Genomic DNA, 57,671 nt, shown 5'->3' with positions numbered 1-57,671 from the left:
AAAGAATACAATGAACTTCCCGATTTATATTTTAGAGCTTTACAAATAACAGATAGCGTTAATCCTAAGGGGTATAATTCTATTTCTATAAATCAGCATTTGGCTGAATTTTATAAAAATAAAAATAGTATGAATTTAGCACGATATTATGCTAATCAGGCTAAAGATATTGCAGAACAGTATCATAACGATGAGTTGTTAAGTTCTTTGTTGCTGTTGTCTCAAATCGAAACAGGGGAAAAGGCGGCAAATTATTTAAAGTCGTATATCAAGTTAAGCGATAGTTTACAAAAGAACGAAAGAGGATTAAGGAATAAATTTGCAAGAATTCAGTTTGAGACAGAACAGATTGAACGTGAAAATGTTCAGATTGCAAAAGAACGCATGTGGTTGTTTGTCATATCTATAACTCTAATAATAACTTCATTTTTATTGTATTTGGTTATTGCCCAGCGCAATAAAAACAGACGCTTACAACTTGTTCAAAAGCAGCAGGAAGCTAATGAAGAAATTTATAACCTGATGCTTTCTCAAAATGAAAAAATAGAGGAAGCAAGAGCTTTGGAGAAAAAACGGATTTCTCAAGAGTTGCATGATGGGGTATTAGGACGCTTATTTGGTACGCGATTAAGTCTGGATAGTTTGAACTTTAACAATACACCAGAGGCCGTGACGACCCGAGGTCAATATATCGATGAGTTAAAAAATATAGAACAGGATATTAGAAAGGTTTCTCATGAATTAAATACCGATTTTGTTTCTGGGTCTGGATTCATAGATATCATTAAAACTTTAGTAGAAACTCAAACTCTTCTGTATAAACTGGATTATAAATTAGATCATGATAGTGTAATTGATTGGGATGAGCTTTCCAACAAAACTAAAATTCACATTTACAGAATTGTTCAGGAGTCACTTCATAACATCTATAAGCATGCTAATGCGACTTGTGTTGATATTAGCTTTACATTAAAAAATAATGTAATTTGCCTAGAAATTAAAGATGATGGTTCAGGATTCGATGTAAATAAATTGAAATCTGGAATTGGATTGAAAAACATGAAATCCAGAATTAATGATATTAATGGAACTATAGACATATCATCTGAAAAAAATAAAGGAACACAAGTAATTATAGAAGTCCCCATAGCTTAAAATTAAAATGAATACCGAAAAAATTAGAATATTAATGATTGACGATCACCCGATGATTATTGAAGGGTATCAAAACACGATTCTTTATACAAAAAAAGAGCATCAGGAGTTGAGCATTGATATTGCGAATAATTGCGATGAAGCAGTAAAATTAATGGATAAATCTATTCAACAGGATAATCCATATAATTTATTGTTTGTCGATATTAGTTTGCCACCATCGTCTGATGGTAAAATGACCAGTGGTGAAGATTTGGCCATATATGCACGTGAAATATTACCCAAAGCCAAAGTTATTATCCTTACCATGTTCAATGAATCGTTTAGAATTCATAATATTATAAAAACCATTAATCCCGAAGGGTTTTTAATAAAAAGTGACCTAACTTCCAGTGAGTTGGCCAGCGCATTTCAAGCCGTTCTGCATAATCCGCCATTTTACAGCGGTACGGTAAATAGTTACATCAGAAAAGTTGATTCCAGTGATATTGTAATTGATGAGAAGAATAGAAAAATTCTTCATTTACTATCACAAGGGGTTAAAACAAAAAACCTGGCGCCTCATTTAGATATATCGTTAAGTGCTGTTGAAAAGCGAAAAAAACAGCTTCGTGAAATCTTTGATGTGCAGGATGGGCAGGATGAAACACTTATTGAAGAAGCACGAAAAAGAGGTTTTGTGTAGGAAAAAGATTTTATTTCAGGTTAACATATGTTAAAATTCGATTAAAATCAACTTTTTAAAAATCTAATGAAACCTTAATTTATAACAGATTACGGTATTTTTTTGTTGCTATGTACGGGTTTCCCGCAGCTAGAAATAAAAAGTAATACTTAAATTTGTCTCATCAACACTTCAAAAAATTAATTAATCCCTCAATTTTTTTGTTGATAATAGCAATTTACAGGCCCTGTGGAGGTGAGAGACCCACAGGGCTTCTTCTTTTTATATATTTTCCTTTTAACATTTGTAACTAAAAAATTAGTTTGAACTAAAATTTTAGTTATATTTGTTTTGAACTAAGTTTTTAGTTTAATTAAAAATCTGATTTAAAATTCTTTAAAAATGAAACAATTAACCAAAGCAGAAGAGGACATCATGCAAATTCTATGGAAACTGGAAAAAGCAAATGTCAAGTCTATAATAGAAGAGTTGCCAAAGCCAAAACCTGCATATAATACGGTGTCTACCATTGTCAGAATTTTAGAGAATAAAGGTTTTGTAGATTACGAAAAGGAAGGCAAAGGACATGTTTATTTCCCAATCATTGCTAAAAACGAATATAGTAACCAATCAATAAACAAATTGGTTGATGGGTATTTTCAAGGGTCGTTTAAAAATATGGTGTCTTTTTTTATGAAGAAGAACGATATCAGTTTAAACGAATTAGAATCGGTTTTAAAGGAAATCAATAAAAATGAGAATAAATGATACACTACGTTATACAAACCATAGCTTTTCAGTTATTCTTTTTATTGATTTACGATGTGTTTTTAAAAAGAGAAACTTTTTTTAGCTGGAATAGATTATATCTAATTGCTACCGCAATTTTGTCAATACTATTACCTTTTGTGAAGTTAGAATCCTTTAAAGGCGTTATTCCTCAGGAGTATGTTATTCAATTACCAGCGGTTATCATTGGAGATTTGCCTAATGGTGTTGTTCAAGGTGCAAATCAAGTTAACGCCAGCGAGGTTTTAAACCCGATATACTATTTATATCTATTGTTCTATGTTGGCTTTACAATAGCAATAATTGCTTTTGGGTTTAAATTATTTAAAATTCTGAAACTGATTAAAAACAGTCCAAAAGCAAATTCAGATAGATTTGTTATCGTAAAACTGTTAAATAGTAATTCGGCATTTTCATTTTTTAAATATGTGTTTTTAGGTGAGTTTTTAAAAGACGACGAAAAAGCACTCATTTTAAGTCATGAGGAGGTTCACGTAAAGCAATACCACAGTTTAGATTTGTTGTTTTTCGAAGTGCTTCGTGTGGTATTCTGGTTTAATCCGTTGGTGTATATGTACCAAAACCGAATCACCGAATTACATGAGTATCTGGCCGATGCCGAAGCTGTAAAAAATCAAAGTAAACAGCACTATTATCAAAATTTATTAGCTCAGGTATTTCAAACCAAGAGCATATCATTCATCAATCCATTTTTTAATCAATCATTAATCAAAAAACGAATTATTATGTTACAAAAATCGAGATCAAAACACATTAAACTCTTAAAGTATGCATTTCTCATTCCGGCCGTTATTACCATGTTGGTGTATACGTCTTGTGAGGTTCAAAAATTAGCTTCAGATGAAGATTTAGATTTATCGCAATACACTTATACTTTTCATATTAATGGTGGAAATTTAGAAGAGGATTTGGCTGCACAAAGAAGACATGATGAATTTATAAAAGCAAACAGAGATAAATATGTTAGTTGGGGTGAATTAGATGCCACTAATCTGAATGCTACATTTACAGTGCATTCAATAGGAGAACAAGTACCTGATGACTATGAAAAGATATCAAAGGTAGATAGCGATGGGATTGCTTATTTTTATTACACTAATTTTTTTGGCAAAGACAAACCATTGGCAAAGGCTAAGGACGATAGTGTATTGAGATTAATTGTTAAAGATTTAAAAAATCTTACAGAAGAAGAAAAGGAACAGAGGGCTAGAATGACAAAATTGTTATATAGTGAAGAAAAATATAAAAAGCTTGTGATTACAGACGGACAGGTGTCATTAGAATTTACAGATAATTTAGAAAGAAATTCTCAAAATGAGCTTATTGAAGTGCCGTTCGGAGTTGTTGATGAAGTTCCTTTATTTCCAGGTTGTGAATCTTTAGAAACCAATGAAGAACGTAAAAATTGTATGTCTTTCGCCATAACAAAATTTGTAGGTCAAAATTTTAATACCGATTTAGCCAATAGTTTAGGTTTAGAGGGAAAACAACGCATTAATGTTATATTTAAAATAAATGAAGAAGGAAATGTTGTAGACGTAAGATCAAGAGCGCCGCATCCAGCCTTGGAGGAAGAAGCAAAACGTGTTATTCAATTATTACCACAAATGCAACCCGGTAGACAAAAAGGAAAAGTTGTAATGGTGCCTTATTCGCTACCAATAATATTTCAGGTTGCCGATAAAAAGTAACTAATACATTATTATGAAATATAAACCGAAGTGATAACTTCGGTTTTTTTAGTTTTAAGTGCTTAGAAACCAAAAAAATTGTACATTTCAGTTTTAATAAAATCCTCGGTGAAATGCATGTGAGGGGTTAAAAGGAGAAAAGTTTGATTTCGGAGTAAGTTTCGGAAACTTAAATCTCGATTATCGAGTAAAATCTATGAGGCTAATTAGTGTGTTTTTAATTTTTTCATTGGTCGTGTCTTGCGACTATTTTAATGTGAAAAAAACATCTTCTGAAGCTATTTTAAAAGAGGAATTAAAAACCTTTAACTGGAACGATGTTGATGAATATCCGTCATTTTCAGTTTGTGATTCACTCGTGTCAAATAGTGAAAAGCAGGCGTGTTTTTCGGAGGTGTTAACGTCTCATATTTTAGGTTTTTTACAACGTGAAATGATTATTGTAACTAAAGATGTTAACGACACGATTAACCTGGAATTTAAATTATCAGAACAAGGCGCATTAACTTTAGTTGATGCTAAAATTGATAGTTTAACTATTGCCGAAATCCCCAATTTACAACAGTTAATTTCACAAAGTTTAGACTCTTTACCAAAAATATTTCCTGCAAGTAAACACGGTCAGCAGGTAAAAACGGCATTCAATTTACCAATCATTATAAACGTAGAATAATTTACCTTTTAAACGTTCGTCCTTTCCATTGGTAGGTTGAAACCATTGAAGCCATTGCAACATAAACACTGAAAAGTGGATAAACAAGAAATCCGAAGATGTAAAATTTCATCACATGCTTCTGATTAAAAAACCGGGCACTTTTGTTAATCAGATATAAATCGATACTGAATTTAATCATCAGCATATAAATTAAAGTTTTAGAAGTTATAAACCCAAAAAAAGTGAGAAGGCAAGCTATTATAATTAGTAAGTTGGCTGACAAAACAATACTTCCAGTAAGTTTGCTAAACCAGTTGTTGTATTTGCTGGTTTTTGCTGCCCATCGTATGCGCTGCGAGATTAAGCCGTTCCATGTGGTTTGTGCATTGGTGCTAACAATAGCAGTTTCACTTTTTAAGTAGTGAATGGTTTTAGTATTGTGTTTTATGGCTTTTTCTAAAAGGAAAATATCATCGCCACTTGCAGTTTGTGTATTGCCTTCAAAACCATTTACCTTGTTGAATAAATGTTTGGCGTAGGCGAAGTTTGCGCCGTTACACAAAAACGGTTTGTTTATACCAAATGCACCAATTGTTGCTCCTTGTAGACTTAATAAATCTAAAATTTGAAAGGTGTTTAAAAAGTTGTTTTCGTCAATGTATTTCACGGGAGCCACAATGCAATCTACATGGTTTTTCAGAATAAATGCATTAAAAGTGTCTAACCATAATTCGGGTAGAATACAGTCGGCGTCGGTGGTGATGATCCAATTATAATTTGCTTCTTTAATGGCAGTGCTAATAGCGTCTTTTTTGGGCGAAGAACTTAGTCTGTTATTATTTAAAATGTTAATTGAAGCAGAAGAGGATTTCATGAATTCTTTAATAATGTTAACGGAATCATCTTCCGAAGCGTCATCAACTAAAAGGATTTCAAATAAATTGGGCGGATATTGGAGTTGCTTGATGGATTCCAGTAATTTAGGAAGGTTATTAGCTTCATTTCTAAACGGAATAACTACAGAAAATGAGGTGCTCGGAGCGATATTCTGACTCTTAAAATGATTTACTTTATTAAATCCGACAACAAAACTTCCAATTAGAATAACATAAATTAAGATAATGAAAAATGAAATTAAGGTCATGCTGAAACAGGTGATTTAGGCCATTTAAAATTCAAAACAAAGTAACTCCCAATAAGGCTTGGTAAAGCAAAATTAAGCAACCACATTATAGTTGTTGTATAAATGATGATAATAGGGTCTATTGATAAAAATGAAAACAGATATACAGCAATACTACCTTTAATAGCAAAGTCGAAAATAGCTATTGATGGGATTACTGAAGCTAATAAATACATAGATGAAATACCCATCATCGCATTAAGGTAACTTATATCAGTATTTAAAGTTAAAAGTAAAAAGTAAAACTGAAAGGAAAAGACAAGGTAGCGTGTAATTGAGAAACAAAACGATAAACCAATTTTAGATTTTGGGTAGGTTTGTATAAAATTCAGTAGTTTATTAATCCTGATGTTTTTTTTGAGGTCTGTTTTATAGAGTAAAAAACAAGCTGAAAGGATGAGAGAGGTAAATACTAAAACTCCCATAGAGAGTTTTGTGTGGTTAAGTTCTAAATGGAAATTTTTAGAGAAAAACAGGAGTCCTGCAATTCCAAAAATAAGAGTAGCTATTAGTTGTAAAAGGTTGTGTAAACCATTGATGGAAACAATTTTTGAGATTTCCGTTTTGTTATAGAATAAGGCTTTTGCTCCATATTCGCCAATGCGATTCGGTGTAAATAACGACACTGTTAAGCTACCTAAACTTTGTGTTGTCGCTTCAAAAAAAGAAATTGGTTTTAAAGGTTTAATAAGTGTTTGCCATTTTAAAATTTCGAGAAGCCAATTTAGGGTAGTTAATAAAAGCAGAAAAGTAATAGGTTTCCAAGAAATCAGTTCAGGTTTTGACGTCAGCTCTAAAAATTTAGAAAATACTAATGTATTGTTGGTACTCAACTTGAAGTAGATAAAACAAAATGCAGCAATAACAAGGCTTAATTTAATAAGCACAAAAAAGAATTGTTTAGTTTTGTATGGCAACGCGTACATATGTTGCAAATTAAATCAATAATCGCGTATGATTTTATTTTTAAGCAGTAATAAGCGCTTAACTCCATTTTTTATCTTTCTTTTTTGTGTGTTTTCGGGATTTTCACAAAACGATACAAGTACGCTAAAAGGACAAATAGCATTAGGTGTTAATAATCCATCGAGTGATGGTTTTGTTTCTGGTTTCGAAGGGAAGTCGTTAAACTTACCTACAGTAAATCTGGGTTTGCAATATATGTTTAATCCGAATTTAGGTGCTAAGTTGGATTATGGGTTCAGTAGAATGGCGAACGACAGTGATGCTCAGGAATTCAAATTAAATTATTCACGCATTAATCTGCAAGGCGTTTATAATCTGTCTAATATTATTTATATATCTAGCAGAACTGGAATTTTTGTACATGCGGGACCTGGTTATTCCATGGTAAAACCTTTGAATAATTACGGAGAAAATGAAACGTCTTATTTAAACGCAATGGCTGGTTTGGAGATTCATTACGGACTTTCAGATACCATGTCGTTGTATTTTGATGCATCATATATTCACGGGTTTGCAAAAGAATTTAATCCGGTTTCAGAAGGTTACGGTTCTTTTAACGGCAATGTACTAACCTTTACTGTGGGACTTTCGTTATCTTTAAGTGGATGCTATTACTGTAATTAATATGCCGAAGGAAAGAATTATTTTAGGAATCGATCCGGGAACCACGGTTATGGGTTTCGGATTGATAAAAGTTGTTGGGAAAACTATGTCGTTTTTACAGTTGAATGAGCTCGATTTAAAGAAATATGACGATCATTATTTAAAGCTGAAATTAATTTTTGAACGTACCATTGAATTGATTGACACGCATCACCCTGATGAAATAGCCATTGAAGCGCCTTTCTTTGGGAAGAACGTGCAAAGTATGCTGAAATTAGGGCGAGCGCAAGGTGTTGCAATGGCGGCTGGTTTAAGTCGCGAAGTACCTATTACCGAATACTCGCCGAAGAAAATTAAAATGGCAATTACAGGAAACGGAAATGCCAGTAAGGAACAGGTGGCAAAAATGTTACAAAGTCTGTTAGGCTTGAAAACGCTTCCTAAAAATTTAGATGCGACCGATGGTTTAGCGGCTGCGGTTTGTCATTTTTATAATGATGGTCGTGTAGAGGTAGGAAAAAGTTATTCGGGTTGGTCGAGTTTTGTAAAACAAAACGAAGATCGCGTAAAAAAATAGTTTTATATGCTTTACAGATTTTCTGAAAGGCATTGCTAAAAGATCACTTAAAACATGAGTGGAATATATATTCACATACCATTTTGTAAGCAGGCTTGCCATTATTGCGATTTTCACTTCTCAACATCTTTAAAGAAGAAGCCGGAATTGGTTTACTGTTTAATTAAGGAATTGGAACTTAGAAAAGCTGAGTTTCAAGATCAGGTGGTTCAAACCATTTATTTTGGAGGCGGAACACCTTCATTGTTGAATAGCGAGGAGTTAAAATCGATAATTCAAGCTGTATATTTAAATTATAAAGTTGTAAGTGACCCTGAAATTACTTTAGAAGCTAATCCGGATGATTTAACTACTGGAAATGGTGATGTACATACTGTTTTTCATGGTTACAAAGCGATTGGTATTAATAGACTTTCTATTGGTATTCAATCGTTTTTTGAAAGAGATTTAAAGCTGATGAACCGCGCACATAATGCAGTGGAAGCAAAAACGTGTTTAGAAGTCGCTACACAATATTTCGATAATATTTCACTCGATTTAATTTATGGTATTCCGGGATTAAGTCATGAAGACTGGATGGAGAACATTGATACGGCGTTATCGTTTAATATTCCGCATATTTCCAGTTATGCTTTAACGGTAGAGCCTAAAACAGCACTTGATGTTTTTATAGAAAAAGGAAAAGTACAAGCACTTGACGATGCCGTAGCACAGGAGCAATTTCATATGTTAATTGAAAAGCTGGAAGCAGCCGGTTTTGTGCATTACGAGTTGTCTAATTTTGGGAAACCTGAGTTTTTTAGTAAAAATAATACAGCTTATTGGCAAGGGAAACGATATATAGGAATTGGTCCATCGGCACATTCGTTTGATGGTAAATCCAGAAGCTGGAATGTGAAAAACAATTCAAAATACATTCAGGCTATTGAAAAAGGGGAGTTGCCAATGGAAGTTGAAACTTTAACTAAAACAGATCAGTATAACGAATATGTTATGACGGGTTTGCGCACCATTTGGGGCGTGTCTTTAGAAAAAGTAGCTCAGGATTTTGGTGAGACTTACAGAACTTATATTTTAAAGCAGTCTGAAAAACATAGAAATCAACAATTGTTGTATATTGAAGATGATAAACTCATCGTCACAAAAAAGGGAAAGTTTTTAAGTGACGGTATTGCTTCAGATTTATTTAAAATAGACTAAAAATATGCTTGCAACCATTCAATATAATTCCAGAAAATTACAAATAGATCTAACCAAACCGCTTGATATTTCTATAGCCATTCGGTCGGGTCAGGAGAATGTAAATGCCTGGTATATTGGAAATCCTGAAATTGAACCGGTTGTGATTGAAGAAGAAGATTGGGTTGGGAGTGTAGTAAAAGGTTCGGCGGTTAATTTTAATACAATTATCTTCAATCCGCATGCGCATGGTACGCATACCGAATGTGTTGGGCATATTACTGAAACAGTTTATTCTGTCAATAAAAATCTAAAGCAATTTTTCTTTTTAGCTGAAGTAATTACCGTAGCACCTGAAAAGTTAGACGATGATTTTGTAATATCTAAAAAGCAAATTCAATTCGCCTTAGGGAATAAAAAACGAGATGCTGTGGTAATTCGCACTATACCTAATTTAAAAGAGAAGCTCACAAAACGGTATTCTAAAACTAATCCTACCTATCTATTGGAGGAAGCGGCTATATATCTTCGTGAAAAAGGTATCAAGCATTTGCTTATCGATTTACCAAGTGTCGATAAAGAACGAGATGAAGGTAAGTTGTTGTCTCATAATGCCTTTTGGAATACTCAAGGTAAGTTGCGTTTAGATGCCACGATTACCGAATTTATTTATGTGCCCAATAAGGTAAAAGATGGCGAGTATATGTTAAATTTACAAATAGCATCTTTTGAAAACGATGCCACACCAAGTAAACCGGTTTTATACAAAATTATAGAGTAATGGATATTCTTTTTGGTTTAATATTAGGCGGACTTATCACGATGGCGGTGGTTACCTATTTAAAAATTCAGGCACAGAAAAAACGTGTGAATTCGCAGTCGGTAATCTTACTTGATAAGATTAAAAAAGTCTATAAATTCATAACTGTTGAAGGCGATTTTGCCGAGATTTACCATTACGAAGATGTTAAGGAGCGCTTCTTAAAACTTATTTCAAGTACCAAAAAAGCTTTGGTTATTGTTAATGCCAAAGCACACGTAGGTTTCGATTTTTCTAAAGTTATTCTGGAAGCCGATACTAAAAATAAAACCATAATTATTCATAAGTTTCCGCAGCCAGAGGTGTTAACTATTGAAACCAATTTAAACTACTATGATAAAAAGGATGGTATGTTTAATAAGTTTGCAGCATCCGATTTAACCGAACTTCATAACGATGCCAAGAAACATATTTTAGATAAAATACCCGAAAGCGGATTGTTTAATGCCGCGCAGCAGGAAGCTTTGGAGGCGATTTCACTTATAGAAAATATAGTGCAAACCATTGGCTGGAGTTTAGATTATAACGCTTTAAAAATAGAAGAGCAAATCAAATCAAAAGCTATAGAATGAACATCGAGCAAATACGAGATTACTGCTTAAAAAAGAAAGGAACAACCGAAGAATTTCCTTTTAATCCTGATACTTTAGTTTTTAAGGTGATGGGGAAAATGTATGCGCTTATTGCTCTCGATCGATGGGAAACTGGAGAGAAAGCTATTAATTTGAAATGCGACCCGGAATATGCACTAGAACTACGTGCAGAATATGAGAATATCGATTCGGGTTACCATATGAGTAAGACGCATTGGAATACCGTTAAACTTCATGATGCTGAGATTTCATCCTCATTGTTATTGACTCTTATTGACCATTCTTACGAGATGGTTGTAAAAGGAATGCCTAAAAAATTAAAAGAGCAATTAAATTAAATAATTGATTGTTAATAAATTAATTTTTGTAAATTAGTAATGTTATTTCACTACCCTCTTGGAAATAATAATAGCAAAAATTAAATTTTACTTCCCCAAATTTTTTTTACCCCAGGTTTTCAATTGCCCCGATTAAAGATTTAGTATTTAACGTTTAAAACTAATATACTAACCTTAATTAATTACAATTATGAAAACAACTAATCAACTATTAGCAGCAATGCTAACTTTGCTATTATTATTCAGTATATCTTCAGTCTTAGCTCAAGACGATTCACGCCCTATGTATATTACAGTAACGAAGGCCCACTGGAATATGGACAAGGAAGATTTTGATATGGATACCTGGAAGTCTGTAGAAAAGGAATATCTGGAAAAAGTTGTCAAAAAAAATGATTTACGTGTGGCATCATCGGTGTATTTACATCAAATGACACCAGATAACAGTGAAATCCTTTTTGTAAATGTTTACAAAACCTGGGAAGACATAGTAAAAGCCAATGAAAAAGATGGTGAATTAGCTGAAGCAGCGTGGCCTGATAAAGACGCTAGAGAGGCTTTCTTTAAAAAGCAAAGGGCATATTATTCGCCAATTCATTCCGATGAGATTTATTATACCATGCCTTTAGCTAAGTATATTCCGGAGAACAACAAGAAGGATTTAATTCTTTATGTAAGAACCACACATTGGGCTTTTCCAAAAGATTATGATGGTGATGAAATTGAAGCTTTAATGAAAGAAAACTTCGAAGTATTTATTAAAGATAATGCATTAATTAAAGGGTATTATCCACACAGACACGCCTGGGGAAGTGATTCTTCTCAAATGGTGGAAGCCTTCTTTTTAGATTCCTTAGGTGATTTGGATAAAATGTTCGATGGTTTTACAGAAATGGCTAAGAAAAAATGGCCTAATGAGGCAGACCGTAAAGCACGTGGTAAAAAGATAGATAAGTATTTTACACCTGTACATGGTGATGCCGTATATAAGTTAGTAGCAGAGTTATCAAAATAGGTAGCTTAATTAGTGGGAAGAGGCATCTAATTTAGATGCCTTTTCTTTTGTAGCTTGCGGATGCTTTAATTTAGGCGTATTATTGCAATCTTAAAATACAAATTATGAGTATACTACAAACGTTAAAAGACAGAAGCAATAACACTTGCGAAATATGTAAATCGGATAAAGGATTAAGTCAATATACCTTGCCACCCTCATTAAACGAAAGTGTTGATAACAGTTTGTTGGTTTGTGGTACCTGTTTAAGTCAGATTGAAGGCGAAACAGAAATGGATGCTAACCACTGGCGTTGTTTAAATGACAGTATGTGGAGTGAGTTCGTGGCTGTGCAAATTTTATCATGGAGAATGTTACAACGTTTAAGAGGTGAAGGATGGCCTAAAGACTTATTGGATATGATGTATTTAGATGATGAAGCTTTAGCTTTAGCACGTGCAACAGGTGAAGATAAAGACGAAAGTGAAAAAGTAATACACCGCGATGTAAATGGTGTTATTTTAGAAAACGGTGATTCGGTTGTTTTAGTTAAAGATTTAAAAGTAAAAGGATCGAGCATGGTCGCGAAACAAGGAACGGCAGTTAGAAACATTCGTTTAGATCGCGACAATGCAGAATATATTGAAGGAAAGGTTGACGGACAGCAAATCGTAATTATTACGAAATACGTTAAGAAAACCTAATAAGATAGTTTTAAGCAGAGGTATCGGCGATAATTTTCCATTCGCCGTTTATCTTCTTAAATACCAACATAAAAAATCCGCTGGCATTACCTACTTCACGTTTTAAGTGAAATTCACCCAATACATAATAGGCGTCATCAGTAATTTTAGAGATATCATTTATTTTAAAACTTAATTTACCCGTGTGGTCTTTGCTCGGGTACGCTTTTTTGTAACGCTTTAAAGTATTCTCCCATCCATAGGTAACACCATTACTCCCGTAGAATTTAAGAGAGTCACTTTTCCAGTAGCCTTCCATAAATTCTTCAATGTTATTTTTAGACCACGCCAAACGTTGCGCCTTTAAAACCGCCTGAATGTCATTAATGTCTTTTTCTTCATTATTTTGAGAAAATACGGTGCAGGCACACATCAGGCAAAGTAAAAGAATAAGTTTTTTCATAATATTATAGTTACGCTTCTATGGGAGTTGTTGTAAAAATAAACAAACTCACTTAAAATTAGTATTTAACTACAATATATTCTTTTGTTGGTTGAAAAAGGCATCGGCTTGTAATTGGAGTAATTCTCTTGCTTTTTTACGTTTATAATTGTATAATTCGTCTTCTTGTTCAATGTCTTTATATACACGATCGTTAATAGCGAATTCAGTTTTCAGCAAGGCTTCCCGCTGATTTTTGTTTTGAAGTACATGTGTTTTGATGGCAGTTTCTTCATTTTCCAGTTTAAAATCGTAAGCGCCTTTTGGAGATAGTAGCTTCGCGAAAATAGGGGAGGTTTCAATGGCTAAAAACAACAGGAAAATAAAGAAAGACGGCAACCAAGGTAATTTATTTAAGGCGTCAACTCTAGCCATGAGTCCGTCGAAATTTGAAATGACAGGTTGTGATGTTGTTACCTGATTGTCGTAATCGCTTTTTAAATTGGCTATTTCAGATTCAATAGCTTTAATTTTTTCAGCATTATCAGTTTTCAGTTGTTGTAATTCGGCTAAAGCAGCGTCGTGTTTGTCGCGTTTCTCTTTATAAACAGGTCCTTTGCCTAATAGTTTTGTTCCAGCTGTACCTTCGGCTTCAGAAATATAGGTGTCGTAAAGCGCATTAACTTCGGTTTCTTTAGTTGTAATTTCATTTTGTAGACTAGAAATTGAGGCTTCCAGTTCTTTAATTTGAGGGGCGTATTGTTCTGCAATCTGGTTTTTATTGGCCAGCGTGAATTCATTTTTTTGCTCCAAAAGCACGCGATCTATTTCTTTTTCAAAAATCTTAAGTTCTAAAGGTTTTGATATCACTACAGCTATGATAACTGCCAGAAGGATTCGTGGAGATGCCTGAATTACTTCGTCTGCAAAATTCCCAGTCTTTTTAATGGTTGAAACTATATAGCGGTCCAGATTAAAAATAAGTAATCCCCAGATGAGTCCGAAGAACACCGCCGTGTAATAATTATCGAAAACGGTATATAAGGCATAGCTTGCTGCGATAAATGCCATAACAGCTGTGAAGAATACGGTAGCTCCAATACCAGCGTATTTATTTTGTTCGCCTTTTGAACAGGAGTTTAAAATATCGGTGTCGGCACCCGAGCAGATAATAAAAAATTGCTTTAACATAATGATTGATGATTTTGATTGATAATCTATAAAACGTTAAAAGCAAGATTTTGTTACATAATTATGAGTTTAATTGTTGGTTTCTAATTTATTATGTGAAATTGAATACAGGATATAGAGGTTGGTTATACAGTATTATTAAGGACTTAAAATGTTTATTAAGCTTTTTATGGTATATGTTTTACCTATTTCTCGATCTTACACTCTCAATAATTACGGTGGCTAGAATTAGTGATCCGCCAATAAAGGTGTTTAGAGTTGGTATTTCGTTTAAAAAGAAGAAGGCAAGAATGATTCCGAAAATAGGCTGAATACTATTAATTATGCTTGCGGTGCTAACGGTAAAATGTTTTAAACTGTTTACTAACATAGAATGTCCAACAGCAGTGGTAATTAAACCAAGAAAAAGGATATAAGGAAACTGTTCTTTTAGTCCGTTGCTTTCTAAGATAAATAAAGCTGGCGATAAAATTAAACCGACCACCAAGCTTTGATAAAACATAACGCTGGAGCCGTTGTATTTGGCGGTTAGTTTTTTAGACAGAATATTACGTAAGGCATAAAATACAGCCGATAGTAATCCGAAAAGGAAGCCTTTTAACTGGGCGCTTTCTAAATTAAATTCGGGGGCTAAAATGTAAAGCCCTAACAATACTAAGACACCTAAAATAATGTAAAACGGATCGAATTTTGTTTTTATAAAAAGAGGCTCTAAAAAGGCCGTTAAAATAGGAAATGTAAAAAGCGATAACATTCCTAGTGCTACATTTGAAAGTTTTAAGGCTAAGAAATAGGTAATCCAGTGACCACCCATGAGTAAAGCACTTATAATTACCGTGACAACATCGGTTTTAGAATTTAGTTTAAGATTGAATTTTTTATAGTTGCAAAACGCAAATAATGCAACACCGGCAATAATACAACGCCACCAGATAATTACCGGAATGGGTAAATCGATATACTTTCCTAAAGCGCCCGATGTACTTATAAAAAAGGTGGCTAAAGTAAGTTGAAGAAGGTGTGTGGAGTGTTGGTTTTTCATTAAGTAGTGGTTGCCGTGTTAGCGATTGAAGCTAACTACCATGTAGTGCGTAAAGCGCGACCCAGTGGTGTTTTAATCAAAATACCACTGGGTAACACCCTGAATATTATTTAGATAATTCTGTGAAATATTTGTAGAATAACGGAATGGTTTCAATGCCTTTTAAGTAATTGAATACACCAAAATGCTCGTTAGGCGAGTGAATGGCGTCGCTGTCTAAACCAAAGCCCATTAAAATAATTTTGCTGTCTAATTCTTTTTCGAAAAGGGCTACAATAGGAATACTACCTCCGCCGCGTTGTGGAATTGGAGCTTTTCCAAAAGTATCGGTATATGCTTTTGCAGCGGCCTGATAACCAATATTATCGGTTGGCGTTACATACCCTTGTCCGCCGTGATGAGGTTTAACTTTAACTTTAACGGCTTTAGGCGCAATACTTTCGAAATGGTTTTTGAATAATTCAGTGATTTCTTCCCATTCCTGACCAGGAACTAAACGCATAGATATTTTAGCGTATGCTTTGCTGGCAATAACGGTTTTGGCACCTTCGCCAATATAACCACCCCAAATACCGTTAACATCTAGAGTTGGACGGATGGAATTACGCTCGTTAGTGGTGTAACCTGCTTCACCATAAACATCATCGATATCTAATGCTTTTTTGTAGTCGTCTAAGCTGAATGGTGCTTTTGCCATTTCGGCACGTTCTTCCTGAGATAATTCTTCTACTTTATCGTAAAATCCAGGAATGGTAATATGATTATTTTCGTCATGTAAAGACGCAATCATTTTAGTAAGCACATTAATAGGATTCGCTACAGCGCCACCGTATAAACCAGAGTGTAAATCGCGGTTAGGTCCTGTAACTTCAACTTCAACGTAGCTTAAACCTCTTAGCCCTGTCGTGATTGATGGTGTGTCTTTAGCAATCATTCCGGTATCTGAAATAAGAATAACATCGTTGCTTAGTTTTTCACGATTTTCTTTAACGAAAGTTGATAAGTTAACACTGCCAACTTCTTCTTCACCTTCAATCATGAATTTTACGTTACAAGGTAACTGGTCTGTAGAAGTCATAAACTCTAAAGCCTTAACGTGCATGTACATTTGGCCTTTATCGTCGCAAGCGCCACGAGCAAAAATTGCTCCTTCAGGATGAAGTTCTGTTGTTTTAATTACTGGCTCAAAAGGTGCAGAGTCCCATAATTCTAATGGATCTGCTGGTTGTACATCATAATGTCCGTATACTAAAACAGTAGGTAAGTCTTTATTGATTATTTTTTCACCGTAAACAATAGGGTAACCTGCCGTCGGACAAATTTCTACAGTATCGCAACCAGCTTGTTCAAGACGTTCTTTTACAGCTTCAGCAGTTCTTAAAACGTCTGCCTTATAAGCAGAATCGGCGCTTATAGAAGGAATTTTTAAAAGTTCGACTAGTTCAGATAAAAATCTGTCTTTATTATTTTCTATATAAGAAGTGGTGTTTTTCATGTAGTTATCTAGATTTGGAAACAAAAGTATAAAAAAAGAATATTTTTTTTTGAGATAGGTGTTTGCAATTTCAAAATCTTGTTTATATTTGCAACCTCTTTGCGGGCGTGGTGGAATTGGTAGACACGCTAGACTTAGGATCTAGTGCCGCGAGGTGTGGGAGTTCGAGTCTCCCCGCCCGCACAACAAAGGGTAAGCTTCTCAATTTTGAGGAGCTTTTTTTATTTTTAGACCTTTTATTTCTTCTCAAATTATTATATAATTTTTGGTTTATCATTTTTTTTTGTTGAAGCTTACTGTGTGAGATATCAAGTAATGTAGTTCTGTGAATATTAAACAAATCAGGCTATTGTAAGATTTTAATTTATTAAATTTATGAAAGTCATAACTTTAATACATTATATTATGGGAAAAGGTAGTGGAGCCGTTTTAGGTTTTTTAGTAGGAACAGCCGTTGGAACCGTTTTAGGTGTTTTATTTGCTCCGGATAAAGGCACAGTAACTCGAAAAAAAATTGTAGATGAAGCGCAGAGTGTAAAAGACAAAATGTCTGAGAATATACATGAAACGGCTGAAAATATCTCGAATACCGTTAAGCAAAAACAAGCTTCGTTAGAAGAGGAGTTAGAACAACTCATGTCTAACGCAAGTTACAAAGCTGATGATGCCATCAGTTTACTGGAAAAAAAATTAGCCGAACTTAAAGCTAAAAATAAAAAGTATCAAAAATCGTAATATGAAAATTTTAGATGCATTGAACGCGAAAGCTCAAGATACCTTTCAGCATGGCGACGAGTATTTAAAGTCTTCAGAAAAATATATTAAACTTAAGATTTTTGAGCAGTTGTCGTTAACCTTAAGTTTTTTGATTAAATTTTTTATTATTCTGGGTTTGGGTTTTGCTGGTCTCTTTTTCGTTTCTGTAGCAGGTGCAATAGCCTTAGGAGAATGGTTAAATAGCTTGCCTTTAGCGTGTTTAATTATCGGAATTACGCTTATTTTGTTAATGGGGTTGGCTTTCGCGTTTAGGCGACGAATTGACAACACGGTAATTAGTAACGTATCAGATAATTTTTTTAATTCAGATAAAGATGAAAAGGAAATATAACAATATAGAAGAAGTACGGTTCGATTTAAAAGTACACGCTTTAGAGCGGCAAATCGCACTCGAAAAAATGAAACAAAGTGGCTATGAGTTGAAAGAAGTTATAAGTATGCCTTCTAATTTAGTGTCTTCAGTTTTTTCTAATAAATATGTGAAAATTTTTGCCTTGATTAGGTTGTTAAGAAAAGTGTTTTAAAAAGTCGAGATCAAGTTCTATTCTATTTCAAAATTAAATAGGATAATAATTTGCAGTATAATATTGTTAAATTTAATTATGTTTGTGTACGAACACAATTTTAAAATAATTAATACTTACAATCAATGCGTTACTTACTTTGTTTGTTTTTTGTAACACTTTTAAGTGCTTCCGAAAAGAACAAAACTTTTACAGCTTCAGAGGTTACCTTATTGCCTAAACCTTTAAATATGGTGTTGGGAAAATCTTCATTTTCGATTAAAAAAGGTATAAAGATTTCTTTTGAAAATGATGATCAAAAACAAACAGCTAATTACTTAAGTAATTTGTTAAAATCTAAAACAAGGAATCAATCTAAACTAGTTGATGGTCGAAAAGCAGATATTGAATTTAAAACAGACAATACGCTTCAAGATGAAGCATACACTTTATTAGTGACTCCAGAAACTATTATAATAAAGTCAAATAGTAGAGCAGGGGCATTTTATGCTGTTCAGACATTGAATCAATTACTGTCGGAAGATGGTGGAGAAGGTGACGATAAGGTTAAGTGGTTAATTCCTTCTATTGAAGTTAGAGACGCACCGCGTTTTAAATGGCGTGCCTATATGTTAGATGAAGCGCGTTACTTTCATGGTGAAGCTTTTGTGAAACAAATGCTTGACCAAATGGCGGCTTTAAAAATGAATGTGTTTCACTGGCATTTAACCGATGATGCCGGATGGCGAATAGAAATAAAAAAATACCCTTTATTAACAAAAGTAGGAGCTTTTAGAACCGATAGCGAAATAGAAACATGGAAAAGTGGTAAAACCTCGGGTGAGCCTCACGGAGGGTTTTATACGCAAGAGCAAATAAGGGATATTGTGGCTTATGCGGCTGAGAGAAATATTAAAATTATACCGGAATTTGAAATGCCAGGGCATTCCAGTGCGGCCATTGCAGCATATACCTGGTTAGGAACTAAAGGAGAAGATATTGATGTGCCGGTTAAATTTGGACGTCATTATGATAATTATGATGTTACAAAACCGGACACCATTCAGTTTGTTAAAGATGTTTTGTTAGAATTATTTGATTTATTTCCGTCGGATGTTATTCATATTGGTGGTGATGAAGTACCTTATGAAGTTTGGGAAAAGTCTTCAAGAGTACAACAATACATGAAAGAACATGGCATTAACACACCTGCCGATTTGCAAATCGATTTTGTTAATAAGATTTCGATATTTATGCAGGAGCACGGTAGAAGAATGATGGGATGGAATGAGATTATGGGTAAAAAACTGCACTTCGATTTTGAAGAGAAAAAAGATGATGAGGAAGCGGAAACTGAGTTGGCTAAGAATGTCGTGGTGCATTTCTGGAAAGGAGATATAAATCTTTTAACCGAGGCAGCAAGTAAAGGTTACGGCATAGTTAATTCTTGGCATAAATTTACTTACCTGGATTATAAGTATAAAGGTATTCCTTTAGAAAAGGCTTATCGTTTTAATCCGATTCCGGAAGGACTGGATGAAAAATATCATAAAAATATTTACGGATTAGGGTGTCAGATGTGGAGTGAATGGACGCCTACAAATAAAGATATAGAATATCAAACTTTTCCAAGAATAGCCGCTTATGCAGAGGTAGGTTGGACAGCTTTAGAAAATAAAGACTTTGAAAGTTTTAAAATAGCACTTACTGAAGTTAAAAAAGGATGGGATGCTTTAGGCATTAATAGTTATAAAATCGAATAAAAACCAAAGTTGTAAAGGAAATAAAAAGGGTTTTAATACCTTTGAAAGGTTGTCTGTATTTTAGCAAATTATGTTTTACAGTCAACCTTTTTTAGCTTATATATTTTTAGGTATTATTTGAGTTTTAAGTAATTGTATTGGTTTAATATTCTATTAAGGTAATTTTTAAACCTTTTGTCATTACAATTTGCTTGATGAGATTAACAAATCACTCAATAATTTATATATTTACAGACTAATCTTTGAAAATAATGCTTTTTTTTAGTGATAATGTTAATTTAGGTAGTGAGTAATCCCTAAATTAATTATTTTTGCGTAATCGATTACGTTAGAATTTTTAGCTTAAACGATTAACTAAACTGAACGCTTTGTTTTTTAATAGATTAAAGCCTAAAATTATAAAGGATTTTTACTAAAGGAAACAAATTAATATAAGACAATGAATTTATTTAATTTAAAAGGAAAAAGAGCACTTATTACAGGAGGTACTCATGGTTTAGGAATGGCTATGGCCGATGGACTTGCAAGTGCTGGTGCCGAGCTTGTTATAACGGGAACAACCCCATCTAAGATGGAAGACGCTCTAAATCACTACAGAGGTCAAGGGTTTACTGCTTCAGGATATTTATTTGACGTTACAAACGAAGAAGATGCTAAAAAGCATATGGATATTATCGCAAAAGAAATTGGTGATATTCATATTTTGGTTAATAATGCCGGAATCATTAAAAGAGAGTTGGCAATTACTATGCCGGTTGAAGATTTCAGACGTGTAATAGATGTGGATTTGGTAGGACCTTTTATCATGTCGCAGTTGGTTGCTAAGCAAATGATTGAGCGTAAAGAAGGAAAAATTATCAATATCTGCTCTATGATGAGTGAACTTGGTAGAAATAGCGTTTCTGCTTATGCAGCAGCAAAAGGCGGCTTAAAAATGTTAACCCAAAACTTAGCTACCGAGTGGGCTAAGCACAATATACAAGTAAATGGTATTGGACCTGGTTATTTTGCAACCAGTCAAACAGAACCTATTCGTGTTGATGGTCACCCATTCAATGAATTTATTATAAACAGGACACCTGCTGCACGTTGGGGAGATCCTGAAGATTTAGCTGGAGCAGCTATCTTTTTAGCTTCTAAGGCTAGTGATTTTGTAAACGGCCAGGTCGTTTATGTTGATGGTGGTATTCTTGCTACTATTGGAAAGCCATCAAATGAAGACTAAATAAAAGACAAATTATTATTAAGAGATTAAAATGAGCAAAACATTCATTCACGACAATTTTCTATTAGAAAATAAGTATGCTGAAGAGTTATACCACGAGTACTCAAAAAATCAGCCTATTATCGATTATCACAATCACCTGCCACCACAACAAATAGCAGAGGATAAGACGTTTAACAATATTACAAATGTTTGGATTAATGGCGACCATTACAAATGGAGAGCTATGCGAACTTTAGGTGTAAACGAAAAGTTTATAACTGGAGACGGTTCAGATAAAGACAAGTTTTTAAACTGGGCTAAAACGGTACCTTACACCATGCGTAATCCGTTATACCACTGGACGCATTTAGAGTTAACAAGATATTTTGGTATCACCGATTTATTAAGTGAGAAAACAGCTGAAAAAGTATGGGATCAAACTCAGGAGCAGTTAACTTCAGGAAGTTACAGCTGTCGTCAGTTATTAAATAAGGTAAATACAGAAGTAGTTTGTACCACCGAAGATCCTATAGATACTTTAGAGCATCATCAAGCATTAGCTAAGTCTGATTATAACGTAAAGGTAAGTACGGCATTCCGTCCTGATAAAGCTATTTTAATCAATGCCGACGGGTACAATGAGTATGTAAACGCCTTAGGTAAATCAGCTGAAGTTGAAATCAATTCTTATGATGATTTACTTAGCGCTTTAAGAAAACGTATTGAATATTTTAATGCAAACGGGTGTTCTTTATGTGACCACGGATTAGATCAAATCTATTTCGAAGCTTATACTGAAGCTGAAGTTAAAGCCATTTTTGCGAAGAAAAGAGAAGGAAAAGTTCTAGCAAACGAGGAAGCTTTAAAATTCCAAAGTGCCTTACTTGTGTACTTATGTGAAACGTACCATGAGTTTGGTTGGGTACAGCAATTCCATTTAGGTGCATTAAGAAATAACAATGCACGTATGCACCGCATTTTAGGTCCTGATACTGGTTGGGATTCTATCGGTGATTATCCGCAAGCACAAAAATTATCTGCATTCTTAAATGCTTTAGATAGTAAAGATAAATTAACTAAAACGATTATTTATAACTTAAACCCTGCCGATAATGAAGTTATGGCAACCATGATTGGTAACTTTAACGATGGTAGTGTAAGAGGTAAGGTGCAGTTTGGTTCCGGATGGTGGTTCTTAGACCAGAAAGACGGAATGACCAAGCAGTTAAATGCCTTATCTAATATGGGACTTATTAGTTGTTTTGTTGGTATGTTAACAGATTCAAGAAGTTTCTTATCGTTCCCAAGACACGAATATTTCAGACGTATTTTATGTAATCTTTTAGGAGATGAAATACAACGCGGCGAATTACCAAACGATATGGAATGGATTGGTAAAATGGTTGCGGATATTAGTTATTTCAACGCAAAAGAATATTTCAAATTTTAAATAGAATAAAGAGCTTTTAAGCTAAATAAGTTCAAATGAAAATTTTAAATTTATTTAAATACCAAATAAACTAATTTATTATGAATGAAAACACAAAAGTAAAAGCAACGAAGTATAGATGGACCATCTGCGGACTTCTATTCATGGCAACCACTATAAATTATTTAGACAGGCAAGTACTTTCCCTAACATGGAAAGATTTTATAGCTCCTGAATTTAACTGGACTAACAACGATTATGGAAACATAACGGCGTTATTCTCTATTTTTTATGCCATTTCTTTAATATTCGCAGGTCGTTTTGTTGATATTTTAGATACCAAAAAAGGATTTTTATGGGCTATCGGAGTTTGGTCTGTTGGTGCTTGTTTGCATGCTTTTGCAGGTATTGCTACTTCTGGATATATAACCGGACATTGGTTTGTAGGTTTTGAAGAAGCAAAGGAAATTATTGGTACAATTAACGATACAGGTTTAGTAATTTCTGTTAGTGTAACCTTGTTTATTTTTGCTCGATTTGTTTTAGCATTAGGTGAAGCAGGAAACTTTCCGGCAGCTATTAAAACAACTGCAGAATATTTCCCGAAGAAAGACCGAGCGTTCTCAACAAGTATTTTTAATGCAGGAGCAACAGTTGGTGCTTTAGCTGCGCCAATTTCAATTCCTTTTATTGCTGAAGCTTATGGTTGGGAAATGGCCTTTATTATTATTGGTGCTTTAGGTTTTGTATGGATGGGCTTCTGGGTGTTTATGTATGATAAACCAGAGAAAAGTAAACATGTAAATGCAGCCGAGTTAGAATATATTCAGCAAGATGATCTTGAGGATAGTAAAATTGAAGGTTATGTTCCTGAAAACACAAAGAAAATATCGTTAGCAGATTGTTTCAAATACAAACAAACATGGGCTTTTGCCTTTGGTAAATTTATGACCGATGGTGTTTGGTGGTTTTTCTTATTCTGGACACCGGCGTATTTAAGTTCGGTTTACGGCATGGATTCTACCGAAGCAGCCTTCCCGTTATTTATTTTATACGCCATAACACTACTTTCAATTATCGGGGGGTGGTTACCAACGTATTTCGTTGAGAAAAAAGGAATGAATCCTTATGCGGGTAGAATGAGAGCGATGTTAATTTTTGCATTTTTCCCATTATTAGCTTTAGTGGCACAACCTCTAGGACATTACACATACTGGATTCCTGTTATCATTATTGGTATAGCTGGTGCAGCTCACCAGGCTTGGTCTGCGAACATTTTTACAACAGTAGGAGATATGTTCCCTAAAAAAGCCATTGCAACCGTTACCGGAATTGGTGGTTTAGCTGGTGGTATTGGTTCAACTCTTATTAATAAAGGATCTGGTCTTTTGTTCGATTTTAGTGCTAATACCAATATGTCTTTCTTTGGATTTAAAGGCATAGAAGCAGGATATTTTATCATTTTCTCAATATGTGCTGTTTGTTACTTAATAGGGTGGAGTGTAATGAAAACATTGGTTCCAAAATACAGCCCTATTACAGATATGTAACAAATAATTTCAATGAATAATTATTAATTAAATATGTCAACAATAAAAAAATTAAATAGAGCAAACGTTGGACTTGAAGAAAAACGTCCGATTAAAATAGTACAGTTTGGTGAAGGGAACTTTTTAAGAGCCTTCATTGGTTACGCGATTCAAGAGTTGAATAAGAAAGCAGATTTTAATGCCGGAATTGCCGTTGTACAACCTATCGACAGAGGTTTAGTAAACATGCTAAACGATCAGGATGGACTATATACGCTTTTCATGAAGGGTATTAAAAAAGGTGAAGAAATTCAGGAAGTTGAATTAATCGATAATATTGTAAAAGGGGTAGATCCTTACTCTAATTTTGGTGAGTATTTAAGTTTAGCAAAAGAAGAGACGTTAGAATTTATCATTTCTAATACTACTGAAGCTGGTATTGCTTACGTTGAAAGCGATACTGCCGAAATGCAACCACCAAGTTCGTTCCCTGCTAAATTAACCGTTTTATTACACGAAAGATTTAAGCATTTTAATGGTGATGCAAGCAAAGGATTAACCATTATTCCTTGTGAATTAATCAACCATAACTCCGAAACTTTAAAAGAAATCATCTTAAAATACATCGCAGACTGGAATTTAGGTGACGACTTTAAAAACTGGATTTTAGAACATAACGCTTTCCACAGTACCTTAGTAGATAGAATTGTACCAGGATATCCAAAAGATGAAATTGAAACATACAATGCACAGTTAGATTATGCAGATAATTTAATTGTTGCTGCTGAGGTATTCCTATTATGGGTTATTGAAGGTGGTGACGACTTAAAAGCTAAATTACCATTCGATAAAACAAATCTTGATGTTAAGATTGTTGATGATATGCAGCCTTACCGTACACGTAAAGTACGTATCTTAAACGGGGCGCATACAGCAATGGTACCGTTCTCTTACCTTTACGGAAACAGAACAGTAAAACAATCTGTAGATAATGATTTTACTGGTGAGTTTATTAACAAAGCCGTTTTCAACGAAATTATCGATACTTTAGAAATGGATCGCGAGGAGTTAAATAGCTTCGCTGAAGAGATTTTCGATCGTTTTAGAAATCCATTCATTATTCATAACTTATCAAGCATTGCTTTAAATTCAATTTCTAAATTTACAGTACGTGTATTGCCAAGTTTATTAGGGTATGTAGATGTTCACGGAAAAGTGCCAGCAAACTTAACATTTGCATTTGCATCTTTAATTCGTTTCTATAAAGGTACTTGGAATGGAGAAGAATTACCAGTACAGGATAGTGCAGATATCGTAGCTAAATTTGCTGAAATCTGGAAATCTAACGATTATACTCAGGTGGCAAACGATGTATTGTCTATTGAAGAATACTGGGGACAAGATTTAACAAAAGTTGAAAATTTAACCAATGCTGTTGCTTTAGCTTTAGAAGAAATTGAAGCTAACGGTATTGAAGCTGGTTACGCAAATTACAGCGCGAAACTTTAATTATTAAAGGTTAACGAAATACATTTTTTAAAATGCAAAAGAAAATCATAAAAGTAAATGCGCCCGATAATGTTGCGGTAGCATTGGTGGATTTAAAGGCTGGAGACGTTGTTTCTTTTGAAGGAGAAGATATAAAAGTACTTTCAGATACAAAATCGAAGCACAAAATTGCTTTACAACGTTTTGAGCCGGGAGACCGCATCATCATGTATAGCGTATTAGTAGGTTCGGCGAATGGTGTTATTGAAAAAGGTGATGTATTAACCACTGAAAACGTAAAACACCAAAGCGAGAAAGTATCAGGAAGAACAGAAACTGTTCAGTGGACAGCTCCTAACGTAGAGAAATGGCAGGATAAAACCTTTATGGGGTATCACCGCGAAGATGGGCAAGTTGGAACAGAAAATGTATGGTTGTTTTTCCCATTAGTATTTTGTGAAAACCGTAATATCGAAATCTTAAAAGACGTTTTCGAACGCGAGTTATTAAAGCAAAAGGTCAATCCGCACCAGATGTTATTACGCTCTTTAGTGAGTGGCGAAGACCAAACAGCGGTTGCAGAACAAAGCACAGATGTTTTCGATAATATCGATGTAAAATTCATCACACACCCGGGTGGTTGTGGTGGAATTCGTCAGGATTCTGAGAGTTTAGCGAAGTTATTAGCAGGTTATGTTAATAACCCTAACGTGGCTGGATGTACTGTTTTGAGTTTAGGATGTCAAAACCTTCAAATTAGTGTATTTAAGGCTGCTTTAGATGCTATAAACCCAAATTTAAACAAACCTGTTTTAATTTACGAACAGCAACAAATGGGTACGGTAGATGAGATGTTAACAGCTATAGTTAAAGATTCTTTTGAAGCTATTAAAGAGGCTAATAAAATTGAACGTAAACCAGCACCGTTATCGAAATTAAGAGTTGGTTTAGAGTGTGGTGGATCTGATGGTTTCTCTGGTATTTCTGCAAACCCGACTTTAGGAGCGGTTTCAGATTTATTAGTGGCTCTTAACGGAACTGCTGTTTTAGCTGAATTCCCGGAGCTATGTGGTGTAGAGCAGGAATTAGTAAACCGTTGTGTTGATGATGCCGATGGAGAGAAGTTCTTAGACTTAATGAAAGCTTACGAGAAATCGGTTGTTGATGCTGGTTCAGGTTTCGATATGAATCCGTCGCCAGGTAACATTAAAGATGGTTTAATTACAGATGCTATGAAATCGGCTGGAGCAGCTAAAAAAGGAGGAACCTCTCCAGTAAAAGACGTTTTAGATTACGGAGAATATATTTCTAAACCAGGATTAAACTTATTATGTACCCCTGGCAATGATGTAGAGAGTACAACAGGTCTTGTAGGTTCTGGAGCTAATGTGGTATTATTCACTACAGGTTTAGGAACGCCTACAGGTAACCCAATTGCTCCAATCATTAAAGTATCGTCTAATACAGAGCTTAAAGAAAAAATGCCGGATATTATCGATATTGAAACCGGAGCTGTTATTCGTGGTGAAAAAACGATTGATGAAATGGCAGAAGAGATGTTAGATTTCATTATTGAAGTTGCCAGTGGAAGAATTCAAACAAAAGCCAAATTATTAAATCAAAACGATTTTATTCCTTGGCGAAGAGGAGTATCTTTGTAATGGATATTTTAAATTTATAAACTATAAAAAAGCCACACTTTAAGTGTGGCTTTTTTTATGAGATAATAATAATCCTAATATTTTCTCGGCACGTCAATATTCATTTCTGTAATATCGGTACTTGTGGCTTCAACACCCAATAAGTATTTGCTGAAATAATCAGCTTTTAGCCAGAAGAAATACTCATACATTTGACCAAAGCCATGGCGTTGACCAGGCATAACCATAAAGTCGAAACGTTTGTTTGCTTTAATTAACGCATCGGCAACTCGAATGGTTGAAGCAGGATGAACGTTGTTGTCAATGTCTCCTGTAACAAGCATTAGTTTTCCTTTTAAGTTCTTCACCAAAGACTGGTTTTTATCAATGTTATACTGAAATGAAATTTTGTCTTCAGCTCCAATAACTTCTTTAATTCCATGGTGGGTTTCACTCCACCAACTGTTGTAAATGGTGTTGTCATGATTTCCTGCAGAAGATACAGCGACTTTAAAGAAATCTGGATAGACTAACATGGCTGCGGTAGACATGAATCCGCCACCCGAGTGACCATAAATTCCAACTTTATCAATATCTATATAATTGTATTTATCGGCTAATTGCTCGGCAACATATTTTTTGTCTTCTAAACCATAATCTCTAAGGTTTCCGTAACCATAAGTGTGATACCATTTAGAACGCGCCGGATGACCACCGCGGTTACCAACAGTTACTACAATAAAGCCTACCTGAGCCATACGGTCGGTGTTGTGCATGCTTACCGAGAACGATTTATTTACGGCTTCTGTTTGCGGGCCAGGGTATACGTATTCTAAAATCGGATACTTTTTAGTTTCATCGAAATCGTAAGGTTTGTACATGACTCCGTATAAATCGGTGATACCGTCGGCAGCTTTTAATTTAAACGGTTCCGGGAATTTATATCCGGCCGCCATAAGTTGTGACAAATCGGCTTCTTCTAATTCTAAAATTACTGATCCGTTGCTGTTTCGAAGTTCCGATTTAGGTACGGTGTTAACTCTTGAAAAGTTGTTAACAAAGAAAAGATTAGAATCTGATAAATCGATACTGTTATTGAAGTCGCCTTCATTTAAACATTTAAACCCGCTTCCATTTAAGTTTACTTTGTATAAATGCTCGTAGTAAGGGTCTTCATTTTTATTTACTCCGGTAGCTACGAAATAAACGCTACGTGTTTTTTCGTCTATACCTTTAAAATCATCAACGTGGAATTCACCTGAAGTCACCTGATTTTTTAATGTTCCGTTAGCATCATATAAGTAGAAATGCCCCCAGCCATCGCGTTCAGACCAGTGTAGAATTTCGGTTTCATTGTTTAACAAAACAATGTTCTTCTTGTCTACAAATGTATTGAAGTGATCTTCTATTAGGGTTTTTACTTCACCTGTATTGATGTCGGCAACATGAATGTCTAATCGTTTACGGTCGCGACTAACCGTACTGAAATAGATTTTGTCTTTTTCAGAAAGTAAAAGGCGTGGTTTGTGTTCTCTTTTATCGGTCTTTTTGTATTCATGTGCATAGATTGCAATAGTCTGTTGAACAGTGCTATCTAATTGAACCGTTTTAATTTCTTTAGAAGGCATGTCGAAGATTAATACACTTGTCTTATAAAACTCCGGCTCACCAGCCATATGATACTTATAAGTTTCAAGTTCAGGACGCCCTTTTGCAACCGAGTTGATAACCCATAAATCTTTAATATGACGAGAATCCCTTTTAGCAAATACGAATTTTTTAGAGTCGTGAGACCAGTAACCGTAGATGGCTTCCCGTTTTGTAGTATCGGCAGGTTTAGTCGTGTTACTTTCTTCCTTGTCACTGCCACCATACCCAAAATAACGTTCACCGTCTTTTGTCCATTGGTTTTCAACAACGGTGGTGTCTTTTTCGTCTTTTACAATTTTCAGGAAGTTTTCTTTATCCATCCAATACAGGTTGTGGTTCTTAGAGAATAAAACTACTGTACTGTCAGGAGATACATTGGCCCATTTTTTCCAAGGCTCTTTTTTCTCTTTTTCGTTTTCGAGAATGGTTAACCCATTAGCACCTAATTTGTATTCAAGAAAGTACTTTTTCTTCTCCATTTTAGGAGCTTTCTTTTTCTCCTTTTTAGTTTTGGTAGAATCGGTTTGTATTGAATCTGTATCTTTTTCTGTTTTTTCATCAACCACTTCAACTTCTTCATTTGACGTTAATTTGAAACGTATGGCTGTATCGTTATCAACAAATTCGAAATCGAACCTAGGTAGATGTTTGGCGTCGTATGGGTCTTTAGTGATTTCAGTTAACCACTTCGCCATTTTTGCATTGTCGAACAGTTTCTTTTTGGTTCTTTTATCGGCATCTACAATGTAGTAGTTAGAGCCTTCAGTGGTTTTGTATTGATACCAAAAACGGTTGCCACTCTCCAGCCAGTGGGGATCAACAGTAGTGGAATGCACCATTTTTGAAATGTTGTATGGTGAAAACTTTGTGGCCAACCTGTAATTGGGTGTTGGGGTCAGGTTTTCCTGATTTTCCTGTGAAAAGGATATGTTATTCAGTAAAGCTAACAAGAAAAATAAGGTAATTTTTTTCATGGGTTATGATCGAAAAATTTTTATGAAGCCACGAAAATATACATTCATACCAGTAATAAATGGTAATTAAATGTTAAAAACCTTAATAAAAATGTTATAATTTGATTGAAATGATGTGATTAATTTAAAAAACAATAAAAATAAACAGGATGAAATTAAAACGTACCAACGACACCTAAAGTACCATAGCCCGCTTTAAACTGCCAGCTAATTTTATTTGGTTGAGCATAGGAGTAGGCCCCTTTTTTCTTCATGAAATTATCAACACCATCTACAGTTACAATAGCAATAGCATAACCCAGTCCTACATCGCTTAACCAATGTGCTCCGGCCCATAATCTTGAAATTGGCGCAATAGAACCAACAGCATAAATACCGGCTTTAACCCAGATATTTTCAAATTGTTTGGCAATCGCGTGAGCCATAGAAACCGATAAAATCGTGTGACCAGAAGGGAACGAGTGGTATCCAGCTTCTTTAGAAAACATATCGAAATCATTTCTATCTCCATCGGTTGGGCGTGCTCTTCCTATTATGTTTTTTGAGAGCGTTTGAATAATGCCTGAAGTGACTGCCGAACCTATAATTAAAACCCCTGTTTCACGAACCTTTTCGTTATCTGTTATAAGTCCAAAACCATAAATTCCAGCCGAAATCATAAAGAAGTTTTGTGGGCTTCCAAAGTACCAGCCAAATTCTTTTAAAACCTGTGGGGCATTTTCTCCTTGTTCAAGAAAATAGGTGTGAGCATCTGTATCGGCAGCATATAATAAACCAGTTCCAGCCACAATTCCAGCTGCAGTTAGAAAGTCCTTTTTTTGCCAACGTAAAGGTTGTGTAAATCCATTACCTACGCTTTTAAGTACAAACCCTCCATCGTATTTAAGATTTCTCCAAATATGACCTTTTTCCTTAGTTGTAGATAAGGAGTCAGTTGCTGTTTGAGCGTTGCTGATGAATACACTGCATATAAGTGTAACGGTAAGTGCTAAATATTTTGTCGCCGTCATTATCGTTGATAAAAATTAAGGCCGCAAAAGTACTAAAATAAGCCGTTTATTTCTGCATCGATGGTGTTAATAACATAGCCTAAATCTTCAGGATTTGATACAAAATCTAATTTATCGACATCAATAATTAGTAACTTCCCTTTATTATAACCATGAATCCATGCTTCGTAACGTTCATTAAGTCGGCTTAAGTAGTCAATACTTATAGAGTTTTCATATTCTCGACCACGTTTTTGAATTTGAGATACCAGATTAGGAATAGAGCTTCGTAAATAGATTAGGATATCGGGACCCTGTACTAAGGATTCCATTAAATCAAAAAGGGAACGGTAATTCTCAAAATCGCGATTTGTCATAAGTCCCATAGCATGTAAATTGGGAGCAAAAATATGAGCATCTTCATAAATGGTGCGATCCTGAATGATATCTTTTCCGCTTTCGCGAATTTGTAAAATCTGGCGAAAACGGCTATTTAAAAAGTATACCTGAAGGTTGAAACTCCAACGTTCCATCTGGTTATAAAAATCATCTAAATACGGATTATCGACAACATCTTCGAGCTGCGCTTCCCAGTGATAATGTTTTGCAAGTAGTTTTGTTAGAGTGGTTTTTCCTGCGCCAATATTTCCGGCAATAGCAATATGCATAGTGTTAGATGGTTTTTATTTGGTATTCATGTAGGGTTTCATTGTCGTAAATATACAAGGTTTCCTTGGTTACAAAAAACGCATCTATCAATAAATTTGGTAATTTTATAGGGATAATTTTATCAGATTCATTTTTTAAAAAGAATAGTGTATTCTCCTTTTTCAGGATAATATTTTCGTTACTCTGCTCGAATGCTGTAAAGCCTTTATTTTTTATTTTTTTAATCAGACTCCCAAAGTAATTGTAGATGTACAAGTACTTTTCAGTAAGTACCCAACAGGTATTGTAATTACTTTTAATATCCAGAACATTATTTTGAATAGGCATTGATTTTGCACGAGTAGTTTTCGTTTTGTAGTCGTAAAGTTCGAGTTGCTGGTTGTTTTCATTAAATACCCAAATGGTATTATCGTACCCTGTTGAAACGTGCGTTACATATTTTTGTTCTTCTAAGGCGTTGAAATCTATTTTTGTGATTTCGGCCATGCGATTATCTAAAATAACAACCGTGTTGAAATCTTTATAAAACAAATTAATCTTTAACGGATTGAAGGTGTTTACAGAAGTAATGTCTCCTAATTGAAAGTTATTATATCCAATATCAATGCCTTTAGAGTTTTTCTCTTTTTTAAATAAAACATTGTCGAAAATATAAAACGTTGCTTCGAAGCTTGAAACGCTTACAAACCTATCAGCTTCCAGTTTGGTATCTTTAATAAACGAGGTCTCAATAAATTCCTGAGAATGTACCGAGATTGATAAAAAAGTAATTAGATATATTAAATGTTTCATGTAGAAATCAAAAATACAAAAAAGCCTTAATGTTTTTACTAATAAAACAGTTTTTGATGTCTTTATATCCTTGTCTTTTAAACATATATTAAAAAGGCAATTTCTTGTTTTATTTATATTTTAACATATAGCAATTAAACTTAATCATATTTTTGATATCTAACTACAATGAAATCAACTTTTCTGAAAGAGTATTGTTAACTTTTTAAAACAAAAATCAACGTATGAAAATGAAATACATTAAAGAATTAGTTTTAGCATCGGCTTTGTTTGTCTCGATAATGGGCTTTGCTCAAAAAGATTTTCAAGGTATTGCCTACTATCAGTCTAATACCAATGTCGATACACAAGGTTTTGGTGGTGGAGATATGGATCCGGAGCGCCAAAAGCGTATGGTAGAGCGTATGAAAGAAATGCTAGATAAAACCTATACCTTAACGTTTAATCAAATTGAATCTTTTTATAAAGTAGAAGAAACTGAGAATTCAGGTGGCGGCGGCGGTAGATGGAGAGGTATGATGAATAGCTTTTCTAATGGTCCTCAGTATAAAAATATAAAGGCAAAGCAGTTAATACAAGATCAGGAGTTTTTTGGTAAGCAGTTTTTAATAAAAGATGAATTGCCAAATTTAGATTGGAAGATGACCAACGAGTCCAAAAAGATTGGCGAATATATGTGTTTAAAAGCAACAGCTAAAAGAACGGTTCCTAACGTAGGGCCTGGAAATTTTAGAAGACGCCCAAATGCCGATGGTCAAATGGAAGAACCAGCTCCAACCAAGGAGGTAGAGGTTGAAGCGTGGTATACATTACAAATTCCAATTAATCAGGGACCTGGAGATTATTGGGGACTTCCGGGATTAATTTTAGAGGTTACTGTAGATAGAACCACGTTATACTGTTCAAAAATTGTGATGAATCCAGCTGAAAAAGTTGCGATTGAAGCACCTTCAAAAGGAAAGGAGATTAGTAGAGCAGATTACGATGATTTGGTAAAAAAGAAAATGGAAGAAATGCGTTCTCAGTTTAGTGAGCGTGCCGGAGACCGCAGATTTTAATCTGAAAACGATAGATTATAGATTTTTTTTGAAAAAAAGTTATTTGTAAAAGCTTGTTAATTATGGTTTTGAATATTTTTTCAAAAAAACGAGCATTTTTATGTTGTGTAGTTTAATAATCTATGATATATTTGCACCCGGTTTTGGGAAGATACTCAAGCGGCCAACGAGGGCAGACTGTAAATCTGCTGACTAAGTCTTCGCAGGTTCGAATCCTGCTCTTCCCACAAAACTGAAAAGCCTGCATCAAGCAGGCTTTTTTATTTCAAATACTTTCATTTAATTTTTAAGCTCTACAGTCGGAGGATTTAAATACTTTTTGAAGAATGTATACAGAGTATCTAAATCTTTTTCTGTTTGAGGAACGGCATGACCTGTGCCGTAATCTACAAGAGTTTGGTTAGGTACATTGAGTTTGTCAAGTTTGTTTTTTAAGTGTAATATTTGGTCTTGGTAGTAAGCATCATCAGTAGTATTATAGAAGAATAAAACTGGAGCTGTTTCTGAAGTTTCAACAAGATATTCCGAACCCATAGTTTTCCATAAATCATAATTGTCTTCTAAAGCACCCCAGGCCCACGGACAGCGAAGTTCTAAATTGCCATCGCCATCATCAAGCGTGTTGTATATTTGAGTATAGTCGAATACGCCTGGTCCAAGTGCAGCGACTTGTACATCGTCTGAAACACCAATATTAAAACCAGCATTTTCAAACAAGGGAACCGATTTATCACCAATAGCCATGGAACCTGCGGTAGAACCTCGTGAGAAGCCGTAAATACCAATATCTCCTGAAAGACCTAAATCATTAGTCATACTTCTTAATGTACGAATAGCCGATTTAACTTTTTGTGCCGTATCCGGGTTCGTCTCATACGATTTGTAGGTGTCGTTTGGTCCATCTTTGGGTTTGCCGCTTCCCCATGAACAGTATTTTGGGTGATCGGCAATAGCCCATGCCAAACCATGAGCAGGGGCGCCTTGTAGAAATGAATCGTTAAAACCGGAAAATGTATACGGTAAAAAGGTTCTCAGGTTTTTATGGTCGTCGGTTAAAGTGTTTTTCTCTTTGTCGAACGTAGCATAGCTGTTACTATACGAAAAGGATAAAATAGTCGGCAATTCTTTTGAAGGATTAGCCGGGTATAAAATATCCATATTTAGCATATCACCTTCAGTGTATTGGTCAGGTCGGTTATAAACCGTTGGGTCATCTTTAAAATAAGGTATATTTCGTTTTATTCGGTAGCCTTCAAATAATATATATGATTGAATTTTTGAGCAATCGCTAAATCCGCAAAAATTACCTTCCGCTAAAGCGTTATTTATAACAATAATATCTTGGTTGATTTTTGAGGCAATAGCGTTTGGATTGTTCTTGTAGTTTAATTCAATAACGCGATATCCTTGGTTTAGCAGCCATTTTACGTTTTCAGAATTTGTGTAACCGCCAAGCTTTTTAAATCCTAAATTTTCAAGGTAAACAATGGTTAGATAGTTTCCATTAACATCTTGAACAGGAGTTTTAGATTCATGTGTTTTATAGGTAATCTTACTTTGTGCAGTATTACTCAACCATGTTTTTTTTGTGGTGCATGAGTTTAAGGTGATTGCTAAAATAAGTAGAAGGGTTAATTTGTGTAGCATGATGAAATGTATAGGAATAAAAAACTCCGTAAGTTTAAAGTTACGGAGTTTTTTAATTTTTATAAGGAATTGCAGATTATAAGTTGAAAGCTGCTTTCACTTGATCTACATAGTCTAATTTTTCCCATGTGAATAATTCCACATCTAAAGTAACACTTTCACCTGTAGGTTGGGTGAAGGTTTTTGTTACGATTTCATTAGTGCGTCCCATGTGTCCGTAAGCCGCAGTTTCACTATAAATAGGGTTTCTTAGTTTTAAACGCTCTTCGATAGCAAATGGTCGCATGTCGAATATTTCAGAAACTTTTTCAGCGATTTCACCATCGGTCATGTTAAACGGACAAGTTCCATACGTATTAATAAAAATACCCATTGGTTCAACTACACCAATCGCATAACTTACCTGTACTAAAACTTCGTCGGCTACACCAGCAGCAACTAAGTTTTTAGCAATATGGCGCGTCGCGTAAGCAGCACTACGGTCTACTTTACTTGGGTCTTTTCCAGAGAAAGCACCACCACCGTGTGCACCTTTTCCTCCATAAGTATCTACAATAATTTTACGACCTGTAAGTCCTGTGTCACCGTGTGGTCCACCAATTACGAATTTTCCAGTCGGGTTAATGTGATATTTGATATCATCGTTAAATAATGCCTGAATTTGCTCTGGTAATTTAGCGATAACACGAGGAATTAAAATCTCTACAATGTCTTTTCTAATTTTAGCTAACATGGTATCGTCATCAGCGAAATCGTCGTGTTGCGTTGAGATTACAATCGCATCGATGCGTAGTGGAACATTATCATCGCTATATTCAATCGTTACCTGGCTTTTAGAATCTGGTCTTAAATAAGTAATGTCTTTGTTTTCACGTCTTAGAGCTGCTAATTCAGTTAAAAGTAAGTGTGATAAATCTAGAGCCAAAGGCATGAAGTTTTCGGTTTCGTTTGTTGCGTAACCAAACATCATTCCCTGGTCTCCTGCACCTTGGTCTTCTTTTGAAGCTCTGTCTACACCACGATTAATATCGTCAGACTGTTCATGAATTGCAGAAAATACACCACAAGAGTTTCCGTCGAACATATATTCGCCTTTGGTGTATCCAATTTTGTTAATTGTATCTCTTGCAATTTTTTGAACGTCAAGATAGGTGTGTGACTTAACCTCACCGGCAAGAACAACCTGACCTGTAGTTACAAGCGTTTCACATGCTACTTTCGACTCTTTATCAAAAGCTAAAAAATTGTCAATTAAAGCGTCGCTAATTTGGTCAGCAACCTTATCTGGGTGGCCTTCAGAAACACTTTCCGAAGTAAATAAATATGCCATAAAACTATTTTTATACTAAGATTTGACGGATAACGTCGAAGGAAGTTTACACTGCCTTTAGCATTTTTGCTTGCATTAATCTCATTTTTAATTGTTTAAAAAAATAAGGTTATACAAAGAGGTTGCAATCAGTCAAATCTTTCCTCTGTTATTTTTCGAGGGCAAAAGTAAAAAAATAATAAGGAATAGAGAATTAGTTTTGATTTTTTTAAGGATTTAATTGGAGTTTAAATAAATATTTTAAATATTTGTTGTTCAAGAATTATGAGAAACCAGATTTTAATTAGCATTTCTATTATTGTTATTGTGATTATTTCACAGGGACTGGGAGGCTATTGTTAAAACTTTTGTATAAGAAAATATTAAGCCTTCCAATTTGGGAGGCTTTTTTTATGTAATTATTTTAATTTTTGGACATCATAAAAATATCTAATTAAATTATTGATAATCAGATGTTTGAATAGTTTTTTAGGGTAATGGATTTAACCTTGAAAATTAAAGGAAATAAGAATTAAAAAACCTAAAGGTTTAATTTCGAACTTCAATTCGAAAAGTTAGACTATTTATAAAGTAAATCTTAAAAAGATAAAGTATTAAATAAAATAAAGGATAGATTGTAGAATATCTTTAATAAAAATGAAAGAACTTAATAAACACAGTAAACGACTTACGCAAGATGAATCTCAGCCAGCATCACAGGCTATGCTATATGCGGTTGGGTTAACCGATGAGGATATGAAAAAAGCTCAGGTGGGTATTGCTAGTACAGGTTACGATGGTAACCCTTGTAATATGCACTTAAACAGCCTTAAAGATGAGGTTAAGGTTGAGTGTAATATTGCGGGATTAGTCGGTTTAGGGTTTAATACTATTGGTGTAAGTGATGGTATTTCTATGGGAACCTCCGGAATGAATTATTCTTTGGCTTCTCGTGATATCATAGCAGATTCTATTGAAACGGTTATGAATGCTCAAAGTTACGATGCACTTATTTCTGTGGTAGGGTGTGATAAAAATATGCCGGGAGCTGTAATTGCTATGTTACGTTTAAACCGTCCGTCAATCATGATGTACGGAGGTACTATAGCATCAGGAAACTATAAGGGAAGAAAATTAAATATTGTTTCGGCATTTGAAGCTTTAGGGCAAAAAGTAGCAGGAGAGATTGATGAGGAAGAATACCGAGAAATTATAAAAAGTGCTATTCCTGGAGCAGGAGCTTGCGGAGGTATGTATACTGCAAATACGATGGCTTCGGCTATTGAATGTATGGGGTTTGCTTTACCGTATAACTCATCTATTCCGGCCGAAAATCCGAATAAATTATCGGAAAGCGAAAGAACAGCAATCGCTATTAAAAATCTATTGGAATTAGATTTAAAACCTCTAGATATCATTTCTAAAAAATCTATTGAAAATGCTATCGCTATTGTAAATGCCCTTGGTGGTTCTACCAATGCGGTATTACACTTCTTGGCAATTGCTCATGCTGCAGATATAGAATTTACTTTAGAGGATTTTCAACGTGTTAGTGATAGAACTCCTTTAATAGCCGACTTAAAACCGAGTGGTAAATACTTAATGGAAGATGTTCACGGTATTGGAGGTACACCAGCTGTTATGAAGTATTTATTGGATAACGGCTATTTACATGGCGATTGTATGACCGTTACCGGTAAAACGTTAGCTGAAAACTTAAAAGATGTTGAGCCGCTTCAGTTTGATGATGAGCAAGATGTTATTTACCCAACAGATAAAGCCTTAAAATCTTCAGGAAATTTACAAATCCTTTACGGAAACTTAGCTGAAGAAGGTGCTGTTGCTAAAATCTCAGGAAAAGAAGGATTGGTATTTGAAGGTAAAGCGGTGGTTTACGATGGTGAGCAGGCAGCGAATACAGGAATTTCTAACGGAGAAGTAGCAAAAGGCGATGTAGTTGTTATTCGTTATGTAGGTCCTAAAGGTGGACCTGGTATGCCGGAAATGTTAAAACCAACCTCTTTAATTATGGGTGCTGGTTTAGGAAAATCGGTGGCTTTGATTACCGATGGGCGTTTCTCTGGTGGTACACACGGCTTTGTGGTTGGACACATTACTCCTGAAGCGCAAACCGGTGGAGCTATTGGTTTGGTTGAAACCGGAGATCGCATCAGAATTAGTGCGGAAGATAATTCTATTAATGTATTAATTTCTGAAGAAGAACTGGCTAAGCGTAAAGCGGCTTGGGTTGCTCCGGAATTAAAACACAAAAAAGGAATATTATATAAATATGCGAAATCGGTGGCTTCAGCTTCAAAAGGCTGTGTAACTGACGCATTTTAATTAGAAATTTCGTTTCCGCGAAAGCGGAAATCTCACATATATAAATTGTGAATTATGAATACACAAACTGAAAACAAAACACAAGAAGTGGCAAGTAAAACAATGCGTATTTCAGGAAGCGAAGCTGTGGTACGAAGCTTAATTGCAGAAGGTGTAGATATCCTTTACGGATATCCGGGAGGAGCCATTATGCCTGTTTACGATGAATTGTTCAAGTTCCAAGACCAGATTCATCACGTCTTAACAAGGCACGAACAAGGAGCGGCTCACGCAGCTCAAGGTTATGCTCGTATTTCTGGTAAAGTCGGGGTCGCGATGGCAACATCAGGGCCGGGAGCAACCAATTTAATTACGGGTATTGCTGATGCACAAATCGATTCTACACCAATAGTTTGTATTACTGGCCAGGTGTTTTCTCATCTGTTAGGAAGTGATGCGTTTCAGGAAACCGATATTGTTGGTATTTCTACACCGGTGACTAAATGGAATTGTCAGGTAACTAAAGCTGCCGATATTCCTAAGGCTTTAGCTAAAGCATTTTATATAGCTAAAAGTGGTCGTCCAGGACCTGTGCTTGTCGATATTACTAAAGATGCGCAAGTGGGTGAATTAGATTTTGAATACACGCCATGTAAAGGTGTGCGTAGTTATATTCCAGTGCCTAAAACCAATCCTGCCGATGTTCAGGCTGCAGCCGATTTAATTAACGCAGCTAAAAAACCTATGATTGTTTGGGGACAAGGCGTTATTTTAGGTAAAGCAGAAGAAGAACTAAAAGCGGTTATTGAAAAGGCTGGTATTCCTGCAGCCTGGACCATTTTAGGGGCTTCGGCAATTCCAACCTCTCATCCATTAAATATTGGAATGGTGGGAATGCACGGAAATTATGCGCCAAATAAATTAACTAACGAGTGTGATGTGTTAATTGCTATAGGGATGCGATTTGATGATCGTGTTACTGGAAAATTAGATTCTTACGCAAAGCAGGCAAAAATCATTCACTTTGATATTGACCCGGCAGAGGTTGATAAAAACGTAAAAACCGATGTTGCTGTAATAGGCGATTCTAAAGATAGTTTAGCGCAGTTATTACCGCTTTTAGAGGCAAAATCTCATGATGCCTGGTTACAAGAATTCAAAGATTTATATGCTATAGAGTTCGAAAAAGTTATAAAAGGTGATCTACATCCGGTTAAGGAAGGTTTAACGATGGGCGAGGTGTTAAGACAAATTAATGAAGAAACTAAAGGTAATGCAGCGGTAGTTTCCGATGTTGGTCAGCACCAGATGATTGCTTGCCGTTACGCCGATTTTAAAGTTTCAAAAAGTAATATTACTTCGGGTGGTTTAGGAACTATGGGGTTTGCGTTACCAGCAGCTATTGGAGCGAAGATGGCGGCGCCAGACCGCGAAGTGGTTGCGATAATTGGTGACGGTGGTTTCCAAATGAATATTCAGGAGTTAGGAACTATTTTCCAGACTAAAGTACCTGTTAAGATTGTGGTACTAAACAATGAATTCCTTGGAATGGTGCGTCAGTGGCAACAGTTATTCTTCGATAAGCGTTATGCGTCTACCGAAATGACTAATCCTGATTTTGTAACGATTGCAAAAGGCTATCACATTGATGCAAAACGTGTGAAGAAGAGAGAGGAACTGGCAGATGCTGTTAAAGAAATGATTGCTTCAAAAGACGCTTATTTCCTTGAAGTGTGTGTAGAAAAAGAGGATAATGTATTCCCTATGGTGCCAACAGGAGCTTCGGTTTCAGATGTGCGTTTAAGCTAAATAATCAGAAAAAATGAACGAAGAAATAAAAACATTTACAATCTCGCTTTACACCGAAAATAACATTGGTTTACTAAACCGTGTTTCGGCAATTTTTCAGCGTAGACATATAAATATTGAAAGTTTAACAACATCACAATCTGAAATAGATGATGTGTTCCGATTTGTTATTGTTGTCAATATTACAGAAGCTCAGGCCGCTAAAATAGTTAAGCAGTTTGAAAAACAAGTAGAGGTGATTCGTGCGTATTATCATACCGATGAACAAACGATTTATACGGAGTCTTGTATGTTTAAAATCAAGTCGGCTTTATTATTCGAAGAGCCGCAAATTCAAAACATTATTAAGGATAGCAATTCAAGAATTGTTACCGTAAACCGAGAGTTTTTTGTTTTAGAGAAATCTGGAAGAAGACATGAAATAGAGTCTTTGAGGAGAGATTTAAATGTATTCGGTATCATGCAGTTTGTGCGCGCCGGACGTATTGCAGTAACAAAAGACGAAATGAGAGTAACCGATATGCTTATGGCATTCAATAATCATAATAACTAGAAATTAAAAATGGGAAATTATTTTAACACACTTTCGTTAAGAGATAAATTAGACCAATTATCGAAGTGTAGATTTATGGACTCTTCAGAATTTGAAGATGGTGTAAATGCATTAAAAGGCAAAAAAATTGTTATCGTAGGATGTGGTGCGCAAGGACTTAACCAAGGGTTAAACATGAGAGATTCAGGATTAGATATTTCTTATGCTTTACGTGCTGAGGCGATTGCTGAAAAACGCAAATCGTTTGTAAATGCAACAGATAACGGATTTAATGTAGGAACATACGAAGAGTTAATTCCAACAGCAGATTTAGTATTAAACTTAACTCCAGATAAGCAACATACCAGTGTTGTAAATGCGGTAATGCCTTTAATGAAAAAAGGAGCAACATTATCATATTCTCACGGATTCAACATTGTTGAAGAAGGAACTCAAATTCGTGAAGATTTAACTGTAATCATGGTGGCTCCTAAGTGTCCTGGTTCTGAGGTTCGCGAAGAGTATAAAAGAGGTTTCGGTGTACCAACATTAATCGCCGTTCACCCTGAAAACGATCCGGAAGGAAAAGGATGGGCACAAGCTAAAGCTTATGCAGCAGCAACTGGAGGAGATAGAGCAGGTGTATTAGAATCATCATTTGTAGCTGAGGTAAAATCAGATTTAATGGGTGAGCAAACCATTTTATGTGGCTTGTTACAAACAGGATCTATTCTTTGTTTCGATAAAATGATTGAAAAGGGAATCGATGCTGGTTACGCTTCAAAATTAATCCAGTACGGATGGGAAACCATTACCGAAGGTCTTAAGTATGGTGGTATCACTAACATGATGGACAGACTTTCAAATCCTGCTAAAATTAAAGCATTTGAACTTTCAGAAGAACTAAAAGACATTATGCGTCCGTTATTCCAAAAACATATGGATGACATTATGGAAGGTCGTTTCTCTGCAGGTATGATGGCTGATTGGGCAAATGGTGATAAAGACTTATTAACTTGGAGAGCAGCTACAGCCGAAACAGCATTTGAAAAAACACCTGCTGGTGATGTTGAAATTTCTGAGCAAGAGTTTTACGATAACGGTGTGTTAATGGTGGCTATGGTAAGAGCAGGTGTAGAATTAGCTTTCGAAGCAATGACCGATTCAGGTATCATCGATGCTTCTGCTTACTACGAGTCGTTACACGAAACACCACTTATTGCTAACACGATTGCAAGACGTAAATTATATGAAATGAACTCTGTAATCTCTGATACTGCTGAGTACGGTTGTTACTTATTCGACCATGCTTGTAAACCATTATTAGCAGATTTTATGACAAAAATCGATACCGATGTTATTGGTAAAGCGTATGCTAAAGATAACGGTAAAGGTGTTGATAATGCGAAGTTAATAGCAGTTAATAAAGCGTTAAGAAATCATCCTGTTGAAAAGGTTGGAGCGTTCTTAAGAGCATCTATGACGGCTATGAAGCCAATCGTTTAATATGTGTTTCCACGAAGGTGGAAATCTAAAAAAAAGCATTTATGGAAAAAGGGAAAACGACATATTTTCCTAGCATAGATAAAGTTAAAGTAGCTGCCGATACCATTAAAAAAGTATCGGCAGTTACGCCTTTAGGCCCTAGCTTAAGGTATTCTAAACAATTTGATGCTAACATCTTTTTAAAACGAGAAGATTTACAACAGGTGCGCTCATATAAAATTCGTGGAGCTTATAACAAAATAAGTTCGCTAACCAAGGAAGAGTCGGCGAATGGAGTGGTTTGTGCCAGTGCTGGAAATCATGCGCAGGGTGTGGCATTATCTTGTAAATTATTAAAAATTAAGGGGAGTATTTATATGCCTGCACCAACACCAAACCAAAAGGTAGAGCAGGTAAAAATGTTTGGTGAAGATTATATTGAAATCAAACTGATTGGTGATACATTTGATGATGCGAATAATGCTGCCATGAAAGAGTGTGTGGAGCAGAAAAAGACATTTATACATCCTTTTAATGATGAGAAAGTAATTGAAGGTCAGGCCACCATTGGTCTTGAAATTTTAGAGCAAGCAACCGAGTCTATTGATTATGTTTTTATTGCCATTGGCGGTGGCGGACTGGCTTCTGGGTTATCAACGGTTTTTAAGACTTTGTCTCCAGATACTAAAATTATAGGAGTTGAGCCGGAAGGTGCACCTTCGATGAAAGTTTCAATTGAGAATGGGGTTAATACCGAATTGGACGAGATAGAAAAGTTTATTGATGGCGCTGCAGTAAAGCGTGTGGGGGATTTAACTTTTGAAATCTGTAAAGCTAATTTACATGATGTGATTACGGTACCCGAAGGTAAAGTCTGTGAAACTATTTTAGAACTTTATAATAAAGATGCTATTGTAGTTGAACCTGCAGGAGCCTTGAGTATTTCGGCATTAGATTTTTACGCAGATGAAATTAAAGGGAAGAATGTGGTTTGTGTGGTTAGTGGTAGTAATAACGATATTACCCGAACCGCCGAAATTAAGGAACGTGCATTATTATATGCTAACTTAAAGCATTATTTTATTGTGAAATTCCCGCAACGTGCAGGAGCTTTACGAGAATTTGTGGTTGATATTTTAGGACCTAGCGACGATATTACCTTTTTTCAGTATGCCAAGAAAACTAATCGGGAAAATGGTTTTGCTGTGGTAGGTATTCAATTAAAATCATCCGACGATTTGGAACCTTTAATTACCAAAATGAAACAACGTAATTTCTTTGGAGATTATTTAAATAATAAACCTGATTTATTTCAGTTTCTAGTGTAAAAAAAGCCACACTTTAAGTGTGGCTTTTTTTATGGTTTATAAGGATTTTAGATAATTAAGCTTTGTCTGGTATCTGAGTTTTAAGTGATGATTTTCTAACGATAAGTTCCGGTGTTAGTACCACTTGTTTTTCAGACTTTATACGTTTATCATTATTAACTTCTTCTAAAAATACCTGAGCAGTAAGACGCCCCATTTCTATTGGAGACTGATCTACTGATGTAATAGAGAGTTCCATAAATCGGGTAAACGGCTCATTACTGAAACCAACAACACTAATATCTTCCGGAATTCTTAAGCCATGTTCCTTAATTTCCTGGATAGCACCTAATGCTGTAAAGTCACTTGAAGAGAACACTGCATCCGGCCTCTGTTTTATTTCCAATAATTTCTTCATCGTTTTTCTGCCTTCCAGTACCTTACTGTGAGTTTCTATAACTAAACTCTCATCAAAGTCAAGTCCACTATCTAAAATAGCTTGTTTGTACCCTAAATAACGATTTTTAAAAATTAAAATTGATCGGTCGTTAGACAAATGTGCTATTCGTTTATAGCCTTGATCGATTAAATGTTTAGTTGCATCATAGGCTCCTTTAAAATCGTCTATTGTCACCGAACTGATACCTTTAATATCTTTTTTTCTATCGAAAAATATAAGGGGTACATTTTTTTTGATAAGGGCATTAAAACTATCATCATTTCCATTTTGTGCATTAGAAATAGACATCAAGATACCATCAACCTGAGCATTTAGTAGAGAATTGATGTTTTCTGTTTCTAAATCCTTTTGATCATGTGTTTGACAAATGATAACATGATAGCCTTGCGGGTAAAGTTCTTCTTCAATTCCCCTGATGACTGATGCAAAAAAGTTGCTATCTATACGAGGCACAATAACTCCAACATTATAACTTTTTCCGCTTTTTAGGGCCTGAGCAAGTTTGTTTTGCTCGTAGTTCATTTCTTTTGCTGTTTCTCTTACTAATTTGCGAGTTGCTTCGCTTATTTTAGAATTCCCATTTAAAGCTCTCGATACTGTAGCGGCAGTTATGTTAAGCCTTTTTGCTATATCGTAAATGGTGGTCTTTTTCTTCATGCACTTATTTGGTTGAGTTGGTAAAAGTACACTAAATAATAGTGTTTGTGGTGGTTATGTTGATTTTGACTGGCAGAAGTACAAGTATGTGCTTTTGGTTGTAACAGTTATGTACTATTCATATTTAAATCGAAAATTATCAATGTTGCAATAATTTTTATTGATATTTAGTTAGATGTTATTTAAAACAATGCTTTTTTAAGAATATGTTGCAATATATAAATATTTTTTTATTTTTGTGTAATCGATTGCAGATTTGATGCGATTTTTTTGAAAAAAAATTTTGGACATGGAAATTGTAAGATGAAGTTGTCGAAATATGTATAAATCCTAACCAGATTTTAATTAATAAACTAACTAATAACTAAATAGATATAAGCCTATGGATTAAACAATCTTCAAAACCAAACTAATTATTTATGCTTCGCTTTGAAGCAAACAACAACTAAACTAAACAAACACATATGAATTCAAGAAAAAGTATGAGGTATTATTCCTTTTTACTAGGAATATTATTTTATCTACCTATTTATGCACAACAAGATCAAATAAGTGGAAATGTTTCGGATGAGTCGGGTATTCCGTTACCAGGGGTTTCTGTAATTGTTAAAGGAACTTCAACAGGAACAGCAACAGATTTTGATGGAAATTTCACTTTAAATTCGAATCCTACAGCAACACTTATTTTTAGTTATTTGGGCTACAAAAAACAGGAAATAACCCTTAATGGTAAGAAAGTTATGTCCATTGTTATGATTGAGGAAGCTGGTCAATTAGACGAGGTGGTAGTTGTAGGTTATGGATCTGTTAAGAAATCTGATTTAACGGGGTCGGTAACAAGTATAGCTACAGAGCAAATAACCGAAAGAAATGTTAATAATCCCGTCGAAGCCATACAAGGAAACTTGCCAGGTGTAACCATATCAAATAATACTGGACGTTTAGGAGATGGTTTTAGTGTAAATATTAGAGGAACAAATTCTTTTAATTCTACGGAACCACTTTATATAGTTGATGGGATTCCGACAGGAGGTATAGATTTTTTAAATCCGCAGGATATTGAAAGAATAGATGTACTTAAGGATGCTTCATCTGCTGCTATTTACGGATCTCGAGGGGCTAGTGGGGTTATTATTGTAACGACCAAGGGAGGCTCATCAGCAAAACCAGGAGTAACTGTGAATGTAGAAAGTTCGTATGGAATTGTCCAAGCCGCCAGAATGCCTGATTTTATGAGTGGCGAAGAATGGTGGGCTTATCATCAAGTGGCTTATTTGAATCAATCGAATCCGTTAGGAGATACACCAGAGAACAATTTAGCACTGGCAGGAAATGCAAGTCCAGAATTAATTAAAAGAGCAAATGCAGGTTATCAATTTGATTGGGGAGATGCTGTAATTAAAGACGGTGTAATCCAAAATAATTATGTGTCAATAGCTGGTCGTGCCGACAATGGATTAGCTTATAATTTGGGTTTAGGTATGCAAAATGATGAAGGACTTTTAGAAAAGGAATCAATTGATAAGTATACTTTTAAAGGAGCTGTAAATCATAGGATTAATGATAAATTTTCAACAGGGGTAAATATAACAATATCTCATCAAATAGATCAGCTAGGTAGTGATAGAGCTATGCAGGAAGCCTTGAGGTTAAATCCATTAACATCTCCATGGGCAATAGATCAGGATGGAAATCAATTAGTTGGAGAGTTGTTTTTTCAACCAGGTAAATTAACTTATCCCGATGGTTCCTGGGCCTTTAATAAAACAAGTACCATAAACCCTTTAGTGGAAATTGCAAATTCTTCACAAGAGGTAAGACGATGGAAAACTATTGGTAATATTTTCTTAGAATACCGACCACTGGAGTGGTTGTCTTTTAAAACAGCATATTCTGCAGGTATGGCAAATTACAGAACTGGAGAGGCTTACGGAGGAGAATCGAATGTTGGAAATAGTAGAGGAGGTTTACCTTCTTCTGAAATTAATAACTACCAAAACTTTAATTATACATGGGATAACCAGTTTAATATTAATTATACACTAAATGATGTTCATGTCTTTAACTTTTTAGGGTTACAAAGTTTGTATTCCAACCGAACAGAAACGTCATTTTTATCATCATTTGAACAGCCATTTGAAACAGATTGGTATAACATAGGTTCAGGTTCGCAATCAACCTTTAATGCGCGATCCAACTTTGTTAAAAATACTTTAAGTTCTTATGCCGTTCGTTTAAATTATTCATTAATGGATAAGTATTTATTAACGGTTTCCAACAGATGGGATGGTTCATCGGTTCTGGCAGAAGGTAATAAATGGAACTCTTTCCCGTCGGTGGCATTGGCCTGGAAATTGTCGGAAGAGTCATTTTTAAACCAAAGTAGTTTTGTCTCTAATTTAAAGGCTAGAATCAGTTTGGGATACACAGGAAATGATAACGTAGGCGCTTATTCTTCTCTGAATGGTATTCCAACACAAACTTATTACGATTATAATGGGGTGCCAGCAAATGGGTTTATTTCAAATCAATTAGCTAATAAAAATTTAGGTTGGGAAAAAACCAGAGAATTGAATTTTGGTATTGATTTTGGGTTTTTAAATAGCAGAATAATTGGAACATTAGATATTTATGACAGATTATCTGAAGACTTAATAGCAGATCAGGTTTTACCAATAGAATCTGGTGCAGGAACAACAAAAGCCAATGTTGGATCTATTAGCAATAAAGGGATTGAGGTTAGTTTAACAACCAGAAATATAAGTACAGAGAAAGTGTCATGGGAAACAAGTTTCACCTTTACAAAAAATAAAAATGCATTAGAATCTGTTTACAATCAAAGTGAAGTTGACGATATAGGAAACGGGTTTTTTATTGGTCAACCATTAAATCCACATTACAATTATGTGTTTGATGGTGTATGGCAAGCAGATGAAGCCGACGAGGCAGCGTCATATAATATGAAAGAAGGACAAGCCAGACCAAAAGATATAAATGGTGACGGTAAAATTACTGCTGATGGTGATCGTGTTATTTTAGGAACAAATCAACCTGATTGGTCTGGAGGCTTTACTTCGAATTTAAGAGTGGGTAATTTTGATTTGTCAATTTCGGCAATTACAAGTCAAGGTGTTTTAGCATTAAGTAGCTTCCATGATAATTTCGCTGATACTTCAGATAGAGGGCGTCAAAAAATTGCTTTTGATAGTTATTATGTTCCTGAAAATGGGGCTGGATTACCAGTACAATATTCTAATACAAACCCAAGACCAAGAGGAGAAGGTGCGTATTGGGGAACTAATTTTGCATTCTATAGAGATGCCTCGTTTGTGAAAATTAAAAATATAGCTCTTGGTTATACTTTAAACCGTAAAACCATCGATAAATTAAAAATTAAGAAATGTAGAGTTTATGCTAATATTTTGAATCCGTTTGTATTTACCGATTACGATGGTTGGGACCCAGAATGGGCGTCGGCAGGTTTAGGAACTGGTCGTCCAAGTTCTATAACGTATCAATTAGGAATTAGTTTACAACTATAAAAATAAACGAGATGAAAAGAATTTTAATTTTAGGAATAGTATTAGCTACATTTTCATGTAGTGATTTTATAGATGAAGAAAACCTTTCCAACGTTACAGCAGAAAGTTTTTATGTTACAGCAGAAGGATTTCAATCGTTAGTAAATGCAAATTATGCGCAGTTAAAGGATATTTACGGTAACGAACCCTATTTATTTTGTGCCGGAACAGACTTATATGCCGAGGGTAGAGGTAATGAGCCTGATGGGCTTGCTGAGTATACACAATTAATACCATCTTCCAGTGGCGTTGGTCATTTGTATAATGAGTGTTATAAAGCCATTCAGTTAGCTAATCGTGCTTTGCATTATTCAGAAATAACAGAACAAACAGATAATTTAAACGAATTAGTAGGTGAATTAAAATACTTAAGGGCCAATGCTTATTTTCTTTTAGTGCAAACTTATGGAGGTGTGGCAATTACAGATTATATAGATTCAGCTGTGTTGAGTTTTGATAGAAATTCAGCAGAAGAAGTTTATAGTCAAATTGTTACAGATTTGAATGAAGCTATTGGAAGTTTAGGTACAAGTCCTTACACCGGAAAAGTAAATAAAAGAGCAGCTCAAAATTTATTAGCTAAAGTATATTTAACACGTGCATATGAGGATTTCGCAGAGGCAAATGATTTTGTAATGGCAGCGAGTTTAGCAGATGAGGTAATTGCAGGACAAACCTTGGACTTAGATTATGAGGACGTTTTTACTCCAGGAAACGACATTAATGAAGAAGTTATATTTTCAGTACAGTTTAGTAAAGGTTCAGTTAGTACCAGTCCTACAACATTAGGTAGCAGACAGTTTTATTATTTTAGCTCTTATCTAGGAGGAAGTGAGGTTGCTGGAGATGCGCCGAATAGAAGTTATACCCTATGCCCGTCTGATTTTGCTTTAGGTTTATACACGCAAGACGATACCCGTTGGGAAGCTACATTTATGACTGAAGTTTTTCAAGCGTATTATGATTATTTTAGGGTAGACAAAGCAGATCATGATAATTTATTAATAACAGATTTTTATGAACCACAATGGTTTACTGCAACTGATAAAGCTAATTATTTGGCAACAAAAAATTTAGCACCAGATTTTGTATATCATAATTGGGGAGAATTTTCTTCGGAGTACACCGAAATTCAATCTTTAGATTACGAAACAATTCCAGTGAAAAAGTTTGATGATCCAGATCCTTCAACACCGTTTAGTAGTGGAAATGTTAGTACGAGAGATATTATTTTATCGCGTTTATCAGAAACATATTTGATAGCGGCCGAAGCTTATTTGTCAACCAATCCAACAACAGGCTTGGCTAGGTTAAATGAAGTAAGAAGGCGAGCAGGTGTTATGCCAGCCGATATATCTGAGTTCGATATTGATTACATTTTAGATGAAAGAGCGCGTGAATTATTAGGAGAATATCATAGATGGTTTGATTTAAAGCGTACTGGAAAGTTGGTTGAAAGAGCATCTATGTACAATCGTTTAGTTGATGAAAGTAATTTTGTTGGGGTTGGAGGGAACCTAAAAATATTAAGGCCAATACCTCAGGATGCCATAGACTTAAATCAAAACAGAGATTTTCCACAAAATCCAGCATATGAATAATGGTTAAAAACATTTTAGCATTATTTTAATTTAATTGAAATAAGCCTGGTTTATATCAGGCTTATTTTTTAATAATTCTTTAATCTAAACGCATGAAAAAAGCATTATTTATGGTTGTTTTAATAGCTCTGAATTTGAGTTGTAAAAATGAAAAATCACAAAATTTGGAAGTTATATCTACAGAAGTGAAGGACATTTCGGATACTTTAAAATGGTCTGAAAGAATGGCACTTTCTGTAATGAAGCGTTACCCAAAAGCATGGAATATAGATGGAAAAACAGAAACCAAATGGGATTATAAAATTGGGATGTTTTGTATGGCCTTGCAAAAGCTGTACGATGAAACCGGGAATAGTTTGTATTTTAAATATGGAGAGAAATATGCAGATACCTTGATAAATGCTCAAGGAGAAATTAAAAATTACAATTTGGAAGATTATAATATAGATAATATAAATGCTGGTAAAATTTTATTCGATATTTATGAAAAGACCAAAATTGAAAAGTACCATTTAGCAATTGAAACCTTAAGAAGCCAATTAAAAACACATTTGCGAACGCCATCAAAAGGGTTTTGGCACAAACGGATTTATCCAAATCAAATGTGGTTAGATGGCTTGTATATGGGCGAACCATTTTATGCACGTTACAATTCAACATTTGAGGGAGGCGATAGACTTAATGATATTGTTCTACAGTTTCAATTGTTACATGATCATACCAAAGACCAACAAACAGGATTATATTATCACGCATGGGATGAAAGTAAGGAAATGGCCTGGGCAAATAAAGAATCAGGAACCGCTCCTAATTTTTGGTTAAGAGCATTGGGATGGTATGGAATGGCTCTGGTTGATGTTTTAGATTATATGCCAGAACATCATTCAGGTCATCAACAATTGGTTGGCTATTTAAACGAATTGGCAGAGGCCGTTGTTAAGTATCAGGATAAAACAGGACTATGGTTTCAAGTGCCAAATATGCAGGAAAAAACAAAAAATTATTTGGAAGCGTCGGGATCTTTAATGCTTATTTATACATTAGCTAAAGGTGTTAAAAAAGGCTACTTACCATTGCATTTTAAAATGGCCGCAAATAATGGGTTTAATGGTGTAATAAAAGAATTAATATCTATAGATTCCGATGGAGAATTGCATATTAATCAGGTGTGTAAAAGTGCCGGGTTAGGAGGGGACCCTTTTCGGGATGGATCGTTTGATTATTACATGAGTGAACCTGTTTTAACAGATAACTCTCATGCTTTAGGGCCTTTTGTTTTAGCCGCCCTTCAACTAGATTTGTAATTAATTTATAATATTTTAATGAAAAAGCGCATTGTATTATTTTCGGTATTTATTGTGCAGTTTTGTTTAGCACAACAATCCGTAATAAATGACTCCAAAATTAAGGATATAGAATCAAGAATTGTATTACCCGCTGTTCCAGATTTTCATACCTCAGTGCTTAGATTTGGAGCTAATCCAGACGGGGTTACTGACTGTAGACAGGCTTTTGAAAAGGCAATGAAAGCTTGCGAAAGGCGAAAAGGAGGAACAATTGTTGTTCCAAAAGGAACATACCTGTTAAATGGGCCAATTCACTTTGTTAGCTATGTGAATTTACATTTAGAAAAAGGAGCAAAATTAGTTTTTGGAAACAATCCTCAAGACTATCCTGTTGTTTTAACAAGTTGGGAAGGAACCATGTTATATAATTATAGTCCGCTAATTTATGGCATAAACCTCCAGGATGTATCTATCACGGGACAGGGTGTTATAGATGGAGAAGGCCATGGGGTGTGGGCTTCATGGAAGCCTAAAGAACAGCCTGGTAAATCTTTGAGTCGAGAAATGAATCATAATCAACAACCTGTTACAGCGCGTGTTTTTGGTGAAGGATACTTTTTAAGACCGCAGCTTATTCAATTTTTGAATTCTAAAAATATTCTTATTGAAGGAGTGACATTGGAAGATTCACCTTTTTGGACGCTTCATTTATTAAAAAGTGAAAGTATAACCATTCGTGGTTTAAAGTATAATGCCCATAACAAGAATAATGATGGAATTGATATAGAACATTCTAAAAATGTTTTAATTGAGGATATTGATTTCGATAATGCAGACGATAATATTGCAATTAAAGCCGGTAGAGACGATGATGGTAGAAACAGTAATATGCCTTCAGAAAATATAATTGTAAGAAACTGTAGATTTAAAGGATTGCATGCTATGGTTATTGGTAGTGAAATGTCAGCTGGCGTTAAAAATGTATTCGTTTACAATAGTGAAGCAAGCGGTTCCTTAAAACGAGGGGTTTACCTCAAAACAAATTCAGATCGTGGTGGATTTATAAATAATGTTTATGTTGAGAATATTAAGTTTAAAGATGTCGAAGATGCTATTTATATGACTTCAAATTATCATGGTGAAGGAAGTGGTTTGCATCCATCAAAAATATCAAATATCCATTTGTCTAAGCTCAGTTTTAATGAAGCCTCTAATGCAGCGATAGTTATTGAAGGCTATCCAGATTTTAAAGTTGAAAATGTTTATTTAAATGAAATATTTGTTAAAAAGGCTAAAAATGGAATAACATTAACAAATACTACAAATATTAATTTTAATGAAATTGTTATCGGTGAAAAACAAGGTGTTCCGAGTGCCGTCAAATAAATTGAGGTTTTGTTTAGTGAAGTTAATTAGCTTCTAAAAAGGATTCCTTTAATGAAGATTGGCGAATAATTAATTCTGGGGCTAAAATGACTTGTTTTTCGGATTTAATCTTTGCATTATTATGTACTTCATCTAAAAATACATTCGCAGCAATGCGTCCCATTTCCATGGGTGACTGGTCTACAGATGTAATAGAAAGTTCCATGAACTGAGAAAAAGGTTCGTTACTAAAACCTGTAATACAAATGTCATTGGGGATACTAAACCCCTGTGCTTTTATTTCTTTAATGGCTCCTAAAGCCGAAAAATCACATGAAGCAAAAATGCCATCCGGAGGATTATTTAGTCTTAACAGTATTTCAGTACTCTTTCTGCCTGCTTCAACCTTACTAGTGGTTTCAACAACCAAACGGTCATCAAATTCTAAACCTGCATCTAAAATAGCTTGTTTGTAACCTAAAAAACGATTCTGGAAAATTTCTAAAGATCTGTCGTTGCTAAGATGAGCGATGCGCTTGCAACCTTGATCAATTAGATGTTGCGTCGCTAAATAAGCGCCTTTAAAGTCATCTATAGTTACAGAACTAACCCCTTTTATGTCTTTTTTTCTGTCGAAAAATATTAGAGGCACATGTTTTCGTACAAGGTTTTTAAAAGCAGGATTATTTTCAATATTTGAATTTGAAATTGACATTAAAACACCATCAACCTGAGCATTAAGTAGCGAATTAATATTTTCAATCTCGAGATTTTCCTGATCGTGGGTTTGACAGATAATTACGTGGTACCCCTTAGGATATAATTCTTCTTCAATACCTCGAATAACAGAAGCAAAAAAGTTGCTGTTTATATAAGGAACTATAACACCAACGTTATAGCTTTTACCACTTTTTAAGGCCTGAGCAAGTTTGTTTTGCTCATAGTTCATTTGTTTAGCGGTTTCAAGAATTAATTCTTTAGTTGCTTTTTTAACTCTCGGACTATCATTTAATGCTCTCGAAACCGTAGCAGCAGTAATGTCTAAAGCCTTCGCTATGTCGTATATAGTTGTTTTTTTTGGCATGATTTCATGTGGATATACTAGCAAAGTATATTTTTAAAAATGACATTAAAACAATGTTTATTAAAAGGCTTTAATGTCATTTTCTCATAAAGGATTAATGTTCAGCAAAGTAAAAACTTCTTTTTTATATTCGGTTAATTCTTTACAATTTTTAAAGTTATTGGATTATCTGATACTATTTTTAGAAAATAAACCCCTGCTGGATTATTTGAAAGGTCTAGTTCTAAACTTTTGGTATTTGATTTATGGTTCTGTCTTGAAATTAAAGTTCCACTAATTGAGTATAATTCTATAGCAAGATTAGTTGAGCTGTATGGTAGGTCAATTTTAATTTTACCGTTTGTTGGATTAGGATACATTTTTATTTTGTTCTTAGAATCAAAATCCTCAGTAGATAATGACGAATTTTGAACAGAAATATTGCTTCCTTCCAGGCTAATATAATCATACATTACATGACTATTAGATTGATTTGAGGGCATTAGGAAAGTTAGTGTGTTTTTGCCCTGAACTAAATTGCTATAAGGTATATCAAATGTTTGTATGCCATACTTACTTCTGTTGGATTGTCTAATCCAGGCGTTTCCTCCTGAAGGCGCAGACGGATAATTTAGGAAGATGTTATTCCCGTTTAGGTATAACCAAAATTGAGCATGATCAACACTAGCAAACGCAACAGTTAATTTTGCATTTCCTGTAGTTGGGATTGTTCCGTTTACTGTAAAATTAATATTCCAATTCCAGGCATCTCGACTTCCATCTGATTTTATGTATTTGGTGTGTACATATGGTAAAACAGAGGCCCAGTTGTTGTCTTCTATATTATACTCAATAGGATTGGCGAAAGTGGTTTCAAATTTATCTTCAACAAAACCCTCACAGAAATCAAAATCTCCGAATTTATATTCAGCCGCTGTTCGGTCTGGAATTCCTATTTCCCATAATAGTTTTCCATTGTTTCGTGGAATGGTCCAGTTAATGTTCCCTAAATTGGTAGTCCCTGCAGCAGTAACGGTTACGTTTTCCATTCTATATTCATCTATGGCTCCGTTTTTAAAAGCAAACAGAGTGTAGGTTCCAGGACGTACATGTTTAATGTCGAAATTTCCTAAAGCATCGGTTTTTACCCAATACTGATAATTTTTATCTTCAAATTGCCAATCTCCGTCAGAAGCAGCTGTTAATTGCGTAACACCTATCCATGCGTTACTGCCATCTAATTCTGGTTTTTCAGAATCGGTTATTGAAAAATTTCCTGTGATATTTCCGCGGCCATCCGCCAAAGGGTATTCGGGAGTGTTGGTAAGCCATGAAAAAGGCCATTCGGCTTTGTCTTGGGCTGCTCTTGCCTTGGCATCTGCCCATTGTGCATCACCGTTACCAGTTACTGTCGAGGTATAAATTAAATAAGGGCCATAAATTTTAGACCATTCTTCGCCTTGAGGGATTGAAAAGCCTCTACAGTTATAATGTACAGTATTCATATCGATATGAATAATTCCTGCGGCAGCGTTTAAATCATGGTTGGTTGGTCCTGCGTTAAAAAACTCATGATTACCAAATACAGCCCAAGACCCAATGTTATTTTTATCGCTGGCATGTCCGTATGCAGGAATATCAATAAGGTTTTCACAATATTCATATTTTCCATCGTATTTACCTGCTCTAACTCCTGTGTTTAGTTTTATAATTTCAGGAATTGTAGTTCCGGAAGCTTGACTAAAGTCATACACTGATGGCATTTCCCAGCCTTTCTGTTCGGTAACATAAATTTTTTCAGCTAAATAATCTGTTCCATCATTGCCAATCCATACGACTTGTCGCCATGATCCTAAATCGAAAGCAGGATATTCTGCTTTATGAGTTAATATAGAGTAAGTGTATATACCTGTATCGTTCTTTTTTAAAACATAATGAATATCGGCATCACAGGGAGCTAAATAACTGCCGTCGGCGTAAGTTCTTTTAAAGGAAACATCAATATAGTCTTCGGTTTCTTCCTTAATAGAAAAAACAGTACCCGAAATTTTATCGAAACCATAAGAGCCAGTAAAATCGTAATAGGTTCCTATGCGACTGTTATTGGCGGCATTGTAAGTCGCCAGAGTTTCAACACCATTAACTTTTAAGGACTGTATGTTACTTGTCGATTTTTCAATTTTAGCTTCTAAAAATTCATTTTTTAAAATGATATAAGTTGAAAATTCCTGTATCATTCGGTTCGGGTCTTGTGCAATGGAAACGATAGTATGTGTACCGTTATAGGATACATCTAAAGTTGAAGAGCCATCGCCTGCTTTAATTTTCCCATTAGAAATATGTGTTTGAATTTCAGATGTTTGGTTTCCAGTGACATGTAACGTTCCTAAACCAGAAATATTAATGGTTCCATTAGCTCCTAAATTAACAAAAGGAGTGTAGATTGCACCTCCATTTATATTTACAATGCCAATACCTGTATATCCTCCAACTTTAAGTTCTTGTGCCGCATTTATGGTTCCATTATTAAGGTTAAGTGTACCATCACCAGATTCGCCTATTATCATAGAATATTTACTTTCCAGTTTTCCACCATTAACATTAACAGTGGATGGATTTCCGGCAAGACCGAATCGTGTTTGATTTCTGCAATTAAGGTCAGCATTCCCATTAAGTGTAAGTGTGCCACCTACATAAGAAAGTCTCCAAACCCACATTTTGGCAGAAACCGTAAGTTCGGCATTAGCATTTATGGCTAATGATTGAATATAGCCGCCGGGTATATCTGTGCTTAAAATAGGGGAATTACTGGCTTCTGCAATAATAACATCATCAGATCCGGTAGGAATTAATGATGTATCCCAATTACTAGCTTCAACAAAATTAGTATCAGTGCTACCGGTCCAAGTTGTTTGTGCTTGTAAGTTAATCGAAATAAGGGCCATAGCAAGCCCTAAAAAGGTTCTGTAACCTTTTTTGAGTAAAGTTTTTCTCATAATTAGTTTAGTGGTTTTGTTTAGTTGTTAAAATTTAATTAGTGTAATTTTTACATTTATTAAATTTTATTCTAAAGTAAATCCTAATTAAGAGAAAGGTATCCTGTACTTACCTGTATAATATATTGTTTTTCAGAGTTTTTGTGTGTGCCTATTGGTTTTTTAGTTTTTGAAATTCTTCTTGAGAGATGGTAAATATAGTTCCGTGTCTTGTTCCTGAGGGAAATTCAATTTTGTCAGAAATATCTTCCCATTGTTTTAAATCTGTTGATTGAACAGCTCCGTATTTATGGTCGGTGTATTTATCGAAATAAATGATCCATTTTCCGTCAATTTTAATGGCAGTAGGTCCTTCAGCCCAATATTTTCCGGTAATAGGCGCGCTAGCTTCAGAATATGGGCCATCTAAATTATCGCTAAAGGCAACTTTTAAGTTCTTTTGAACTGGCTTTTTGGTTTCATCTTTTAAGAACATCACGAATTTATCACCATTAACTTTTTGAATGGTGGCATCAATAACATTAAATCCTGGTTCGTAAAATAGTTTTGTAAGTGTAAAGTCTTTGAAATCTTTGGTTTTGGTATAATACATTCTATGATTATAACCATTGTCTTCAGTAGATTGCGTTTCTGGAAATTTGCCAATAATGGTTGTCGCCCAGTAGATGATGTATTCTTTGGTTCTATCATTATAAGTTATCT

General features: G+C 34.8%; 47 protein-coding genes and 2 tRNA genes (2 of these 49 running past the window's edge). 33 read left to right on the top strand and 16 right to left on the bottom strand.

Translation table 11 applies throughout. The annotated features are described in order from the left end of the window. From NO995_RS04215 to NO995_RS04195, 5 genes are all read left to right on the top strand, one after another. Window positions 1–1,155: the 3' portion of a sensor histidine kinase gene (locus NO995_RS04215; protein ID WP_258226405.1), read on the top strand. Its footprint begins 678 nt before the window's first position; 1,155 of the gene's 1,833 nt are visible here — the last part of the coding sequence; the start codon falls outside the window, past its left edge; it ends in the stop codon at window positions 1,153–1,155. Between the two features lie 7 nt (window positions 1,156–1,162). Further along, the gene (locus NO995_RS04210; protein ID WP_258226404.1) at window positions 1,163–1,840 is read left to right on the top strand and encodes a response regulator; all 678 of its coding nucleotides are present in this window, start codon (window positions 1,163–1,165) and stop codon (window positions 1,838–1,840) included. A 381-nt stretch (window positions 1,841–2,221) separates the two neighbouring features. Next, on the top strand, window positions 2,222–2,587 hold the full coding sequence (locus NO995_RS04205; protein WP_258226403.1) for a BlaI/MecI/CopY family transcriptional regulator: 366 nt from the start codon (window positions 2,222–2,224) through the stop codon (window positions 2,585–2,587). Then, window positions 2,584–4,320 (top strand): M56 family metallopeptidase, encoded by a 1,737-nt coding sequence (locus NO995_RS04200; RefSeq protein WP_258226402.1) that lies wholly within the window; start codon window positions 2,584–2,586, stop codon window positions 4,318–4,320. Before NO995_RS04205 ends, NO995_RS04200 begins: the two co-directional genes overlap by 4 nt. Window positions 4,321–4,516: 196 nt before the next feature. Next, window positions 4,517–4,993, top strand: coding sequence for a hypothetical protein (locus tag NO995_RS04195; protein WP_240572091.1), 477 nt, complete (start codon window positions 4,517–4,519; stop codon window positions 4,991–4,993). A gap of 1 nt (window position 4,994) precedes the next feature. Here the strand turns inward: NO995_RS04195 and NO995_RS04190 are convergent, their stop codons facing one another. Together NO995_RS04190 and NO995_RS04185 are read right to left on the bottom strand one after the other, a co-directional pair. Beyond that, entirely contained in the window at window positions 4,995–6,119 is a 1,125-nt protein-coding gene (locus NO995_RS04190; protein WP_258226401.1) for a glycosyltransferase, read from the bottom strand. After that, window positions 6,116–7,084, bottom strand: coding sequence for a flippase-like domain-containing protein (locus NO995_RS04185; RefSeq protein ID WP_258226400.1), 969 nt, complete (start codon window positions 7,082–7,084; stop codon window positions 6,116–6,118). Before NO995_RS04185 ends, NO995_RS04190 begins: the two co-directional genes overlap by 4 nt. A 28-nt stretch (window positions 7,085–7,112) precedes the next feature. On the opposite strand from NO995_RS04185, the gene NO995_RS04180 reads away from it, so the two are divergent. The 8 genes from NO995_RS04180 to NO995_RS04145 all read left to right on the top strand — a co-directional run bounded on the left by NO995_RS04180 (window position 7,113) and on the right by NO995_RS04145 (window position 12,932). Further along, window positions 7,113–7,748: a porin family protein gene (locus NO995_RS04180; RefSeq protein WP_258226399.1), complete on the top strand. Its 636-nt coding sequence runs from the start codon at window positions 7,113–7,115 to the stop codon at window positions 7,746–7,748. A 1-nt stretch (window position 7,749) separates the two neighbouring features. Beyond that, window positions 7,750–8,304, top strand: a complete 555-nt coding sequence (gene ruvC, locus NO995_RS04175) for a crossover junction endodeoxyribonuclease RuvC (RefSeq protein WP_258226398.1) — start codon at window positions 7,750–7,752, stop codon at window positions 8,302–8,304. Window positions 8,305–8,358: 54 nt separating this feature from the next. Further along, window positions 8,359–9,504 (top strand): radical SAM family heme chaperone HemW, encoded by a 1,146-nt coding sequence (hemW, locus tag NO995_RS04170; RefSeq protein WP_258226397.1) that lies wholly within the window; start codon window positions 8,359–8,361, stop codon window positions 9,502–9,504. A gap of 4 nt (window positions 9,505–9,508) precedes the next feature. Beyond that, window positions 9,509–10,264 (top strand): cyclase family protein, encoded by a 756-nt coding sequence (locus tag NO995_RS04165; RefSeq protein WP_240572085.1) that lies wholly within the window; start codon window positions 9,509–9,511, stop codon window positions 10,262–10,264. After that, the gene (locus NO995_RS04160; RefSeq protein ID WP_240572084.1) at window positions 10,264–10,875 is read left to right on the top strand and encodes a DUF4230 domain-containing protein; all 612 of its coding nucleotides are present in this window, start codon (window positions 10,264–10,266) and stop codon (window positions 10,873–10,875) included. Before NO995_RS04165 ends, NO995_RS04160 begins: the two co-directional genes overlap by 1 nt. Then, window positions 10,872–11,234 carry an MmcQ/YjbR family DNA-binding protein gene (locus tag NO995_RS04155; protein ID WP_258226396.1) on the top strand — a complete coding sequence of 121 codons (363 nt, stop codon included), beginning with the start codon at window positions 10,872–10,874 and terminating at the stop codon, window positions 11,232–11,234. The genes NO995_RS04160 and NO995_RS04155 overlap by 4 nt, the downstream gene beginning before the upstream one ends. Before the next feature lie 190 nt (window positions 11,235–11,424). Then, window positions 11,425–12,249, top strand: coding sequence for a hypothetical protein (locus NO995_RS04150; RefSeq protein WP_258226395.1), 825 nt, complete (start codon window positions 11,425–11,427; stop codon window positions 12,247–12,249). 104 nt (window positions 12,250–12,353) lie between these two features. Next, on the top strand, window positions 12,354–12,932 hold the full coding sequence (locus NO995_RS04145; protein ID WP_240572081.1) for an alkylphosphonate utilization protein: 579 nt from the start codon (window positions 12,354–12,356) through the stop codon (window positions 12,930–12,932). A gap of 10 nt (window positions 12,933–12,942) precedes the next feature. Here NO995_RS04145 and NO995_RS04140 read toward each other — a convergent pair whose 3' ends face one another. From NO995_RS04140 to NO995_RS04125, 4 genes are all read right to left on the bottom strand, one after another. Beyond that, window positions 12,943–13,374 (bottom strand): DUF4440 domain-containing protein, encoded by a 432-nt coding sequence (locus NO995_RS04140; protein ID WP_240572080.1) that lies wholly within the window; start codon window positions 13,372–13,374, stop codon window positions 12,943–12,945. 69 nt (window positions 13,375–13,443) lie between these two features. After that, window positions 13,444–14,544, bottom strand: a complete 1,101-nt coding sequence (locus NO995_RS04135; protein ID WP_258226394.1) for a DUF4407 domain-containing protein — start codon at window positions 14,542–14,544, stop codon at window positions 13,444–13,446. A 181-nt stretch (window positions 14,545–14,725) separates the two neighbouring features. After that, complete coding sequence (locus NO995_RS04130; RefSeq protein WP_258226393.1) at window positions 14,726–15,586, bottom strand: DMT family transporter; 861 nt, start codon at window positions 15,584–15,586, stop codon at window positions 14,726–14,728. Window positions 15,587–15,692: 106 nt separating this feature from the next. After that, entirely contained in the window at window positions 15,693–17,081 is a 1,389-nt protein-coding gene (locus tag NO995_RS04125) for a dipeptidase (protein WP_258226392.1), read from the bottom strand. 101 nt (window positions 17,082–17,182) lie between these two features. Between NO995_RS04125 and NO995_RS04120 the strand changes: the two genes are divergently transcribed. The 9 genes from NO995_RS04120 (at window position 17,183) to NO995_RS04080 (ending at window position 27,438) form a co-directional block, all read left to right on the top strand. Then, window positions 17,183–17,264, top strand: a tRNA-Leu gene (locus NO995_RS04120). Window positions 17,265–17,456: 192 nt separating this feature from the next. Then, window positions 17,457–17,816 carry a YtxH domain-containing protein gene (locus NO995_RS04115; protein WP_258226391.1) on the top strand — a complete coding sequence of 120 codons (360 nt, stop codon included), beginning with the start codon at window positions 17,457–17,459 and terminating at the stop codon, window positions 17,814–17,816. Between the two features lies 1 nt (window position 17,817). Then, entirely contained in the window at window positions 17,818–18,189 is a 372-nt protein-coding gene (locus tag NO995_RS04110; RefSeq protein WP_258226390.1) for a hypothetical protein, read from the top strand. 318 nt (window positions 18,190–18,507) lie between these two features. Then, window positions 18,508–20,124 carry a beta-N-acetylhexosaminidase gene (locus NO995_RS04105; RefSeq protein ID WP_258226389.1) on the top strand — a complete coding sequence of 539 codons (1,617 nt, stop codon included), beginning with the start codon at window positions 18,508–18,510 and terminating at the stop codon, window positions 20,122–20,124. A gap of 439 nt (window positions 20,125–20,563) precedes the next feature. Continuing rightward, complete coding sequence (locus tag NO995_RS04100; protein WP_240572072.1) at window positions 20,564–21,349, top strand: gluconate 5-dehydrogenase; 786 nt, start codon at window positions 20,564–20,566, stop codon at window positions 21,347–21,349. 31 nt (window positions 21,350–21,380) lie between these two features. Next, entirely contained in the window at window positions 21,381–22,781 is a 1,401-nt protein-coding gene (uxaC, locus tag NO995_RS04095; RefSeq protein WP_258226388.1) for a glucuronate isomerase, read from the top strand. An 80-nt stretch (window positions 22,782–22,861) separates the two neighbouring features. Continuing rightward, a complete protein-coding gene (locus NO995_RS04090) occupies window positions 22,862–24,310 on the top strand; it encodes an MFS transporter (protein WP_240572070.1) in 1,449 nt (482 codons plus the stop codon). Between the two features lie 42 nt (window positions 24,311–24,352). Next, a complete protein-coding gene (locus tag NO995_RS04085) occupies window positions 24,353–25,798 on the top strand; it encodes a tagaturonate reductase (protein ID WP_258226891.1) in 1,446 nt (481 codons plus the stop codon). A 32-nt stretch (window positions 25,799–25,830) separates the two neighbouring features. After that, window positions 25,831–27,438 (top strand): UxaA family hydrolase, encoded by a 1,608-nt coding sequence (locus NO995_RS04080; protein ID WP_258226387.1) that lies wholly within the window; start codon window positions 25,831–25,833, stop codon window positions 27,436–27,438. Between the two features lie 74 nt (window positions 27,439–27,512). Here the strand turns inward: NO995_RS04080 and NO995_RS04075 are convergent, their stop codons facing one another. The 4 genes from NO995_RS04075 to NO995_RS04060 form a co-directional block, all read right to left on the bottom strand. Further along, complete coding sequence (locus tag NO995_RS04075; protein ID WP_258226386.1) at window positions 27,513–30,041, bottom strand: S9 family peptidase; 2,529 nt, start codon at window positions 30,039–30,041, stop codon at window positions 27,513–27,515. A gap of 155 nt (window positions 30,042–30,196) precedes the next feature. Continuing rightward, a complete protein-coding gene (locus NO995_RS04070; protein WP_258226385.1) occupies window positions 30,197–31,051 on the bottom strand; it encodes a phosphatase PAP2 family protein in 855 nt (284 codons plus the stop codon). Window positions 31,052–31,083: 32 nt separating this feature from the next. After that, complete coding sequence (locus NO995_RS04065) at window positions 31,084–31,698, bottom strand: deoxynucleoside kinase (RefSeq protein ID WP_240573677.1); 615 nt, start codon at window positions 31,696–31,698, stop codon at window positions 31,084–31,086. Window positions 31,699–31,702: 4 nt separating this feature from the next. After that, entirely contained in the window at window positions 31,703–32,491 is a 789-nt protein-coding gene (locus tag NO995_RS04060; RefSeq protein ID WP_258226384.1) for a hypothetical protein, read from the bottom strand. 230 nt (window positions 32,492–32,721) lie between these two features. Here NO995_RS04060 and NO995_RS04055 point away from each other — a divergent pair, with 230 nt between their 5' ends. Continuing rightward, window positions 32,722–33,549: a GLPGLI family protein gene (locus NO995_RS04055; protein WP_258226383.1), complete on the top strand. Its 828-nt coding sequence runs from the start codon at window positions 32,722–32,724 to the stop codon at window positions 33,547–33,549. 145 nt (window positions 33,550–33,694) lie between these two features. After that, window positions 33,695–33,776 (top strand) — tRNA-Tyr (locus NO995_RS04050). 52 nt (window positions 33,777–33,828) lie between these two features. Here NO995_RS04050 and NO995_RS04045 read toward each other — a convergent pair. Both NO995_RS04045 and metK read right to left on the bottom strand, forming a co-directional pair. Further along, window positions 33,829–35,196 carry a S9 family peptidase gene (locus NO995_RS04045; protein WP_258226382.1) on the bottom strand — a complete coding sequence of 456 codons (1,368 nt, stop codon included), beginning with the start codon at window positions 35,194–35,196 and terminating at the stop codon, window positions 33,829–33,831. Between the two features lie 76 nt (window positions 35,197–35,272). Further along, entirely contained in the window at window positions 35,273–36,526 is a 1,254-nt protein-coding gene (gene metK, locus NO995_RS04040) for a methionine adenosyltransferase (RefSeq protein ID WP_258226381.1), read from the bottom strand. Between the two features lie 636 nt (window positions 36,527–37,162). Here metK and ilvD point away from each other — a divergent pair. The 5 genes from ilvD to ilvA are packed head-to-tail and all read left to right on the top strand — an operon-like array spanning window position 37,163 to window position 43,981. Continuing rightward, window positions 37,163–38,848, top strand: a complete 1,686-nt coding sequence (ilvD, locus tag NO995_RS04035) for a dihydroxy-acid dehydratase (protein WP_258226380.1) — start codon at window positions 37,163–37,165, stop codon at window positions 38,846–38,848. Between the two features lie 54 nt (window positions 38,849–38,902). Then, window positions 38,903–40,636 carry a biosynthetic-type acetolactate synthase large subunit gene (ilvB, locus tag NO995_RS04030; protein ID WP_240573671.1) on the top strand — a complete coding sequence of 578 codons (1,734 nt, stop codon included), beginning with the start codon at window positions 38,903–38,905 and terminating at the stop codon, window positions 40,634–40,636. A gap of 13 nt (window positions 40,637–40,649) precedes the next feature. Then, window positions 40,650–41,189, top strand: coding sequence for an acetolactate synthase small subunit (gene ilvN / locus NO995_RS04025; RefSeq protein WP_240573670.1), 540 nt, complete (start codon window positions 40,650–40,652; stop codon window positions 41,187–41,189). A 9-nt stretch (window positions 41,190–41,198) separates the two neighbouring features. After that, the gene (gene ilvC / locus NO995_RS04020) at window positions 41,199–42,674 is read left to right on the top strand and encodes a ketol-acid reductoisomerase (RefSeq protein ID WP_258226379.1); all 1,476 of its coding nucleotides are present in this window, start codon (window positions 41,199–41,201) and stop codon (window positions 42,672–42,674) included. A gap of 41 nt (window positions 42,675–42,715) precedes the next feature. Further along, entirely contained in the window at window positions 42,716–43,981 is a 1,266-nt protein-coding gene (gene ilvA / locus NO995_RS04015) for a threonine ammonia-lyase IlvA (RefSeq protein WP_258226378.1), read from the top strand. Window positions 43,982–44,036: 55 nt separating this feature from the next. Here the strand turns inward: ilvA and NO995_RS04010 are convergent, their stop codons facing one another. After that, window positions 44,037–45,077, bottom strand: coding sequence for a LacI family DNA-binding transcriptional regulator (locus NO995_RS04010; RefSeq protein ID WP_258226377.1), 1,041 nt, complete (start codon window positions 45,075–45,077; stop codon window positions 44,037–44,039). A gap of 464 nt (window positions 45,078–45,541) precedes the next feature. Here NO995_RS04010 and NO995_RS04005 point away from each other — a divergent pair, with 464 nt between their 5' ends. From NO995_RS04005 to NO995_RS03990, 4 genes are all read left to right on the top strand, one after another. After that, the gene (locus NO995_RS04005; RefSeq protein ID WP_258226376.1) at window positions 45,542–48,619 is read left to right on the top strand and encodes a TonB-dependent receptor; all 3,078 of its coding nucleotides are present in this window, start codon (window positions 45,542–45,544) and stop codon (window positions 48,617–48,619) included. 11 nt (window positions 48,620–48,630) lie between these two features. Next, complete coding sequence (locus tag NO995_RS04000; RefSeq protein WP_258226375.1) at window positions 48,631–50,259, top strand: RagB/SusD family nutrient uptake outer membrane protein; 1,629 nt, start codon at window positions 48,631–48,633, stop codon at window positions 50,257–50,259. 92 nt (window positions 50,260–50,351) lie between these two features. After that, window positions 50,352–51,563, top strand: a complete 1,212-nt coding sequence (locus NO995_RS03995) for a glycoside hydrolase family 105 protein (protein WP_258226374.1) — start codon at window positions 50,352–50,354, stop codon at window positions 51,561–51,563. Between the two features lie 18 nt (window positions 51,564–51,581). Then, window positions 51,582–52,931 carry a glycoside hydrolase family 28 protein gene (locus NO995_RS03990; RefSeq protein WP_258226373.1) on the top strand — a complete coding sequence of 450 codons (1,350 nt, stop codon included), beginning with the start codon at window positions 51,582–51,584 and terminating at the stop codon, window positions 52,929–52,931. Window positions 52,932–52,953: 22 nt separating this feature from the next. Here the strand turns inward: NO995_RS03990 and NO995_RS03985 are convergent, their stop codons facing one another. The 3 genes from NO995_RS03985 to NO995_RS03975 all read right to left on the bottom strand — a co-directional run. Next, a complete protein-coding gene (locus NO995_RS03985; RefSeq protein ID WP_258226372.1) occupies window positions 52,954–53,994 on the bottom strand; it encodes a LacI family DNA-binding transcriptional regulator in 1,041 nt (346 codons plus the stop codon). Window positions 53,995–54,128: 134 nt separating this feature from the next. Then, on the bottom strand, window positions 54,129–56,969 hold the full coding sequence (locus tag NO995_RS03980) for a polysaccharide lyase family protein (protein ID WP_258226371.1): 2,841 nt from the start codon (window positions 56,967–56,969) through the stop codon (window positions 54,129–54,131). Window positions 56,970–57,120: 151 nt separating this feature from the next. Continuing rightward, window positions 57,121–57,671, bottom strand: partial view of a prolyl oligopeptidase family serine peptidase gene (locus tag NO995_RS03975; protein WP_258226370.1) — the 3' end only. It continues 1,255 nt past the right edge of the window; 551 of the gene's 1,806 nt are visible here — the last part of the coding sequence; its start codon lies off the right edge, out of view; its stop codon occupies window positions 57,121–57,123.

It is taken from the genome of Aestuariibaculum sp. M13 (assembly GCF_024723255.1).
Classification (GTDB): domain Bacteria; phylum Bacteroidota; class Bacteroidia; order Flavobacteriales; family Flavobacteriaceae; genus Aestuariibaculum; species Aestuariibaculum lutulentum.
This window is presented reverse-complemented; position numbering and strand designations above follow the sequence as displayed.

Excerpts from the sequence above, each read along its gene's own strand:
- NO995_RS04055 (WP_258226383.1), top strand. The coding sequence starts at position 32,722 with ATGAAATACATTAAAGAATTAGTTTTAGCATCGGCTTTGTTTGTCTCG.
- NO995_RS04180 (WP_258226399.1), top strand. The coding sequence starts at position 7,113 with ATGATTTTATTTTTAAGCAGTAATAAGCGCTTAACTCCATTTTTTATC.
- NO995_RS04200 (WP_258226402.1), top strand. The coding sequence starts at position 2,584 with ATGATACACTACGTTATACAAACCATAGCTTTTCAGTTATTCTTTTTA.
- ilvC (WP_258226379.1), top strand. The coding sequence starts at position 41,199 with ATGGGAAATTATTTTAACACACTTTCGTTAAGAGATAAATTAGACCAA.
- NO995_RS04205 (WP_258226403.1), top strand. The coding sequence starts at position 2,222 with ATGAAACAATTAACCAAAGCAGAAGAGGACATCATGCAAATTCTATGG.
- uxaC (WP_258226388.1), top strand. The coding sequence starts at position 21,381 with ATGAGCAAAACATTCATTCACGACAATTTTCTATTAGAAAATAAGTAT.
- ilvA (WP_258226378.1), top strand. The coding sequence starts at position 42,716 with ATGGAAAAAGGGAAAACGACATATTTTCCTAGCATAGATAAAGTTAAA.
- NO995_RS04150 (WP_258226395.1), top strand. The coding sequence starts at position 11,425 with ATGAAAACAACTAATCAACTATTAGCAGCAATGCTAACTTTGCTATTA.
- NO995_RS04155 (WP_258226396.1), top strand. The coding sequence starts at position 10,872 with ATGAACATCGAGCAAATACGAGATTACTGCTTAAAAAAGAAAGGAACA.
- NO995_RS04065 (WP_240573677.1), bottom strand. The coding sequence starts at position 31,698 with ATGCATATTGCTATTGCCGGAAATATTGGCGCAGGAAAAACCACTCTA.
- NO995_RS03990 (WP_258226373.1), top strand. The coding sequence starts at position 51,582 with ATGAAAAAGCGCATTGTATTATTTTCGGTATTTATTGTGCAGTTTTGT.
- NO995_RS04165 (WP_240572085.1), top strand. The coding sequence starts at position 9,509 with ATGCTTGCAACCATTCAATATAATTCCAGAAAATTACAAATAGATCTA.
- NO995_RS03995 (WP_258226374.1), top strand. The coding sequence starts at position 50,352 with ATGAAAAAAGCATTATTTATGGTTGTTTTAATAGCTCTGAATTTGAGT.
- ilvN (WP_240573670.1), top strand. The coding sequence starts at position 40,650 with ATGAACGAAGAAATAAAAACATTTACAATCTCGCTTTACACCGAAAAT.
- NO995_RS04070 (WP_258226385.1), bottom strand. The coding sequence starts at position 31,051 with ATGACGGCGACAAAATATTTAGCACTTACCGTTACACTTATATGCAGT.
- NO995_RS04190 (WP_258226401.1), bottom strand. The coding sequence starts at position 6,119 with ATGACCTTAATTTCATTTTTCATTATCTTAATTTATGTTATTCTAATT.
- NO995_RS04210 (WP_258226404.1), top strand. The coding sequence starts at position 1,163 with ATGAATACCGAAAAAATTAGAATATTAATGATTGACGATCACCCGATG.
- NO995_RS04160 (WP_240572084.1), top strand. The coding sequence starts at position 10,264 with ATGGATATTCTTTTTGGTTTAATATTAGGCGGACTTATCACGATGGCG.
- NO995_RS04090 (WP_240572070.1), top strand. The coding sequence starts at position 22,862 with ATGAATGAAAACACAAAAGTAAAAGCAACGAAGTATAGATGGACCATC.
- NO995_RS04005 (WP_258226376.1), top strand. The coding sequence starts at position 45,542 with ATGAATTCAAGAAAAAGTATGAGGTATTATTCCTTTTTACTAGGAATA.
- NO995_RS04125 (WP_258226392.1), bottom strand. The coding sequence starts at position 17,081 with ATGAAAAACACCACTTCTTATATAGAAAATAATAAAGACAGATTTTTA.
- NO995_RS04140 (WP_240572080.1), bottom strand. The coding sequence starts at position 13,374 with ATGAAAAAACTTATTCTTTTACTTTGCCTGATGTGTGCCTGCACCGTA.
- NO995_RS04060 (WP_258226384.1), bottom strand. The coding sequence starts at position 32,491 with ATGAAACATTTAATATATCTAATTACTTTTTTATCAATCTCGGTACAT.
- ilvD (WP_258226380.1), top strand. The coding sequence starts at position 37,163 with ATGAAAGAACTTAATAAACACAGTAAACGACTTACGCAAGATGAATCT.
- hemW (WP_258226397.1), top strand. The coding sequence starts at position 8,359 with ATGAGTGGAATATATATTCACATACCATTTTGTAAGCAGGCTTGCCAT.
- NO995_RS04110 (WP_258226390.1), top strand. The coding sequence starts at position 17,818 with ATGAAAATTTTAGATGCATTGAACGCGAAAGCTCAAGATACCTTTCAG.
- metK (WP_258226381.1), bottom strand. The coding sequence starts at position 36,526 with ATGGCATATTTATTTACTTCGGAAAGTGTTTCTGAAGGCCACCCAGAT.
- NO995_RS03980 (WP_258226371.1), bottom strand. The coding sequence starts at position 56,969 with ATGAGAAAAACTTTACTCAAAAAAGGTTACAGAACCTTTTTAGGGCTT.
- NO995_RS04080 (WP_258226387.1), top strand. The coding sequence starts at position 25,831 with ATGCAAAAGAAAATCATAAAAGTAAATGCGCCCGATAATGTTGCGGTA.
- NO995_RS04105 (WP_258226389.1), top strand. The coding sequence starts at position 18,508 with ATGCGTTACTTACTTTGTTTGTTTTTTGTAACACTTTTAAGTGCTTCC.
- NO995_RS04045 (WP_258226382.1), bottom strand. The coding sequence starts at position 35,196 with ATGCTACACAAATTAACCCTTCTACTTATTTTAGCAATCACCTTAAAC.
- NO995_RS04100 (WP_240572072.1), top strand. The coding sequence starts at position 20,564 with ATGAATTTATTTAATTTAAAAGGAAAAAGAGCACTTATTACAGGAGGT.
- NO995_RS04130 (WP_258226393.1), bottom strand. The coding sequence starts at position 15,586 with ATGAAAAACCAACACTCCACACACCTTCTTCAACTTACTTTAGCCACC.
- ruvC (WP_258226398.1), top strand. The coding sequence starts at position 7,750 with ATGCCGAAGGAAAGAATTATTTTAGGAATCGATCCGGGAACCACGGTT.
- NO995_RS04075 (WP_258226386.1), bottom strand. The coding sequence starts at position 30,041 with ATGAAAAAAATTACCTTATTTTTCTTGTTAGCTTTACTGAATAACATA.
- ilvB (WP_240573671.1), top strand. The coding sequence starts at position 38,903 with ATGAATACACAAACTGAAAACAAAACACAAGAAGTGGCAAGTAAAACA.
- NO995_RS04185 (WP_258226400.1), bottom strand. The coding sequence starts at position 7,084 with ATGTACGCGTTGCCATACAAAACTAAACAATTCTTTTTTGTGCTTATT.
- NO995_RS03985 (WP_258226372.1), bottom strand. The coding sequence starts at position 53,994 with ATGCCAAAAAAAACAACTATATACGACATAGCGAAGGCTTTAGACATT.
- NO995_RS04000 (WP_258226375.1), top strand. The coding sequence starts at position 48,631 with ATGAAAAGAATTTTAATTTTAGGAATAGTATTAGCTACATTTTCATGT.
- NO995_RS04195 (WP_240572091.1), top strand. The coding sequence starts at position 4,517 with ATGAGGCTAATTAGTGTGTTTTTAATTTTTTCATTGGTCGTGTCTTGC.
- NO995_RS04115 (WP_258226391.1), top strand. The coding sequence starts at position 17,457 with ATGAAAGTCATAACTTTAATACATTATATTATGGGAAAAGGTAGTGGA.
- NO995_RS04010 (WP_258226377.1), bottom strand. The coding sequence starts at position 45,077 with ATGAAGAAAAAGACCACCATTTACGATATAGCAAAAAGGCTTAACATA.
- NO995_RS04135 (WP_258226394.1), bottom strand. The coding sequence starts at position 14,544 with ATGTTAAAGCAATTTTTTATTATCTGCTCGGGTGCCGACACCGATATT.
- NO995_RS04145 (WP_240572081.1), top strand. The coding sequence starts at position 12,354 with ATGAGTATACTACAAACGTTAAAAGACAGAAGCAATAACACTTGCGAA.